Genomic DNA, 56442 nt, shown 5'->3' with positions numbered 1-56442 from the left:
AGATGTCGACCTCCTTCGGGTCGACACCGCAATGTTCGAACAGGCCCGCGCCGGTGCGGCCGGTGACGCCGAGACCATGGGCCTCGTCGACCATCAGCCACGCGTCGTAGCGCTTCTTGAGGGCCACGAGCCCGGCGAGGTCCGGCGCATCGCCGTCCATGCTGTAGAGGCCCTCGACCACGATCAGCGCCCGGCGATGCTCGTGGCGGGTCGACTGGAGCAGGGTCTCCAGGGCATCGAGGTCGTTATGCGCGAAGGAGCGCCGCTGCGCCCCCGAGAGTTGCGCGCCCGTGACGATGCTGTTGTGGGAGAGGGCGTCGTGGAAGATGACGTCGCCGGATTCCAGCAGGGCGCCGATCGTCGTGACGTTGGTGGCGTGCCCGCTCACCATCACGACGCAGCCCTCGGACTGATAGTGCTTGGCCAAAGCCTGTTCGAGGCTGATATGGCCCGGCCGCTCCCCCGCCACGACACGGCTCGCCGACGAGGAGGTGCCGTAGGCATCGATCGCCTCGCGGGCGGCGTTGCTCACCCGCGGATGTCCGTTCAGGCCGAGATAGTCATACGACGAGAAGTTGGTGAAGGCCTTCTGGTCGATCCGGGTGGTTGCTCCGGCCTTGGCGTCGTGGACGCGGAAGAACGGGTTGCCCAGGCCGATCAGCTCCGCCGCCTGCCGCTGAAGCTTCAGCTCCCGGTAGCCCGGCAGGTTCTCGAAGTTCTGCGCCGCCGACTTCCCGGCCGGCGAGGCCGCTTTGACGGGGGCCGGGCGCGGCGTGGCGCGCCCGAGCCGGTTGGTCACGAAGCCGGCGAGCGCCGCCCGCCCGCCGTCCGGCCGTGCCGTGTCGGTCATGAGTTGGTCTCTTTGATCCCGCTGGACGTCTGCTCGATGAGTTCCTTGAGAGGCGCGATCATCTGCGCATCGACCTCACCGCCGACATGCTTCGCCACGAGGCTCATCGCGACGCCGGCGGTCTCATCCATGGGCGCGGAAACCGCCTGAATTAAGGACTCCGACAGTTCGGTGACGGTCATGCCCGAGGACAGGCCCGCGGGCGGCGCGTCGAGGGCGAAGCGCTCCTGCAGGCTGGCGCCGAGTTCGACGCCCATCAGCGAGTCGAGGCCGATCTCCGAGAGCTGGCGGACGCGGCTGATGTCGTCCTTCGGCAGGCGCAGGATCCGGGCGATGTCCTCGACGATCGCATCCGACACGGTCTTGCGGACCGCGTCGAGGTCGCCCCCCTTGAGGAGCGCCCCGATGTTGATCGCCTGGACGCCGCCGGCCTCGACCTGCTGGTCCGACCCGAGTTCCGCGTAGCTCGGCGAGCGCATGGTGGCGAGCCGCTCGCGCGCCTTGCCCCAATGCATCGCCGCGATGGCGATCACCGCCTCGTCGGGGGACGTCCCCTGGCATTCCAGCGCCTCGGCCATCAGGTCGAGGCAGCGGCGGGCCTCCATCGGCGTGACGCCGACGCGACCGGCCAGTCCTTCCATGACCGCCCTGTTGCGGGCGAGCATGCCGACATCGCCGATGGCCCCCCAGGCCACCGCCAGGGCGGGCAGACCGCGGCGGCGGCGCTGGCGCGCCAAGCCCTCCATGAAGCCGTTGGCGGCCACGTAGGAGCCCTGACCGGGATTGCCGATGAAGGTCGTCGCCGAGGAGAACAGGACGAAATAGTCGAGGCTCCGGTCGCGGGTCGCGGCGTCCAGGTGCTGGGCGCCGATCACCTTCGGGCCGATCACCGCGTCGAGCGCAGCCGCGTCGATGTTGGAGATCAGGCCGTCCTGGAGCACCGCCGCGGCGTGGAGCACGCCCGCGAGCTTCTTGCCCTTCTGCTCGATCTCGGCGAGCAGACGGTCCACCGAGGCGCGGCTGGTGATGTCGACGGCCTTCGCCTCGACGGTCACACCCTGGGCCGACAGCTCGGCCACGATCGCCTTGGCCTCATCGGTGGCCGCCCCCTTGCGGCCGGCCAGCACGAGATGCTTGGCACCCCGGTCGATCAGCCACCGCGCCGCCTCGAGGCCGAAGCCGCCGAGGCCGCCGGTCAGCAGGTGGACGCCCGTCTCCGAGACCGTGAACGGCTTCGCCGTGTCCTTCATGATCGTGCCGGCCTTGGGCGGGCTGATCACGATCTTCCCGATGTGACCCGACTGCTGCATCAGCCGGAACGCGTCCGAGGTCTCGGCCGCCGTGAAGGGCTGGTAGGGCAGGGGCTTCAGGCCGCCGTCGTTGAACAGGGCCATCACCTCGCGGAACATCCGCGCGCCGTCGTCGCCCTGGTGCTGGATCACCTGATCGAGGTCGACGCCGAAGTAGCTGAGGTTCCGCCGGAACGGGCGCAGGCCGATATGGGTGTTGGCGACGTAGTCGCGCTTGCCCAGCTCGACGAAGCGGCCGAAGGGCCGCAGCGCGTTGAGCGAACGCTCCATCGCCTCGCCGAACAGGCTGTTCAGCACGATGTCGACGCCGTCGCCGGTGATCGCCCGGACCTCGTCCACGAAGGCGAGCGAGCGGGAATCGAGCACGTGCTCGGCGCCCAGCGCCTTCACGAGGGCCCGCTTCTCGCGGGAGCCGGCGGTGGCGATGACCCGCGCACCCTTCAGCTTGGCGATCTGCAGGGCCGCGAGGCCGACGCCACCCGCGCCGCCATGGACCAGCACCCACTCGCCGCGCCGCATCCGGGCGCAGGAAACGAGGCCGTAATAGGCGGTGAGGAAGGCCACCGGCACGGTGGCGGCCGCCATCGGGTCGAGGCCCTGCGGCATCGGCGCGACGACGAGGTCGGGCACCACGATATGCGTGGCGAAGCCCGACTGGGCGAAGGCGACGACCGGATCGCCGACCTTGAAGCCCTTCACGCCCGGGCCGACGGCCGTGACGCGGCCGGCGCATTCGAGGCCGAGGCGCGGGCCGGCGAAGCCGTCCTCAAGGATCTCCTCGGGGAGCATCGAGAGCGCCCAGAGCACGTCGCGGAAGTTGAGGCCGGTGGCCTCGACCGCGATCTCCATCTCGCCCTTGCCGGGGGCGCGGCGCTCGGCCGGACCCCAGACCATCTCGCTGAGGCCGCCGGTGTTGCTGCGCTCGAGCCGCGCGGCCTCGGCCGGGACGGTATCGGCCGGATCCCGGTGCTGCGGCCGGCCGGCATGGAAGCGCACGACCTGGGTCCGCTCGTCGTCCAGCACGATCTCGGTCTCCGGCGTGCCGGAGAGGATCAGGTCGCGCAGGCGCTCCGAGGCGCGCTTCGACGACATCTCGGGGGAGAGGTCGATGCGGCGGACGTCGAGGTTCGGGGCCTCGTTGGCGAGGGTGCGGGAGAAGGCCCACACGCCGGCCTCGATGTTGGTGGTCTGGCCGCCGCGGTCGCGGGTGGCCCCCGGCGCCACGACCCACAGCCGGGTCTGGCGGGCGCCGAGATGCTCCGTGCAGCGCTTCAGGCTGAGGCAGCGGTCGCGCAGCCGCTCGGCCGCCTCGCCGCCGCGGGTGAAGGCGCCGGCCAGGAACACCACCGTGTCGGGGGTCTCCTTCTCCAGCTCCATCAGGGAGGTCTCGGAGTCGAGGATGATCGAGACATGCACGCCGCCCGCGACCAGCAGCGTCGCCAGGGAGGAGGCGGTCTCGGCCGCGAACTCGTCGTCGGAGCCGATGATGAAGGCGAAGCTCTGTGCCGGAGCCGGGCCCGGACGCACCGGCGCCTCGGCCGTCAGCAGGAGGTCGTCGCCGTTGGCGGAGGCCGCCCGCTCGACCTCGACCTTGACGAGGCCGTGGGCGCTCAGCGTGCGCTGCCAGCCCTCGATGTCCTCGAGCCGGCCCACGGGCATGCCGCCCACGGCCTCCTCGAACCAGCCGGTCGTGAGACCGAACACGAGGTCACGGAACAGGGACGCTCCCGGCTCGACCGCCACCAGCAGGCCGCCGGTGGCGAGCGCTCCGGCGAGCTGGCCCGGAAGGGACCGGTCGCCCCGGTGGAGGCTGCCGGCTGCCAGGATCAGGTCGAAGCTGCCGGGAGCGAGCTCCTCGGCGGTCTCGACCACGGCGGCGGCGCGTCCCAGGGACAGGCGGGCGCGCTCGGCGAGCCGGCGATCGGTCTCGAAGACGGTGAGCCGGGCCTCGGCGGCGGCCGCGAAGGTCGCGGTTTGCGCCGAGAGCGGGCCGAAGCCGACCTGGAGGACTCGCAGCGCCCGCTCCTTCGGGAGCTGGGCTCGGCTCCGCTCGATCAGGCTGGCGACCACGTCGGCGCCGTGGCGCGCGGTGGCCGAGCGCAGCACGAAGGCGTCGATCGCCCCCTGCGGCAGGGCGGGCGCGTCACTCAGCTTCCCGGCGAGCAGCCGGTCGACCAGGGCGCCGACATCGGCGATCAGCACCAGTTCGGCCGAGAGATCCGGATGGTCACCGGCGATCCAGCGCATGATCTCGTCGGGCGCCGGCAACGCGGAGCCGTCGCCCAGCGTCCAGTTCTGGCCCGCACGCTCGGCGAGGCCGCTGCTTTCAAGGGCGTAGAGGGCGTTCAGCAGCCAGGGGCGCAAGGCCTCGGGCACGCGGCTGTCGGTGACAGAGACGGTCGCACCCTGGGCCAGACCGGAGGCGAGGCGGTAGGCGAGCGAGGTCGCCCAGCCTTCCAGCAGGAGGTGCCCCGGAGACAGGGCGGCGTCGGCCGGCCCCTTCGCCTCGGCGGCCAGCGGGCGCAGCCGCGCGGCCACGCTCGGACGGCGTTCCATGGGGATCGCGGTCGGCTCGGTGGCGAGTTCCGGCACCTGCGAGATCGCGAAGGCCGCGAGGTCACCGCCGCTCTTGGCCCGCAGGGCCTGGAATCGGCCCTCGCGGATCGTGGCGACCACCGCCCCCTCGGCATCGAGGAGGGTGAAATCCGCCAGGATCGAACGCTCGTTGCAGCGGCGCGTCCGGATGATCGAACGGGTGATCACCGCGCCGGGGCGCAGCAGGCGCACCTCTCCGAAGCGGACCGGGATGTAGGCCTTGCCGCCATTCTCGCCGAGGAGATCGGCGAAGAGCAGGATCAACCCGTGAAAACAGGCATCGAGCCGGTTCGGCACCAGGGCGTAGCGGCTGTCGGGCTCGGCCGGCAGCAGGTCGGACACTATGGTGGCGTCGTCCAGCCGGGCGCTCATCGCCACCTGCTGGAAGCTCGGGCCGAAGGCCAGACCCGAGGCGAGGGCCTTGGCGTAGAGCGCGTCGCCGGTGAGCACGTGCTCGCCGGCGGTCTCGAAGCTGAAGCCGTTCAGGTCGGGGGCCTTCGGCGACGAGAAGGTGCCCTCGACGATCTTCGCCTGGGCGTGGAGCTGCCAGGGCGTCTGCGTCAGGCGCGGACGGCTCAGCACCTGGATGCCGTTGCCGGAGCCCGAGAGGCGCACCGCGACCTCGCGCAGGGCCTCCTCGGCGAACACCATCGGCGCCACGATCTCGAAATCAGCCAGCACGACCTCGTCGTCGCGCAGGGCCTCGCGAACGCAGGCCAGCGCCATCTCGACGAAGCCGGCGCCGGGCATGATCACCTGGCCGTCGACCTTGTGGTCCTCCAGCTCCGGCACGGTGACCGGATCGACGAAACCGTTCCATTCCAGTCCGTCGAAGGTCGTGCGCGACCCGATCAGCGGATGGTAGGGGCGGGGGCTCATCGCGCCGACGCCTTCGGTGGTGTCGGCGAGACGGAACGGCCGGCGCTGCCACGGATAGGTCGGCAGGCGGACATCGCCCTTGGGCGCGTCGCCGAACAGCAGGGTCTCGTCGACCTGCGCGCCCTGGACCAGCGCGGCGCTGACCGCCTTGGCGATCGGATCGCCACCGGAGGCCTTGCGGTGCATCACGCCGACCGTGGCGGTCTCGATGCCCAGCGGCTCGACCGCGTCGCCGACATGGGACATGAGGGTCGCGCGCGGGCCGACTTCGACGAAGACGCGGGCGCCGCGGCGGGTCGCGTCCTGCACGGCTTCACAGAAGCGCACCGGCTCGCGGATGTTGCGCCACCAGTAGCCGGCGCCGAAATGGCTGCCGTCCAGCACGCTGCCGGTGACGGTGGAGACCATCGCGGTGGTGCCGGCCTTGGCCTTCAGCCCGGCGAGATCGCGCAGGAGCGGCTTCTCCGTCGGGTCCATCAGCCGGCCATGGAAGGCGTAGGCGAGGTCGAGCTTGCGGCCGCGGCGGCGCTTGCGCGACAGCGCCTTGAGGGCGGCGTCGATATCGGCCACCGGCCCGGCGACCGTGACGGCCTTCGGGCTGTTGTAGGCGGCGATGTCGAGGGACGGGTAGTCCTTGAGGAAGGCCTCGACCTCCTCGGACGGCATCAGCAGCACCGCCATGGTGCCCTGGCCGTGCGTCGTCTCCTGATGGTGGCTGCGGTAGTAGATGACCCGGACCGCGTCCTCCAGGCTCAGGATGCCGGCGGCCTCGGCGGCCGCGATCTCGCCCACGCTGTGGCCGAGGACATAGGACGGGATCAGACCCTTGGCCTTGAGGGCGGCCGTGGAGGCGCTCTCGATGGCGAAGATCAGCGGCTGCGAGACGCTGGTGAGCACGAGGCGCTCGTCCAGGTCGTCGGCGTAGAGGGCGTCCTTGAGCGACCAGTCGGAGTAGCCCTGGAACAGGGTGTCGATCCGGTCGAAGGCGGCGCGGAAGGCGGGGTTCTCCTCGTAGGCCTCGCGGCCCATGCCGGCCCACTGGCTGCCGTTGCCCGAATAGACGAAGGCCACCTCGGCGACGCGGTCGACGGCGGTGCCGGTGAAGGCGTCCTGCGTGTCCTCGCCCTCGCCGACGGCGCGCAGGGCGGCAACCACGTCGGCCTTGCCGTCGAGGGCGATGGCGAGGCGGGCCGACATGCGCTCGCGGCGGTGGGCGACGGCGGCCGCGATGGTCGGAACCTGGGCGGGCTCGGCCTCCAGGCGCTCGGCGTAATCGAGGGCCAACTCGTTCAGTGCGGCCCGGCTCTGGGCCGAGAGCAGCAGCACCTGGGCTTCCGGCGCCGGGGCCGACTCGGCGGCCCTGGACCAGGCCGGGGCGTCGGTGATGACGACATGGGCGTTGGTGCCGCCGAACCCGAAGGAGTTCACGCCCGCGAAACGCTCGCGCGCGCCGCGGGTGATCGGCAGGGCCTTCCGCACCACGTGCAGGTTGAGGTCGTCGAAGGGGATCTCGGGATTCAGCTCAGCCGCATGCAGCGACGGCGGCACGAGGTCGTGCTCCAGCGCCAGCGTCGCCTTCATCAGGCCGGCAAGGCCCGAGACAGGCTCGGTGTGGCCGATATTGGTCTTGATCGAGCCGATCGGCAGCGGCGCCTGCCGGCCGCGGCCGAGCTTCGAGCCGATGGCCGAGGCCTCGATCGGATCGCCCACCGGCGTGCCGGTGCCGTGCGCCTCCATGAAGGCGAGGTCGTCGAGACCGATCTCGGCCTCGCGGTAGACCTTCTCCAAGAGGGCGCCCTGGGCGTAGCCCGAGGGCAGCGAGATGCCGGTGGTGCGCCCGTCGGAATTGATGCCCGAGGCCGCCACCACGGCGCGGACCGTGGCGCCGTTGCGCCGCGCGGCCTCGGCTGATTGCAGCACGAACACCACGCCGCCCTCCGAGCGCACGTAGCCGTCGGCGTTCTTCGAGAACGCCTGGCACAGGCCGGTGCGCGAGAGCATCTGCGCGGTGGAGAAGCAGATGAAGTTGAACGGGCTCGCCAGCACGTTGACGCCCGCGACGACGGCGGTGTCGACGCGGCCCGACCGGATCGCCTGGACGGCGTTGTCGAAGGCGACGAGGGAGGACGAGCAGGCCGTGTCGACCGTGAAGCTCGGGCCCTTCAGGTCGAAGATGTAGGAGATGCGGTTCGAGATGATCGAGAGCGTGTTGCCGGTGGCCGCATAGGCGTCGCCCGACGGCGCGTCGAGGATGCGCAGGTTGCCGTAATCGAGCGACGAGGCGCCGACGAACACGCCGATATTGCTGCCGGCCACGCTGGACGGGCGCAGGCCCGCATCCTCCAGAGCCTCCCAGGTCAGTTCCAGCAGCATCCGCTGCTGCGGATCCATCTGCTCCGCCTCGCGGGGCGAGATCCCGAATACCGCAGGGTCGAACGACCACACGTCGTCGATGACACCGGCGGCCCAGGTGTAGCTCTTGCCGCGCTCATGGGCGCGGGGATGCGCGAACCGCTCCAGGGAGAACCGGTCGGCCGGCACCTTGCTGACGGCGCAGCGCCCCTCGGACAGGAGTGACCACAGCCCGTCGACGCTGGGGGCTCCGGGCAGTCGGCATGCGCGTCCGACGATCGCAATGTCTGTACGTTGTGTCACGTTCGGTTCGCACACGCTCGTTATCGGAAGTCGGCTCGGCTCTCGACGAGTGAGTACCCTCTCACCCCTTACTGTGGCACCATTGCGGTGTCCAACCAGCCCCAACGCGAGGTCATCCCTCTGCGGCGAAATTGCCAGAGGCTGTGACATGTATTCATCAGCGGCTTATCCAATCCCTGCGCCCAAAACGCCAAGATTGAACCGCTGGACCGCCTGTCGAGACGCGAACTCGACCACGAGAAAGCCACAGTTGCCCCTCGGGGGCGGCAGCCCGTCTAGCGGCATCGGGCCCGATTCCGGAAGAAATCTTCGCGCGCCGGCGCAGATCCCGCACAGGAATTCAGGCCCGTCGGTCTCCACCGCGATGATCAAGACCCGTTCCGCGCGACGCTCTCCTTGGTTCGTCCGACGCCGCAATAGGTGAAACCGTGTCGCGCCGCGCTCGCGGGGTCGTAGATGTTGCGCAGGTCGATCAGCACGGGGGCCGATCCGTCGGAGGACATGATCTGACGCAGCCGGTCGAGGTCCAGCGCCCGGAACGCGTTCCACTCGGTGACGATCACCAGGGCGTCCGCACCCTCCGCGCAGGCATAGGCGTTCTCGGCGTAATCCACAGCCGGCATCAGGATCCGGGCCTGCTCCATGCCCTCCGGATCGTAGGCGCGCACCTTGGCCCCCGCATCCTGAAGCCCGGCGATGATCGCCAGCGAGGGCGCATCGCGCATGTCGTCGGTGTTCGGCTTGAAGGTCAGGCCGAGCAGCGCCACCGTCTTGCCGCGTACGCTGCCGCCGCAGGCCTTGATCACCTTGCGGGCCATGGCGCGCTTGCGCTGGTCGTTGACCGCCACCACCGTCTCGACCATCCGCAGCGGCGTGCCGGCATCCTGGGCGGTCTTGACCAGCGCCAGCGTGTCCTTGGGAAAGCACGAGCCGCCGTAGCCCGGCCCGGCATGCAGGAACTTCGACCCGATCCGGTTGTCCAACCCGATGCCGCGGGCCACCGCCTGAACGTCGGCGCCGACCGCCTCGCACAGATCCGCGATCTCGTTGATGAAGGTGATCTTGGCCGCCAGGAACGCGTTCGCCGCGTATTTGGTCAATTCGGCGGTGCGCCGCGCGGTGACCATGATCGGGGCCTGATTGAGATAGAGCGGCCGGTAGACCTCGCGCATCACGGCCTCGGCCCGCGCCTCCTCGGCGCCGACCACGATGCGGTCGGGACGCTTGAAGTCGGCGATGGCCGCGCCCTCGCGCAGGAACTCGGGATTGGACACCACCGCGACGTCCGCGTCGGCATTGGTCTCGCGGATGATGCGCTCGACCTCGTCGCCGGTGCCCACCGGCACGGTCGACTTCGTCACCACCACGGTGAAGCCCGAGAGCGCCCCGGCGATCTCCCGGGCGGCATCGAACACGAAGCTCAGGTCGGCGAAACCGTCGCCGCGGCGGGACGGCGTGCCCACCGCGATGAACACCGCGTCGGCCTCGGCCACGGCCTCCCGCATCGATGTGCTGAATGCGAGCCGGCCCTGGCGGACATTCTCGGTCACCAGCGCGTCGAGGCCGGGCTCGTAGATCGGCATGCGGCCGGCATTCAGGCTCGCGATCTTGTCGGGATCCCGATCGATGCAGACGACCGCGTGGCCGAAATCGGCGAGGCATGCCCCGGAGACCAGGCCGACATACCCGGCCCCAATCATCGCAATCCGCATCGGGCCCTCCCGGCAGCTCGCCCAGCGGCTTGCTGCGATGCAACATGATCCCGGCCGCCAGACGATGCAAGCCGGGCCAGCCTGGATCCGGTCCAGTCTGTCACGGGAATGCAACACCCGCGAAGGATGACTGTAGTTTGACAGCCACCGGGGCGCCGTGCGCCGGCGGCCGCGCCGCGCGCCGCCGATCCGCGAATGGAGGCGGGGCGGCTTCGCAGCGCGGACGGCTTCCTGTAGAAGCGCCACCGCCCGAAGGGGAGGCCGCAGATCCGCCCCCGAGGACCCGACCCAAGGATCGGCGAAGGACCGCGATGACCGAATTGCCCAACGTGCACGTGCGTGCCGAGGTCCTGGCTCAGGCGCTGCCCCACATGCAGCGCTACGACCAGGAGATCGTGGTCATCAAGTACGGCGGCCATGCCATGGGCGACCGGGCCGCGGCCGAGGATTTCGCCGAGGACATCGTCCTCCTAGAACAGTCCGGGCTGAAGCCGATCGTCGTGCACGGCGGCGGGCCGCAGATCGGCAAGATGCTCGACCGGCTCGGCATCCAGTCTGAGTTCCGCGGCGGCCTGCGCGTCACCGACGAGGCCACCGTCGAGGTGGTCGAGATGGTCCTGGCGGGCCTGATCAACAAGCAGATCGTCGGCTGGATCTCCGCCGAGGGCGGCCGGGCGGTCGGCCTGTGCGGCAAGGACGGCAACATGGTCCGGGCCAAGCGGGCCATGAAGACCGTCGTCGATCCCGAGAGCCACGTGGAGCAGACCGTCGATCTAGGCCTCGTCGGCGAGCCGGATCACGTCGAGCGCGGCGTCCTCGACGCGGTGCTGAAGGCGGAGCTGATCCCGGTCCTGGCGCCCGTCGCCTACGGCGCTGACGGCCAGACCTACAACGTCAACGCCGACACCTTCGCGGGGGCGATCGCCGGGGCGCTGCGGGCCAAGCGCCTGCTGCTGCTCACGGACGTGCCGGGCGTCCTCGACAAGGACAAGAAGCTGATCCCGGAACTCACCGTGGAGGATTGCCGGCGCCTGATCGCGGACGGCACCATCACGGGCGGGATGATCCCGAAGATTGAGACCTGCATGTATGCGCTCGAGCGCGGTGTCGAGGCGGTGGTCATCCTCGACGGCAAGGTCAACCATGCGGTGCTCCTCGAGCTGTTCACCGATTACGGCGCCGGCACCCTGATCCGTCGGGGCTGAGAATCGGACCGACTCGCACCGCGCCGCCTCTCGGCGCGGTGCCGCCTGCATCGGTGGCGGCAACATCTGCGCCCGCCGCGCATTGTCGTACCCCACCCACCAGACCAGCCCCGGACAAGCATCAAACTTGCGAGCTTGACCGTTCCGGTCCACAGATTCCGTGGGTATCAGCAACCTGAGGGGTTCCGGTGCACCACCCCGGCAAGGCCCAGTTCACCACCCCCGCGGCGCGCGGCTTCGCCGACGTCGACACCTGGGTGTTCGACCTCGACAATACCCTTTACCCGAGCGATGCCGCGGTCTGGCCGAAGGTCGACGAGCGCATCACCCTGTACGTGATGCAGCTCTACGGACTCGACGGGATCTCGGCGCGCGCGCTGCAGAAGCATTTCTATCACCGCTACGGCACGACGCTGTCGGCGCTGATGGTCGAGGCGGGCGTCGATCCCCACGATTTCCTCGACTTCGCCCACGACATCGACCACTCGTCGATCAAGCTCGACAAGAGCCTCGGCGACGCGATCGAGCGGCTGCCCGGGCGCAAGCTGATCCTGACCAACGGGTCGCGCCGGCACGCCGAGACCGTCGCCGCCAAGCTCGGCATCCTCGATCATTTCGAGGACGTGTTCGACATCGCCGCCGCCGACTTCGTCCCGAAGCCGGAACGCACGACTTACGAGCGGTTCCTGGAGAAGCACGCCGTCGAGCCGACCCGCGCGGCCCTGTTCGAGGACATCGCCCGGAACCTCGCGGTGCCGCACGACCTCGGCATGGCCACCGTGCTGGTGGTGCCGAGGGTCACCGATCCCTACCGCGAGGCCTTCGAGCAGGAGGCGGTGCGCGAGCCGCATATCGACCACATCACGGACGACCTCGCCGCCTTCCTGGCCGCCTGCGTGCTGCCCGAGGCCGAGGCGGCGCGAGAGCCGGTCGACCGGGACCGTCGCTGAACCGCGTCCAACGGCAATCGACAAGCCGGCAACGATCCTGTAGAGAGCCGCCCAACTCACAACAGGATCGCCGAAATCCTGGCGCCGATCGCCCATGAGGGGCGAAGCGGCGCGACGGCCGGAGCTATGCCATGAACATCATCGAGCAGCTGGAGCGCGAGGAAGTCGCGCGCCTCGCCAAGACCATCCCGGATTTCGAGCCGGGCGATACGCTGATCGTCAACGTCCGCGTGAAGGAAGGCGAGCGCACCCGCGTTCAGGCCTACGAGGGCGTCTGCATCGCCCGCTCGGGCGGCGGCCTCAACGAGAGCTTCACGGTCCGCAAGATCTCCTACGGCGAGGGCGTGGAGCGCGTCTTCCCGGTGCACTCGCCGATGATCGATTCGATCAAGGTGGCCCGTCGCGGCAAGGTGCGTCGCGCCAAGCTGTACTACCTGCGCGACCGCCGCGGGAAGTCGGCCCGCATCGTCGAGCGCACCGACCGCTACAAGACCAAGGACGCCCCGGCCGCCGCGCCCACCGCCGCCGAGTAAGCTGTCCGAATCGCTCCGCAGGCCGGAGCGATCGCCCGGTTTCAGACCGGCCCGGCTCAGCCGGGCCGGTTTTTTCTTGGCCGGCCGCCCCGTCCCGGCCGCCGATACGATCCGCTCAGGCGGCCCGGATCCCGTCCAGGAACCGGCGGATCTCGGCGGCGAGTTGCTCGGACCTGCGCGACATGTCGATCGCGGCGTCGAGAACGCGCTCGGCCGCCCCGCCCGTCTCCTCGGCGCCCTGCGAGACGTCGGCGATGTTGCCGGTGACCGCCTCGGTGGCCGCCGCGGCGCGCCCGACGCTGCGCACGATCTCTTCGGTTGTCGCGCCCTGCTGCTCGATCGCCGCAGCGACCGTGGCGGCGAGGGTGCTGACCTCCCCCATGGTGCGGCCGATCCCCTGGATCGCCTCCACGGCCTGGCAGGTCGACGCCTGGACCGCGCCGATCCGTAGGGCGATCTCCTCGGTGGCGGTGGCGGTCTGCTCAGCCAGCGCCTTGACCTCGGCCGCCACGACGGCGAAGCCCCGGCCCGCCTCGCCGGCCCGGGCCGCCTCGATCGTGGCGTTGAGGGCCAGGAGGTTGGTCTGACGGGCGATGCCGGCAATCATGCTGGCGACGGCACCGATCTGCTCGGCCCCGTTCGCGAGGTCGCCCACGAGGGCGTCGGTGCGCTGCGCCTCGGTCGCGGCCTGCGCCGTCTTGGCCGAGGATTGCGCCATCTGTCCGGAGATGTCCTGGATGGTGACCGCCATCTCCTCGGTGGCGGCGGCAACGCTCTGCACGCTCCCGGCGGTCTCCTGCGCGGCCCCCGCCACATGCGTGGCCCGGACACTCGTGCGGGAGGCCCGCCGTGCCATGGCCTCGGCGGTCGCCTGCATCTGCGCAGCGGCCGCGGAGACGCCCGTCATGAGGGCCCCGGAATCGGCCTCGAACGCCCGGGTGAGCACGTCGAGCCTCTGTACGTGCTGGGCCTTGGCCGCCGCTTCCTGCGCCGCCGTCCGATCCATCTCGGCCTTTGCGATCAGCGCTTGGCGGAAGACCTCCACGGTTCGGGCCATCTGCCCGATCTCATCCGTCCGATCGAGCCCGGGAATCGGGCCCGTCCCGTCGCCCTGGGCGAGGGCCTGCATCCGGCGGCCGAGCCGGTCGAGCGGACGCGTGATGCCGCGCCCGATCAGGACCGAGCCGAGCACGCCGAGGGCGCCGACCCCGAGAAGCAGGCCGCTTGCCGCCAGAGCGAGCGACAGGAAAGCGTCCTTGATGTCGTCGGTATAGGTCCCGGCCGCGATCATGATGTTCCAGGGCGTGAACCTGACGGCGCGTGTGGTCTTCAGGTACAGGCCCTCGCGGCCGGGTCGCGGATACTGATACGTCGTCAGGGCCGTGTCGGAGGTCTTCAGCAGATCGATCAGCGTCCCGGCCACGCGCACCCCGTTGACCCGGGCGTCCAGCTGGTTGCTGCCGACAAGCCTGCGGTCGGGAACCGCCAGAGCCGTACCGTCCATCGCGTAGATGGCGACGTAGTTCGTGCCGTTGTCGAAGCGCATGGCCATGGCCGTCTCGGCAAGTTCCGCCAGGGCGGCTTCGCGGGTCAGGGCGCCGCTTCTGACCCGGGACTCAAGGTTTTGTGCGTAGGTGGTGAACAGCTCCGTGATCGCGCGCAGGGATTGAAGCCGCTCGGACAGCATTTCCTCGTAATACAATCGCAATCCGCCAGCGCCAATGGCTGAAACGATCAATACGGTGAGTACAATTTGCGCCATCATACGACGAAACAGACTCACGCTGAAAAATCGAATGCGCATAATAAATTCCCGCAGATCGCCAAATCCAGCGATACCGCGGCATGATCTGATAAATTCGATTGCTCATGTCAACAGAAGCACGCAGATCAAGATCATGACCTACAAGTTGAACGAACGAGATCTGCAGATGAGGCGACGATGCCGTTGCTTTTGACATGGCGCATGCCGGCCGCACGGATGGGCTGCCGCCAGCGACGACAGAACCTGAGATCGCCCCGGCGAACCGCACCTGCACCCCAGCAATGGACGGGTCGAATGCCCCCCGGCACCCGGGACGGGCGCGGCAGCAATGCGGGCGCGGCGGAGATGATCGGGTCGGAGGATCGGATGGCTCTGCGGCCCGGCGGAAGGGCACGCGGGGGCCGCCCGCCGTCACCGGCGCGATCGGGGCGCCGCTACCGGGTCCGCGCGGTGACCTCGATCTCGACGCGCATCTCGGGGCGTAGAAGACCCGCCACGACCAGGATCGTGGCGGCCGGCCGGACATCGGTCAGCACCCGGCCGCAGACCGCCAGCACGGCCTCGGCGTCGTCCCGGTCGATGATGTAATAGGTGGCGCGCACGATGCCGGCGAGATCTGTTCCGGCCTCCGCGAGCACCGAGCGGATCGTGCGCCAGCAGGCCTCGGCCTGCGCGGCGGCCCCCTCGGGCATGGTCATCGTGGCGTAGTCGTAGCCGGTCGTCCCGGACAGGTAGACGGTGTCCCCGTCGACCACCGCCCGGGAGTAGCCGTAGTCCCGCTCGAACGGGGAGCCCGACGTTATCAGCCGCCGTCTCACCCACCGCGCAGCGCCTCCAGCACCTTGCCGCCGGGACGGCCCGTGGGCGTCATCCCGAGCCGGCGCTCCACGTCCTTGATGGCATCGCGCGTCTTCTGGCCGACCTTGCCATCCGGCTCGCCGACATCGTAGCCGCGGGCGGCCAGCCGGGTCTGGAGATCGCGCCGCTCGGCCCGGGACAGGGGCGGGTCGTCGGTCGGCCAGGCGGCCTGGACGCCGGGCTTGCCGCGCAGCCGGTCGGAGAGGACCGCGATGGCGAGACCGTACGACTCGGCGGCGTTGTAGGAGTAGATCGCGTCGAAGTTCTTGGTCACCAGGAAGGCCGGGCCGTCGATGCCGGCGGGTGCGATGATCCCGGCCGGGCCCTCGCCCGAGAGCGGGCGCCCGTCCACGCGGGTCACGCCGAGCGAGGCCCAGTGGGCGACCGCTTTCTTGTTCTTGCGTCCGGCGGCTCCGACGTTGAAGCCCCGGGGCAGCTTCACCTCGTAACCCCAGACCTGGCCGTTCTGCCACTTCGCGACGTGCAGGAAGTTGGCGGTGGACCCGACGGCGTCGGCGACCGAATCGACCACGTCGCGCCGTCCGTCGCCATCGCCGTCCACGGCGAGGCGGTGATAGGTGGTCGGCATGAACTGGGTCTGGCCGAAGGCGCCCGCCCAGGAGCCGGTGAGCCGCTCCGGCGCGATGTCGCCGCGCTCGATGATCCGGAGCGTGGCGATCAGCTCGCCGCGGAAGAAGTCCCGGCGGCGGTTGTTCGAGCAGGCCAGCGTCGCCAGCGACTGGACCAGCGGCATCTTGCCGAGGTTCTTGCCGAAATTCGACTCGACGCCCCAGACGGCCGCGATCGTATAGCGGTCGACCCCGTAGCGCGCCTCGGCCTGGGCCAGGGCCGCCGCGTGCTGGCGCATGGCCGCCCGCCCGTCCTCGACCCGCTCGTCGTCGACCAGCGCCGCCATGTAGTCCCAGATCGGCGTCTTGAACTCGGGCTGCGCCTGAGACAGCTCGATCACCTTGTCGTCGTAACTGATGCCGCTCGTGGCGGACCGGAAGGTCTGCGCCGAGACGCCCGCCGCGGCGGCCTGCCCTTGGATGCCGGCAAGGCAGCTGTCGAAATCGGCCCGTGCGGGCAGGACTGCCAGCGGCACGACCGCGATCCCGGCGAGCAGCCCGAGCGCGCACGCTTTCCTCGGTCCCGTCGGGTGCTTCGGCATGCTGGCGATCCTCACGATGCGGGGCGGAGTCTGGGCGCGGATTCAGGCGACATGTGGGTTAACGAAGGGTGAGGAAATCCGCGTCGTCTTGACCACCGCGCCTACCAATCGATAGGTTGGCTCGGAGCCCGCCAGCGAGCGGCGGGCCCTCCAAGGCGGGAGACGAAACGCATGATGAAGGATTGGAATCAGTACGGCGCCGAGCTGGTGAGCACGCTCGGGCGCATCGGCGCGGTGAGCCCGGACCTGCTCAAGGCTCATGACCAGCTCGCCGCGGCGGCGCCGACCGAGCGCAAGCTCGACGCGAAGACCCGCGAGCTGATCGCCCTCGCGGTGGCGGTGACGACCCGGTGCGACGGCTGTATCGCCGTCCATTCCGAGGCCGCCCGCAAGGCCGGGGCGAGCAAGGAGGAGGTCGTGGAGGCGCTGGGCGTCGCGGTGGCGCTGAATGCCGGTGCCGCCCTGGTCTACACCGCCCGGGCCTTCGAGGCCTTCACCGGCGAGAACGGCTGAGGCGGCGAACCGCGTCGATCCCGGGCCCTCGCGCGGGCCCGGTGCCGGCTTCAAGACGAGGCGCCCGCCCGGCCCAGGCTCCGCAGGCGGTCCAGGTAGGCGCACAGCATGTCGGCCAGCGCGCCGGCGGAGGCTTCCACGGCGGCCTGCGTCCGCGCCGCCTCCGAGATGCGCTCGCCGACCTCGCCGAGGGTCATCGCGATGATCGCGCCCGCGACCTGCAGATCCGCCTCGGGAACCGCCGGAAGCGCCTCGCGCAGGAAGTCGCGAAACGCCTGCGTGCCGGCCAGCTGCGGCTCCGCGGGCTCGGGCGCATCGCGATAGGCCGGGGCGGCTGCGTCGAGGGCCCGTCGCATCGCCGCCTCCACGCATTCCGAGCGCACGAAGGCGTGGACCGCGGCGCGCAGCCGATCGCCCGGCATCGTCGTGCGATCCTGCAAAATGCCGGCGAGGAGGGCCGTCGTGTCCCGCCATTCGTCGCTCTGCAGCTGGAACAGGATCGCCGCCTTGTTGGGGAAGTACTGGTAGAGCGAGCCGATGCTGACGCCGGCGCGCTCGGCGACCCGCGCCGTCGTGAACCGCTCCGCCCCGACCTCCGCCAGAACCTGAGTGGCCGCCTCCAAGATGGCCGCGACGAGGTCGCTGGAGCGCGCCTGCCGGGGCTGCTTTCGCTTGGAAATTCCGAGACTTGGCCGATCGGGCATGACGTGTGGCTCGGAACGCGAATAGGCGCGGGCAGGGGGCGCCGGTATTCTGCGTCGTGTTCAGTCGAGCACGCAAGACGGAAAGCAAATCGCCATGTCACGCTCAGCTTCTACTCTCGCCGAGCCGCGTATCGCGTCCTTGTTGGACAGTCTCTTCACGCAATCAGAGGCCTCCTCACCCGTGAGCGCCATCGGCGATCTCTCGGCGGACGAGCGGACGCGCCTCATGGGCAGCCGAACCGGCTACCGAGACTTCTACAGCCGGCTCAAGGACATGCCCCTCGCGGTCTCACGGGAGACCGGCCGGCTGCTCTACATGCTCGCCCGGACCCGCCGTGCGCGGACGATCGTCGAGTTCGGCACCTCCTTCGGCCTCTCGACCCTGCACCTCGCCGCGGCCCTGCGCGACAATGGCGGCGGCCGGCTGATCACCTGCGAGTTCGAGCCGTCCAAGGTGGTGCGGGCGCGGGCGAACCTGATGGAGGCCGGGCTGGCGGATCTCGTGGAGTTCCGCGAGGGCGATGCCCTGCAGACCCTCGGCCTCGACCTGCCCGACTCGGTCGACCTGCTGCTCCTCGACGGGGCGAAGGGGCTCTATCCGGAGGTTCTCAGCCTCGTGGAGAGCCGCCTCGGATCGGGCGCCCTGGTGGTCGCCGACAACGCGGACCACAGTCCGGACTACCTGGCGCGCGTGCGCGCGCCGAGCCGCGGCTACCTGTCGGTGCCGTTCGCCGAGGACGTCGAGCTGTCGATGCGGCTCGGGTGAGGCAGGGCCCGGTATCCGGGCCGGACCGGCGGCCGCCTCAGCGCGACCGCCGTCGGGACACTCAGCGGGCCGCTCAGGCCCATTCGCGCTGGGCGAGCTTCTGCTCGTAGGCATCGATCGACGCGGCGCGCGCCAGCGTCAGGCCGATCTCGTCGAGGCCGTTCAGCAGGTTGTGCTTGCGGCCCTCGTCGATGTCGAAATGCAGGGTGCCGCCGTCCGGCCCCCGGATGGTCTGCGCCGCCAGATCGATCGACAGGGTGGCGTTCGCGCCGCGCTCGGCATCCTCGAACAGCTTCTCCAGGTCCTCGGGGGACACGACGATCGCCAGGATGCCGTTCTTGGCGCAGTTGTTGAAGAAGATGTCCGCGAAGCTCGTGGAGATCACGCAGCGGATGCCGAAATCGGCCAGCGCCCAGGGCGCGTGCTCCCGGGACGAGCCGCAGCCGAAATTGTCCCCGCACACCAGGATCTTGCTGTTCCGGTAGGCGGGCTGGTTGAGGATGAAGTCCGGGTTCTCGGATCCGTCCTCGCGGTAGCGCATCTCGGCGAACAGGCTCTTGCCGAGCCCGGTCCGCCGGATCGTCTTCAGGTACTTGGCCGGGATGATCCGGTCGGTATCGACGTTGATCGTCCGCAGGGGCGCCGCGACGCCCTCCAGGGTCGTGAACTTTTCCATCGTCTGACGGCTCGTGTCGGTGGTCTCTCTGTCGCGCGGTTTAGCAGCCGCAGGCCCGGGCCGGAAGCATCACGCGAGGTCGGGTGCCGTCGCCCGGGACAGCGTGCCGTCGTGGAGGGCGGAGGCGACCAAAGCCCCGGCGATCCCGGCCGCCCGCAGCGCCCGAAGATCGTCCGGGCCGCGCACGCCGCCCGCCGCGTAGAGGCGGCGATCCGGCGCCCGCACCCGCAGGGCCCCCAGGGCCGCGAGGTCCGGGCCGGCCCCGGCCCCGACCTGCGCCAGCGTCATGGCGATCACCTCCGGCGGCCAGAGCGACGGATCGTCGTGGAGCGCCGCCGGGCCGAGCCGCTCCGCCCCGCGGGTGTCGAGGGAGAACACCGCCCGGTCGCCGAGCCGCGTCACGAGGCCGGCATCCGCCTGGCTCTCGCTGCCGATCACCGGGCGCCCGAGGCCGGCGGCCAGGAACGCCACGACGCCCGCAGGCTCGGCGAAGCCGGCATCGATCCACAGGGCGATTCCCGGGCAGGCACGGGCGATCGCCTCCAGGGCGCGGAGGTCGGGCGCGGCGCGATCGATGATCGCGTCGAGGTCGGCGACGTAGAGGATCCCGGCGGGCCACGCATCGACCAGCCCGCGGGCCACCGCGGCCGGCGCCGAGCCCTTTGCCAAGGGCGTCTCGATCGGGGCATAGGAGGAGCGCTCGCCCCGGCGCGCCCGCACCACGCGGCCGCCCCGGAGATCGAGCACCGGGATCACCGCGAAGCCGGGGCGCCCGATCCTGTGGTCCATCGAGGCGCTCATCGCGGTCCCATGCGCTCATCAAACCCAATGACGATCGGGTGGGACCTCGGCGGGGTCCACGTCAAGGTCGCCCTGGTGGAGGACGGCCGCGTCGTGGCCGCCGCCCAGGTGCCGTGCCCGCTCTGGCAGGGCCTGCCGGCCCTCGACCGGGCGCTGGAGGCCGCCCCCGACTGGGCCCGCGGCGCGGCCCTGCACGCCGTGACCATGACGGGCGAACTGACCGATTGCTTCGCCGACCGGCGCGACGGCGTCGCGGCCCTGTCCGGATGGGCCGAATCGCACCTCGCCGGAACCGTGCGGATCTATGCCGGCCGCTCCGGCTTCGTCGCCCCGGAGGCGGCCGCCTCCCTGTCGGCGGACGTGGCCTCGGCCAACTGGCACGCCACCGCGGCCCTCGCCGGCCGGGTCGTCCCGGACGCGCTCCTGATCGATATCGGCTCGACCACCGCCGACCTGATTCCCATCGTGGGCGGGCGGCCGGCCGCGACCGGCTACAGCGATGCCGAGCGGCTTGAGACCGGCGAGCTCGTCTATACCGGCGCGGTGCGCACGCCGGTGATCGCGCTGTCCGGCCACGCCCCCTTCGCGGGCCGCCGGACCCGGCTGATGACCGAGACCTTCGCCCACATGGCGGACGTCTACCGCATCCTCGGCCTGCTCCCCGAAGGCGCCGACCAGCAGCCGAGCGGCGACCGCAAGGGCAAGACGGTCGCCGAGAGCGAGACCCGGCTCGCCCGGATCGTCGGGCGCGACCGGGCGGAGGCGCCCGCCTCGGCCTGGACGGCGCTCGCCGCCCACTTCGCCGAGGCGCAGCTGCGCCTGCTCCACGACGCGGCGGCGGAGCTCCTCAGCCGGCCCGATCTCGGCGCGGACGCGCCCCTCGTCCTGTGCGGCGCCGGCGCCTTCGTGGGCGCCCGCCTCGCGGAGCGGCTCGGCCGGCCGGCGACGCCGCTGGTGGCGCTGCTGGCGGACCGGATCGCCGGTGCCCGCGACGGGATCTCGACCTGTGGACCGGCGGTGGCGGTCGGCCTCATCGCCGCGGAGGAGGCAGTCGCATGAGTGCAATCAAGATCCTGGCCCGGATCCTGACGGCCCGGGTGGGGCCGCATATCGAATTGGTCGTGGAGACGGAATCCGGGGAGGTCCTGAAGGTGCTCGCCACCGAGGACCAGATCGACCGGCTGGTCGACGAGCTGGACGACATCCTCAACTCGCCGGCCGACCCGGAGGATGACGGGCCGCCCCAGGCGGCCTGACGCCGCGGGCCGTTCGGATCGCCATGAGCCTGATCGCCGCCAAGATCATCGTAACGCCGACGCTGATGTGGGCCGTCTCGGCAGCGGCGCGGCGATGGGGCAGCCTCGTCGGCGGCCTGCTCTCGGGGTTGCCGCTCACCTCGGCGCCGATCTCGATCTACCTCGCCGCCGAGCAGGGCGAGCGTTTCGCCGCCGACGCCGCGATCGGCTCGGTGGAGGGTCTGGGCGCGGTCACGGCCAGCTATCTCGCCTACGCCGTCTCCGCGCCACGGATGGGGATCCTCGCCGCCATCCTCCTCGCTCTGGCGGCCTTCATCCTCGGCGGCGCCCTGCTGCACGGACTCCTCCAGCCCGGCCTGTGGCTCGCCACGGCGATCGACCTGCCGGCGATGGCGCTGGTGGTCGCCCTGTGCCGGCCGCACGTGGGGACCGAGGCGCCGGTCCGCCGGTCGCGCCCGCCGCGCTGGGACATGCCGGCCCGGCTCGCCGCCGCGACGGCCCTGGTCCTGCTGGTCTCGACGCTGGCGCCGCATCTCGGCTCCGGCCTGAGCGGCGTCCTGCCGCCGATCCCGATCATCTCCTGGCCGCTGATCGTCTTCGCCCGGGTTCAGGACGGTGTCGGCGCCGCCCTCGACGTGGTGCGCGGCAGCGCCCAGGGCGCGTTCGGCGTGCTCGCCTTCTATGTCTGCGTGCACCTGCTGCTCGGGCGAATCGACCCGGTCGCGGCCTACGCCGTGTCCATCGCGGTCTCGGCGCTCTGCGTGCTGCCGTGGCTCGTCGCGCGGCGCCGCCCGCGGGCCGCGTGACCGAGCCGCGCCGACGCGACAGCGGAGGAGATTCATGCTGCCGGATAAGGGGATCCCGACCCTCACCCCGGGCTACGCGGCGGTGCCGCCGGGCCATCTCGCCACCATCGTCACCAGCCTGGAGATGCTCCGCCCGCCGCCCCCGCGTCCCGGAAGGCCGTTCCCGCCGGGGCTCGCCCTCGAGCCCCTGGCGCGTACCGAACCGGAGACCTACCGGACCCTGTTCCGGGAGGTCGGCGCCGACTGGCTCTGGTTCTCGCGGCTCACCCTGGCGGACGGGGCGCTGGCGGCGATCCTGGCCGACGGGGACGTCGAGATCTTCGCGCTTCGGCGGGAGGGGCGGAACGTCGGCATGCTGGAACTCGATTTCCGCAGGCCCGGCACCTGCGAGCTGGTCTTTCTCGGACTGACCGGGGACGCGGTCGGAACCGGGATCGGCCGCACGCTGATGAACGCGGCGATCGGCCGGGCCTGGGCGCGTCCGATCACGCGGTTCTGGGTGCATACCTGCACCCTGGACCATCCCGGCGCGCTCGCCTTCTACCAGCGCTCGGGCTTCGTCCCCTTCGCGGTCCATGTCGAGGTCGCGCCCGATCCGCGGCTCGACGGGACCCTGCCGCGCGCCTGCGCCCCGCACGTGCCGCGGCTCGGCTGACGGGACACGGAGATGCGGAAACCAAAAGACCCGCGGCCTCGCGGCCGCGGGTCTCGTGTCGTCAATCGTTCGGGCCGGTCAGGCGGCGGTGCGCTTGCGGGCTTCCTGCTTCGTGTCGACGCCGGCCGCTTTGATCTCGGACAGCTTCTGCGCGACGTTGCGCGAGAACACGAACTCGGCCGGGCGCTGGTTCTCCAGGCTGACCTCGGGGGCCATCGCGCCGTCGGTCTTGATGCCGCGGATCGCGTGCACCAGCGGCTTCCAGGGCTTGCGGACCGAATCGACCACCGAGGAGGCCTCGTAGCCCGAGTGGACCATGCAGTCGGCGCACTTCTCGTAGTTGCCGGTGCCGTAGGAATCCCAGTCGGTGGTCTCCATCAGCTCCTTGAAGGTCGCCGCGTAGCCCTCGCCGAGCAGGTAGCAGGGCTTCTGCCAGCCGAACACGGTGCGGGTCGGGTTGCCCCACGGGGTGCAATGGTAGGTCTGGTTGCCGGCCAGGAAGTCGAGGAACAGGCCCGACTGCTGGAAGGTCCACTTCTCGCGGCCCTTCTCCTTGCCGTGCCGGAACACGCCGCGGAACAGGTCCTTCGTCGCCTTGCGGTTCAGGAAGTGCTTCTGGTCGGGGGCGCGCTCGTAGGCGTAGCCGGGGGAGACGGTGATGCCGTCGATACCCATCCGGGTCACGCTGTCGAAGAAGTCGGCGATCTTCTCCGGCTGGGAATTGTTGAAGAAGGTGCAGTTGATGGTGACGCGGAAGCCCATCTCCTTGGCCTTCGCGATCGCCGCCACGGCCTTGTCGTAGACGCCGCGCTGGCACACCGACTGGTCGTGCATCTCCTTGTCGCCGTCCAGATGGATCGACCACGTGAAGTACGGGCTCGGCTTGTACTCCTTGATCTTCTTCTCGAGGAGCAGCGCGTTCGTGCAGACGATCGCGAACTTCTTCTGGGCGATGATGCCCTCGACGATCTGCGGCAGATCCTTGTGCAGGAGCGGCTCGCCGCCGGCGATCACCACCACCGGAGCGCCACACTCGCGCACCGATTCGAGGGCGTCGGCGACCGGCAGGCGCTTGTTCAGGATCTCGTCCGGATAGTCGATCTTGCCGCAGCCGGCGCAGGCCAGGTTACAGCGGAACAGCGGTTCCATCATCATCACAAGCGGGTAGCGCTTGCGGCCCGTGAGGTGCTGCTTCAGGATGTAGCCGCCGATCTTCGCGACGTACCGGAGGGGGATACCCAAGATTGCGGCTCCTTACTTCGTCGACCCCGGGGCATTGGGGTGCTTAACGCGAAAAAATCTCGAATTCCAGCGATCTAGCTTGGAACTAATCTGAAACGACCCCGTTTCGGCGAGGTCATGACATCTTATCCTGCTCCTGACGCAACGGCGCCACACGCACCGCTCCCGCGGGATCCGTGGGCGGAGACGTCCGATCGTTGAGGACAGCACGTGCATTGCGTCGGCAATACGACCGGAATCCCAAGATTCTGGTGGCCGCGCCAGGATCGCCGTGCGCTAGCGCACACGGACAGGCGCGGGACGCGCGCCACAGCGGCCGCGTTGCAATCTGGCATCGCCCTCTTTACTGAGCCTCGTGGCCGCGATGCAAGTCCCGGCCCGCGGCGGGTGACCCGACCGCGGACCGCATCATCGGGCGGAATCGGGTCCTGGACGCGCACGGCGTGGCCAGAACGGGCAGTGCGGCGTTCCTCGAACCCGATGCGCACCCGACCGGATCGCGGCGCGATCGGCCGGCGGAGACCGGGGCCCGTCCGTGTCGGTGGGCGGGGTCTGGACCGGACGAATGACAGGAGCCGGTCGCGCATGGGGCGCGTCCGATGCGAACAGGCAGGGTGCTCGTGATCGAAAGTCTCGTCGCGTTCTCGGTGCGGTATCGGTGGATCGTGATCGCCTTCACGGCGTTCGTCACGGTCGCGAGCCTCGGGGTCGCGGCACACCTGTTCCGAATCAACACGGATGTCGAGCGGCTGATCGACCCGAAGGAGCCGTGGCGGCAGGACGAGATCAATTTCGAGAAGGCGTTCCCGCAGCGCAGCAACACGATCGTCGCGGTGATCAACGGCGAGACGCCCGAGGAGACCGAGGAGGCGGCCGCCAACCTCGCCAAGGCGCTGACCGCCCACAAGAACCTGATCGAGACGGTCTACCGGCCCGATGGCGGCCCGTTCTTCAACAAGAACGGCCTGCTGCTGATGTCGCAGGCGGACCTCGATAAGACCCTCGAAGCGCTGACCCAGCAGCAGGGCCTGCTCGGGCCGCTCGCCGCCGATCCGTCCCTGCGGGGCGTGATGCGGGTGCTGACGCTGGGCGCCCGCGGCGTGAAGACCGGCGACGCCAAGCTCGAGGATCTCGAGAAGCCCATGGGGCAGATCGACGACACGCTGCAGAAGGTGCTGGCCGGCAAGCCGGCGCGGATGTCGTGGCAGGAGCTGCTGTCGGGGGGCCAGACCAGCGTCACCGACAAGATGAAGTTCGTGGTGATCCAGCCGGTCCTCGACTTCAACGCCCTGGAGCCCGGCTACCAGGCGACCAAGCTGATCCGCAACGTCGCGAAGGATCTGGGGATCGACGGGCAGAACGGCCTGCGCATGCGCCTGACCGGCACGGTGGCGGTGGCGGACGAGGAGTTCGCGACGCTGTCGGAGGATGCGGGCCTCAACAACAGCATCATCGTCGGCGCGATCGTGCTGTTCCTGTGGCTGGCCCTGCGCTCGGGCAAGCTCGTCGGCGCGGTGATCATCACCACCTTCGCGGGTCTCGTGGTCACGGCCGCCCTGGGCCTCGTCATGGTCAAGGAGCTGAACCCGATCTCGGTGGCCTTCGCGGCCCTGTTCGTCGGGCTCGGCATCGATTTCGGCATCCAGTTCTCGGTGCGCTACCGGGCGGACCGCTACGAGCAGCCGACCCTGGAGAGCGCGATCCGCGCCGCCGCCCGCGGGGTCGGCTGGTCTCTGACGCTCGCCGCGGTGTCGCTGGTCGCGGGCTTCTTCGCCTTCCTGCCCACGGCCTTCCGGGGCGTGTCGGAGCTCGGCCTGATCGCCGGCGTCGGCATGGTCGTGGCCTTCCTGTTCTCCCTGACGCTGCTGCCCGCGCTGATCGCGGTGTTCAAGCCCGTGGGCGAGAAGGCGGCGGTGCAGACCAACTGGCTCGTCGGCGTCGATCCGTGGATCATCCAGCACCGCAAGCCGATCCTGATCGGCGTCGGCCTCGTGACCCTGGCCGGGGCGCCTCTGCTCTGGCACCTGCCGTTCGACTCGAACCCGATGCACCTGCGCAGCCCCAAGACGCAGTCCATCGCGACCTATCTGGACCTGATCAAGAATCCCGAGACCAGCCCGAACTTCATCGACGTGCTGGCGCCGAGCGTCGACGCAGTCCCGGCGCTGTCGAAGACGCTTCTGGCCCTTCCGGTCACCGCCTCGGTCAACAGCATCGACACGTTCGTCCCGCGCGACCAGGACAAGAAGCTGGCCCAGGTCGCCGATACGGCCCAGCTCCTCGACCCGGTGCTCAATCCCGGCCGCCGGCCGCCGCCGCCGACCGACGCCGACAACGTCAAGGCGCTCAAGGACGCCGCCGCGGCGCTCAACGGCCTCTCGACCGACGCCAAGGGCGACGCGAAGGGCGCCCAGGAGGCCAAGCGCCTCGCCGGCACCCTCGACAAGCTCGCCGCCGGCCCGGTGCAGATGCGCGAGGCGGCTTCGGTTGCGCTGACCAAGGACCTCGTGCCGCTGCTGGCGCGCCTGCGCGACCTGCTGCATCCCGAGAAGATCACGCTGGAGAACCTGCCGCCGCAGCTCAAGGCCGACTGGGTGGCGGCGGACGGGCGTGCGCGCATCGAGGTCCACCCCAAGGGTGATTCGAACGACGACACGGTGCTGCGCCGCTTCTCGGACGAGGTCCTGAAGGTCGCCCCGCACGCCACCGGTGCGCCCGTGGCCACGACGCAGTCGAGCTACACGATCCTGGGCGCCTTCGTGCAGGCGGCGGTGACGGCCTTCGTGCTGATCTTCGTCATCCTGTCGGTCGCCCTGCGGAAACCCTGGGACGTGGCGATGACCCTCGGCCCGCTGGTGATCGCGACCCTCTGGACGCTCATGGCGATGCGCATCGTCGGCATGCCGCTGAACTTCGCCAACATCATCGCCCTGCCGCTGATGCTCGCGGTCGGCGTGGCGTTCCACATCTACTACGTGATCGCGTGGCGGGCGGGCGTGACCGACATGCTCGCCTCCAGCCTGACCCGGGCGATCTTCTTCTCCGCGCTGACCACCGGCAGCGCCTTCGGATCGCTGGTCTTGTCGAGCCATCCGGGCACGGCGAGCATGGGCAAGCTGCTGGCGCTGTCGCTGTTCTTCACCCTGGTGGCGGCGTTCTTCGTCGTGCCGGCAACCCTCGGTGAGCCGCCGGCGCAGCCCGACGATGACCGTCCGGAAGCCGAGAAGGCGGCTGGCGCGGCCCTGCGCAAGACCGCCCCGCACCAGGATCCGGTGCCGGCCAAATAGGACGGGCCGAGTCGCGCCGGCCGGTCGCGGCCGGCGCGACGGAAGGCCTCAGAGGGCCTTCTCGAAGAAATGGTCCGGGTAGGGGTCGTCATTGAACCGGTCGATCTCCACCCAGCCCGATCGCCGGTAGAGCGTCAGGGCCTCGGGGAGGGCACTGTTGGTGTCGAGCCGCAGCGTCCGGATCCCGAGGTCGCGGGCGGCCACCTCGGCCGCCTGCATCAGCCGCTTGGCAAGGCCCAGCCCGCGGGCCGCGGGATCGATCCAGAGCCGCTTGATCTCCGCGACCGCGCCGCCGTTCCCCTTGAGCCCGACGCATCCGACCGGCAGGCCGTCGCCGCTCGCGAGCAGGAACACGCCGCGTGGGCGCACCATGGCGGCAACCTCGGGATCGCACGACCGCGCGACGTCGAACCCGCCGGCGAATCGGCTGGCCAGCTCGGCGTAGTAGGCGTCGAGGCAGGCGCGGGACGCCGCGCCGGTCGGATCAGTCTCCGTGATGGCGATGGCGTCGTGGCCGAGAACCAGGGCGACCCGGTCCATGGCGTGCAGGAGCGCGTCCACCTGCGGCGCGCGCTCCAGCAGGGCGACGGCGCGGGCATCCGACAGCGCCTCGTAGGCCGCGAACTCGCTCCGCCCGGCCTCGGTCAGCGACGCGATCCGGCGACGGGCATCCGCGGGATGCGGCGCCGTCGCGACCAGTCCCTCCTCCTCCAGGCCCCGCAGGAGACGGCTCATCAGGCCGGAATCGAGGCCGAGATAGGTGCGGATCGCGCCGACCTCCGTGCGCCCGGCCCCGATCGCGTTCAGGACGCGTGCGGCCCCCAGGGGACGGCCCCGGCCGAGGAACGAGGAGTCGAGCGCACCGACCTCGGCGGTGACGGCACGGGCGAACCGGCGGACACGGGCGATCTCGGCGGACGTCATTTTATCTGACTAAAGTCAGATATCGGCGCTGGTCAAGTGAGGAAGTCGGAGAAGCCGCCGCGGATCGCGCCCGAGGCTTCGGCTGCCGCGCGGGAGGCGGGGGCGGTCAGCGCATCGCGCTCGTCGGCATAGCGGTAGCCCGGCGCCTCGCCCGGGAAGCCGCCGCCGGTGGCCGGATGGGTGTAGAGTTCGGTCAGGCCGTCGGGGAGCTGGGCCAGCAGCGCCGCGACGCGCACCGGTGTCATGGCGCCGGACCAGGCCAGGCCGAGGGTGCGGTCGGGGATCAGCAGCCCGGCCTGACGGGCGCGCACGGCGAGCAGCGCCGCCCAGGGGGCGATGTCGAGGGCGGCCCGCGGCCGCGCTCCGGGCTCGGCGCGGCGCAGGATCTCCCGCGGCTCCCGGGGCACCCGCAGGGCGCGCATGCCGAAGTCGCGGCCGATGCGTAGCACCGCGCCCGCGATCAGCGGATGGACGTGGAAATGCTTGTGGGCGTTGACATGGTCCAGCGGCAGGCCGGTCGCCCGGTAGGCCTCGAATTGGGCGCGGATCTCGGCCGCGAGCTGCCGCCGGGCGGCGGGCTTGCGGGCGAAGTCGAGGCCGAGGCGCCCCATGTCGGCGCGCATCAGGCCGGCCGCGTCGGTCAGGTCGGGCAGGTCCGCGGCGGGGAGGGTGGGCCACGCCTCGACGAGGACGAGGTGCAGCCCGACCCGCAGGGACGGCATCCGCCGGGCCCGCGCCACCGCGTCGGCGGCGGCCGGCGCCGAGACCATCAGGCTCGCCGCCGTGAGGATCCCGTCGCGATGGGCCTGCTCGACGGCCTCGTTGACCTCGGGGCTCAGCCCGAAATCGTCCGCGGTGACGACCAGACGCTTCACGCAAACCTCGTAACGGGTGTCGAGAGGGCGTGCCCTCTCGCGGGTCCAGGGCGGAGCCCTGGGTAGGGGACGGGGCTCTGCCCCGCTCCCCGCCGGGGCCGTAGGCCCCGGACCCCTGACTTAAGCCGCCTTGGCGGTGCCCTGACGCTCCTTGAGGAAGCGGTAGAACTCGACGCCCTCGCGCAGGCGGCGCTTCATCATGTCGGGCGAGCGCACCATCTCGCTCACGATCGAGGCGATCTTCGGCGCCCGGAAGTAGAACTTCTTGTAGAACTCCTCGACCGAGGTGAAGATCTCGGTGTGCGAGAGGTGCGGGTAGTGCAGCGGCGCGACCTGCACGCCGTTCTCGTCGACGAGTTCGGCGTTCTCGATGTCGAGCCAGCCGTTCTCCACCGCCTGCTTGTACAGGAACGTGCCCGGGTAGGGCGCGGCCAGGGAGACCTGGATCGTGTGCGGGTTGATCCGCTTGGCGAAGGCGATCGTCTCCTGGATCGTCTCCTTGGTCTCGCCCGGCAGGCCGAGGATGAAGGTGCCGTGGATGGCGATGCCCAGGTCGTGGCAATCCTTGGTGAACTTCTCGGCGACCTCGACCCGCATGCCCTTCTTGATGTTGTGCAGGATGGTCTGGTTGCCGGACTCGTAGCCGACCAGCAGCAGGCGCAGGCCGTTCTCCTTGAGCACCTTCAGGGTCTCGCGCGGCACGTTCGCCTTGGCGTTGCACGACCACGTGACGCCAAGCTTGCCGAGCTCGCGGGCGATCTCCTCGGCGCGCGGGAGGTTGTCGGTGAAGGTGTCGTCGTCGAAGAAGAACTCCTTGGTCTGCGGGAACTCCTTCAGGCAGTACTTGATCTCTTCGATCACGTGGGCGACCGAGCGGGTGCGGTAGGTGTGGCCGCCGACCGTCTGCGGCCAGAGGCAGAAGGTGCAGCGGCTCTTGCAGCCCCGGCCGGAGTAGAACGAGATGTAGGGGTGCTTCAGGTAGCCGATGAAGTACTTCTCCATCTCCAGGTCGCGCTTGTAGACGCTGGTGACGAAGGGCAGCTGGTCCATGTCGGTCATGATCTCGCGGTCCTCGTTATGGACCACGACACCGTTGGCGTCGCGATAGGACAGGCCCTTGATCTCCGACATCGGGACGCCCTCGGCGACTTCCTTGACGGTGAAGTCGAACTCGTTGCGGGCGCAGAAATCGACCACCGGGGCCTGGGCCATGGCGCCGGCGGCGTCGACCGCGACCTTGGCGCCGATCAGGCCGGCGATCAGCTTCGGGTTGGCGGCCTTCAGCGCCTCGATCGTCTTCACGTCGGACTTGAACGACGGCACCGAGGTGTGGAGCACGACGAGGTCGAAATCGTTGGCCTGGGCCACGATCTCGGGAAGCTTGATGTTGTGCGGCGGCGCGTCGATCAGCTTCGAATTCGGCACCAGGGCGGCCGGCTGGGCCAGCCAGGTCGGGTACCAGAACGACTTGATCTCGCGCTTGGCTTGATAGCGGGAGCCGGCACCGCCGTCGAAACCGTCGAAGGTGGGGGCCTGGAGGAAGAGCGTGCGCATGGGGTTCAAGGCCTCAGGGCAATGCCGGGGGGAGGGGGAAGGAAGCGAGAGCCGGGATCAGCGGGTGGGCGCGCCGGCATCGCGGCCGAGTTCGGCGTCCGGGATCAGGGTGCCATCCGCAACCACGTGATAATCGTGACCTTTCCATGTCACCGCCCCCGACACGAAGGCCCAGGAGAAGTTCAGGAAGGAGAGGATGTCGCGGATCGGCAACAGTCCGTAGGGGTGCGGAGCCAAGCCGAAGGCACGCTCCAGTTGCCGACAGAGCAGGACCCGACTCGCCAGCGCCGCAGCGGCGACCCAGAGCGCGCCGGTGCCGGCGCCGGGCAGGAGGGCGCCCAGCAGGGCGAGGGGGAAGGCGTGGGTGACGATCGAGCCGGCATAGCCGGCCGGATCGACGGTGCGGATGGTGCGGTTCCAGCGCAGCTCGTGCCGCCACAGGCCGGCGAGGTCGGTGTCGACGCTGGTATGGCCGATGGTGAAGCTGGGGATCGCCACACGGCCCCCGAGGCCGCGCAGGGCGGCGCCGATGGCGTAATCGTCCGCGAGATCGTTGCGGAAGGTGCGGAAGCCCCCCACCGCCTCGAGGCTCGCCCGGGTGAAGGCCACGGTGGAGCCGAAGCAGGGCTTCGCCAATCCGAGGCTCAGGCCCATCACCACGTTGGGCAGGAACTGCGTGTCGATCGCGAGCGTCGAGAGCTGGTCGTAGAGGCCGCGATACGCGGGCACGCCGTGATACAGGCAGGTGACGCCCGTGACGCCGTCCTGCGACAGCTCCGCCACGAGGCGCTCCAGATAGTCGGGGCCGACCACCATGTCGCTGTCGGCCAACACCACCACGTCGTGGGCGATGGCCTCGGCCATGTTGATCAGGTTCGAGACCTTCCGGTTCGAGCCGTGCTGGCGGCTGTCGATCACGAGGTCGATGCGGGCATCGGGATAGGCCTGCTGCAGCCGCTCCACCACGCCGATCGCCGGATCGGTGGTCCTCTGGACGCCGAACAGGATCTGGACCGGCCCGGCATAGTCCTGGCGCAGCACGGTCTCGAGATTCGCGTAGAGGTTCGGCTCGAGACCGCAGAGCGGCTTGAGGACGGTCACGGAAGGCCGGGCCGCGCCGCCGGCAAGCACCGGGGGGCGGCGTGCCGCGTAGCGGCCGGCGCAGACGGCGGCGGCCAAGCCGTAGACGCAGCCCGCCGCCGCCAGGATCAGGCAGAGCAGCGAAAGCCACGAGAGGCCGAGCAGCGCCAGCGAAGAGACATCCATCCGGTCGGATCCGTGCGGTCGTCCGGCCGCCTCAGGCGGCGAAGGCCGCGAACGGCCGGTTCAAGTCGGCACTGGCGGAGACGACGCTCACGGCGTCGGCTTCGCGGCGAGCATGCCGTCGGCCCGCGCCCGAAGGAACTTCACGACGCCGTCGGCCCCCCCGGATTTCAGCGGCGCCGACAGGGCGTTGCGCTGCGCGGCGATCTCGCTGACATCGCCGTTGAGCAGCACGTCCTGGATGCGGTTGTCGGCGTTGACCACGAAGTCCACGGCGGAATCGTCGCCATCCGCCGCGGTGACGCGGGTCGGCACCACGCGCTGGGCGCCGCGCTCCTCGATCTTCGGGGTCACCTCGAACTTGCCGCCGGCGGCGCGGGCCAGCCGGTTGGCGTAGGTGACGGTCAGGCTGCGCTTGAAGGCGTCGATCACCGCCGCCTGCTGCTCCGGGGTGAAGCTCGACCATTTCGAGCCCACGGCGATGCGGGTCATGGCGGGAAAATCGAACGCCTTCTCGATCGCCGGCCCGACGGCCTCGACCCGCGCCGGCAGGGGGCTCGGGCCATCCTTCAGCGCCGCCGCGAAGGCGGCGTAGAGGTCGCGCACGGTCTGAACGGCGGCCTCGTCGGCAGCCCAGGCGGGACCCGCGGCGAGCAGGGGCAGGGCCAAGGGAACGGTGATCGAGGGAACGGTGCTCAAGGGAGCGGCGACGAGGGCGGCCGCGAGCCGGCGGGTCAGGCGCACTTCTTCAACTCCTCGCCGTCACCGAGCCGCGACCCCATGCGCGGCGGGGCGTAGCTGTAGAACGGCCCCAGCGTCGCGGGCGGCGCGATCCTCTTGGCCTTGCGTCCGGCCTCCGGCACCGGCTCGCGCTCCTCCTCCTCGGGCGCCTCGGACCGGAGCTTGGACTCGATCCGGTGCCAGAGCAGGAGGCTCGGGAGCCCGACGCCGAGATCGGCGAAGCGCTTGACCAGGGAGAGGGCGAGCGCCGCCTCGGCCGGGATATCGAACAGGCCGCAGAGGGCGATCAGGCCGCCCTCCTGCGCGCCGAGGGCACCGGGCACCGCGAAGGCCGCGCCGCGCACCGCCTGGGCGAGGCTCTCGATCATCAGCGCCTGCGCGAAATCGATGGGATAGCCCATGAAGCGCAGGCAGACGTAGACCTCCAGCGTTCCGATCACCCAGCCGGCGAGGTGCACCGCCAGAGCCAGCGCGAAACGCCCGTGGTTGCCGTAGAGCCGGCGCAGGCTGTCGTAGAGCTGGTCGATCGCGCCGAAGGCGCGCCATTCGCGCCCCGAGGCGAAGCGGCTGAGCAGCCCCTGGATCAGGCGGTGCCCGGCCCGCCGCTGGATCAGGTAGAAGGCGCCGAGGGCCGGGACCGCCAGGGCCAGGCCGCCCTCGACCGTGTGGGCGATCGGGCCGTCGCCGGAGATCAGGACCAGTAGGGCGAGGCCGACCACGGTGAACAGGAGCTGTGTCAGCGCCTGGGTCATCAGATCGACGAACATGCTGGCGCCCGCGAGCGCGCCGGGGACGTTGCGCTTCGACAGGAGGCGCGCGCCGACGAAGTCGCCGCCGACGGTGGCAACGGGCAGCAGCGTGTTGATGCCCTCACGGACGAAGCGGAGGGACACGCAGTCGGCGAGCTTGGCCGCGGCCCGCGGAAAGACCACGTACCAGCCGAGCCCCGCCCAGGCGACGGCCACGATGCGGGCGAGCACCACCAGGGCGGCGCCCCAGCCGGCGCTCACGACGGCGGCCGACACATCCTCCAGTCCGGAGGACATGAACAGGCCGACGACCGTGCACAGACCGGCGATCGAGGCCAGGGTCGTGAGGCGCTTCATTGTCGTCTTTCAAGCTCGCAAAAGGCTTGATGCGGGAAATCGGTCACGGTCGCGGCAGAAATAGGTCCGTCGGCCCGGGAACGTTTCTGTCACGTTGCAGCACGGATTAGCGGTGTCTATCACCCGTTTGACACACCGGGTGCCAAAGCGGCGCGGGGCTTGAGCGCCTACGCAGAAGGCCGCGGCACGTCGCAGAAGGGGCACACGTCATGGAGCGCGAATCACCGATCACGGCCCTCGAGGCCGTGACCGACGAAACGCATGCCGGCGGCCTTACGGGCAGAATGGAACCGGGTGTCCCGGCCCCCCAGTCCCCGGTCATGGCCTGGAACGAGTGGGATCCGCTGGAGGAGGTGATCGTCGGCTCCCTCGACGGCGCCACGATCCCGACCCATCACCTCACGGTGATCTTCAACCTGCCGCGCGCCGCGCAGCCGTTCTACCGGCTGGCGAGCGGGTGGAAGTATCCGAAGTTCATGAAGAAGCTCGCCCAGGCCGAGCTCGACAACTTCATCACCATCCTGGCCGGCGAGGGCGTGAAGGTCCGCCGCCCGGACGCGGTGGACTTCTCCAAGAAGTTCAAGGCCCCGCGCTGGTCCTCCCGTGGCTTCTGCGTGGCCTGCCCGCGCGACCCGTATCTCGTCATCGGCGACGAGATCATCGAGAGCCCGATGTGCTGGCGCTCGCGCTACTTCGAGGGCGACGCCTACCGGTCGCTGTTCAAGGAATACTTCCGCGCCGGCGCCCGCTGGACCTCGGCCCCGCGGCCGCAGCTCACGGACGACCTCTACAACTACGATTACCGGGTGCCGAACCTGAAGGCCGGCGAGCCCATGCAGTTCACGGTGAACGAGTTCGAGCCGGTCTTCGACGCCGCCGACTTCGTCCGCTGCGGCCGCGACCTGTTCGTCACCCGCTCCAACGTGACGAACCTGATGGGCATCGAGTGGCTGCGCCGCCACCTCGGCCCGGGCTTCCGCATCCACGAGATCGAGAGCCGCTGCCCGCAGCCGATGCACATCGACTCGTCGTTCATGCCGCTGGCCCCCGGCAAGGTGCTGGTGAACCCGGACTACGTCGACGTCGAGAAGCTGCCGGCGGTCCTCAAGAAGTGGGACGTGCTGATCGCCCCGCGCCCCGACCCGGTCGAGGGCTTCATGAGCAAGATCTCGATGTGCTCGCCCTGGACCTCGATCAACGTCCTGGCGATCACCGAGAAGAAGATCGTCGTCGACCAGAGCCAGCCGACGCTGATCAAGGCTCTGAAGGATTGGGGCTTCGACCCGATCCCGGCGCCGTTCCTCAGCTACGGCCCGTTCGGCGGCTCGTTCCACTGCGCGACCCTCGACGTCCGCCGCCGCGGGGTGCTGAAGTCGTACTTCTAGGACCGGTCCACGCCGACGACCGTCATCGCCGGTCGTCGGCGATCGCCGGAGATCCGAACCACGCCCCCGCATCCTGAGGCGGCGGGCGATCAACGATCGCTCGGCACCCCAGGATGAGATCGAGGACGGGATTGGCCGGTCGAGCACGCCGTCAGATGCATCCGCGCCGGCACGCAGACGACCGGACTTTCACGGCGCGGACATCCCCTTGATCAGCGCCGTGTTGAATCCCTCGGGGTCGGACATCTGCGGCGCGTGGCCCAGGGCCGGGAACTCCACGAGCCTGGCCCCCGGGATCGCCTGGGCGGCCGCCTTGCCGAGCTCCGGGTAGTTCCCGAGCCGGCCCCGCACCTCCGGCGGGGCGAGGTCCTTGCCGATCGCCGTGTTGTCCTTCTGGCCGATCATCAGCAGGGTCGGCACCGCGATCTGCGGGAACCGGTAGACCACCGGCTCGGTGACGATCATGTCGTAGAGGAGCGCCGAATCCCAGGCGACCGCCTCCTTGCCGGGGCCGCCGTTGAGACCCGCCAGCATCGTCACCCAGGGCTCGTAGCGGGGCTCCCACTGGCCGGCATAGTAGGTCGCCGTCTCGTAGGCCCGGATCGACTCCGCCGTCACCTTCAGCTCGCGCTCGTACCAGTGCTCCACCGAGGTCGGCGGCACGCCCTTGGCGGCCCAGTCCTCCAGGCCGATCGGGTTGACCAGCACGAGCTGCTCCACCGCCTTGGGGTAGAGCAGGGCGTAATGGGCGGCCAGCATGCCGCCCGTGGAATGGCCGACCAGGACCGGACGCTCGATCCCGAGCTTGGCCAGGAGGGCGTGGGTGTTCTCGGCGAGCTGCGGGAAGGTGAACTGGTAGGCCGCCGGCTTGCTCGACTTGCAGAAACCGATCTGGTCCGGCGCGATCACCCGGTACCCGGCGGCGCTGAGCGCCCGAATCTGGCTCTCCCAGGTGGCGGCGCAGAAGTTCTTGCCGTGCAGCAGCACGGCGGTGCGGCCGTTCGGCGTCGCCGGTCGGACGTCGAGATAGGCCATCTGCAGCGGCTGGCGCTGCGAGGTGAACAGGAACCGCTCCACTGGGAACGGGTAGGCGAAGCCCTCGAGTTCAGGCCCGTAGGTCGGCTGCGGTTGCGGCTCCGCGGAGACGCCGCCGGGCAGCGCCAGGGCCAGGAGGGCGGAGGCGAGGACGGTTCGAAGCATGGCCGCGACGGAGCCTGATCTGCGAGCGGCGTGCGGCGCCGCGCCGCCCGCTCAGATCGGGCATCCAGGATGCCCTGTCCATGCGCAGTCGGCATTTGTCGCGCCGCGGCTACGCGGCTGGGGCAACCCGCGCTATCTGCTGCGTGCCGACCTGTCCTGCCGCGGATTTCCCCATGCTGCGCCTCTCCGCTCTGACTGTCTTCGTCGGCGTGTTCAGTCTCGGATCCGCACCAGCCCGCGCCGCCGACGCCTGCGACACGCTCGCCGCGACGGTGATCCGCGCGACCGGAGCCTCCCTGGCCGGTCGGACGGGCCCCGTCGCGGTATTCCGGGCGCAGGATGCCGAGCGGATGAGCCTCGATTGCCGCGCCCCCGCCCGGCTCACCGTGGCGTCCCTCGATCGCGAGCCGCCCCCGGGCTACTTCATCCTGATCGGCCGCGCGGCGCGGGCGCTGGCCGGGGCTGACGCCGCCTCGGCCGAGGTTCTGGCGCTCAACCTCCACCAGGCCAGCCTTCTGGCGCAGGCCCCGCGCCGGGGCGGGATCGGCCCGATCCTGATGCTGTGCGAGACCGGGCCCCGGACCGATGGCCTGAGGGACGACCTCACCGTCTGCCGGCTGGCCCACAGGCCCGGGCTTTCGCGGATCCGCCGCGCGGGCTAGACCGGCCCGCATGTCGCAGATCGAGACACCCGGCCCCGTCGTCCAAGTCGGCGGCGTCCGCTTCGCCAACCACCTGCCGCTGACGCTGATCGCCGGCCCATGCCAGCTCGAAGGGCGCCAGCACGCCCTGGAGATCGCCGCCGCCCTCAAGGAGATGGCCGCGGGCCTCGGCGTCGGTCTCGTGTTCAAGACCTCCTTCGACAAGGCCAACCGCACCTCCGGCAGCGCCGCCCGGGGCATCGGCCTCGACGGGGCGCTCCCGGTCTTCGCCGAGATCCGCGAAACCCTCGGGCTGCCGGTGCTGACCGACGTGCACGCCGCCGAGCAATGCGCCCCCGCCGCCGAGGCGGTGGACGTGCTCCAGATCCCCGCCTTCCTGTGCCGCCAGACCGACCTGCTGCTGGCCGCGGCCGCGACCGGCCGGGCGGTCAACATCAAGAAGGGTCAGTTCCTGGCGCCCTGGGACATGAAGCACGTCGCCGCCAAGGTGACGGAGGCCGGCAATCCCAACGTCATCGTCACCGAGCGCGGCGCCTCCTTCGGCTACAACACCCTGGTCTCGGACATGCGCAGTCTGCCGATCATGGCGCAGGTCACGCGGGGCGCGCCGGTGGTGTTCGACGCCACCCACTCGGTGCAGCAGCCCGGCGGCCAGGGGGCGAGTTCCGGCGGCCAGCGGGAATTCGTCGCCGTCCTCGCCCGCGCCGCCGTGGCGGTGGGCGTGGCGGGCGTGTTCATCGAGACGCATCCCGACCCGGACCGGGCCCCCTCAGACGGCCCCAACATGGTGGCGCTGAAGGACCTGCCGGCGCTGCTCGAGGAACTCCTCGCCTTCGACCGCCTCGCCAAGCGCCGGACCGCCTGAGCGGCTCAGGCGGCCTCCGGCTCCAGCACGTGGATCCGCAGGGGCTGGACGAGGCCGAACCGCCCGTCCGCCTCGCGCGCGGCCGCCTTGTGGAAAGCCTCCGCGATCACGGGGCGCCGGTCCCGGATGGTCGCGGCGCGGGCCGGGTCCACGGCGCTGACGCGGGCGAGGAAGGCGTCGAGGGACTCGAAGTGCTCCCGCCGCTCGACGGTCACGTCGCGGCGGCACGCGTAGCCGCGGCGGGCCAGGGCGTCGGCGATGGCCGCCTGGGCCGCGGCCCGGACCGCCGTCTCGTCCTCGATCGGCCGCAGGGCGTCGAAGAAGCTGCCCTCCGCCAGGGGCTCCACCACGACGAGCCGGCCGCCCGGGACCAGCACGCGCGCCGCCTCGGCGAGGGCGGCCGCCGGGTCCGGCACGTGGTGCAGGGCGTTCAGCATCACGGCGCCGTCGAAGCCGGCATCGGGGAAGGGCAGGGCCTCGCCGGTCGCGGACTCGAAGCGCGCCTCCGGCACGGTCTCCCGCGCCCGGGCGAGCGCCGCCCCACCGGGGTCGATGCCGGTGACCGCCGCGCCGGCGTCAGCCAGCCGGCGCGCGAGCGCCCCGGGCCCGCAGCCGATGTCGAGGATCCGCTTGCCGGGCAGGGGCGCGAAGCTGTCGCGGATCAGGGTCCAGGCATCCATCGTCGGTCCTCCGGACGGAACCGTAGCACGACCGCCCCGGAGGAGGGCGGATTTCCGCCGCCGGGCCCGGCCGATCGCCAATGCGCCGCCGTCGGGCCCCCGCGGCCACCGTCGCCGGCCGCGGCCGCGCCAGGCTCTTCGAAAGAGTTCGGGCGTGCTCCACAGGCGAACGCTCAAGCTTGACCGCAATCACGGCGGCGCGAGCGCTGATGAACAACGGTTCAGGATCCCGACTGTGTGCGCATACGCACCAAAACTCCGGGCGAGATCTGGAACGGTATCGGGGCGACAACGTTATCGGGCATGTTCGATCGAGGATCGAGAAGGAACACTATGCGCAAGATCGGTATCATCGCCACCGCCGCCGCCATGGCCATTGGCAGCGTCGCCGCCACGACGGGCGCCGAGGCGCGTCCGTGGGGCTACCACGGCGGTTACGGCGGCTACGGCCACGGCTACTACCGCGGCCGCCGCGGCATCGGCACCGGTGCCGCCATCGGCCTCGGCATCGCCGGCCTCGCCGCCGGTGCGATCGCCGCGGGCGCGGCCCGCGACAGCTACTACGGCGGTGGCTACGGCTACGCCCCGTCCTACGGCTACGGCTACGCCCCGGTCTACGGCGGCGGCTACGGCTACGCGGCTCCGGGCTACGGCTACTACGGCTACGGCTACTGAGATCTGAGATCCGGATGGATCGGGGGCGACCGGCGCGAGCCGGTCGCCCTTTTCGTTTGGCCGATCAGCGTCCGCGGTAGGGCGGCACACCCGGATCCGGCAGCCACGCGTTCTTCGGCAGCTCGCCCGTCTGCCAGAACACGTCGATCGGGATGCCGCCGCGGGGATACCAGAAGCCGCCGATGCGCAGGTAGCGCGGCTCCAGGAGGTCGCGCAGCCGCTTGCCGATCGCCACGGTGCAATCCTCGTGGAACGCGCCGTGGTTGCGGAATGAGCCGAGGTAGAGCTTCAGCGACTTCGACTCCACGAGCCAGTCGCCGGGCACGTAGTCGATCACCAGGATCGCGAAATCCGGCTGCCCGGTGACCGGGCAGATCGAGGTGAATTCGGGCGCGGTGAACCGGGCGACGTAGTCGGTGTCCGCGTGCGGGTTCGGGACCCGGTCGAGTCGCGCCTCCTCGGGGGAGGTGGGGAAGGGCGTCGGCTGGCCGAGCTGGAGGTCGTTGGCGGAGGTCATGGCGGGCATATAAAGCCTGTCGGCGCCGCGCGCATCTGTCTGATCCGCGACGCTTTCCCGGGTGGACCGGGCTGTGCGCCGCCCGTCCCGACGCTTGCCGCCGGCCGCCGCTTGACGGATAAGCCGCCGCGATGCGCCGCACCCTCTGATTTGGGCGCGGCCACCGACCCGCGGCCCCCGCGAGAGGACGTTCCATGACCGCGATCACCAATATCAGCGCCCGCGAGATTCTCGACAGCCGCGGCAACCCCACGGTCGAAGTCGACGTCATCCTGGAGGACGGCTCCTTCGGCCGCGCCGCGGTGCCGTCGGGCGCCTCCACCGGCGCCCACGAGGCCGTGGAGCTGCGCGACGGCGACAAGAATCGGTTCCTCGGCAAGGGCGTCCTCAAGGCGGTCGAGGCGGCCCAGACCGAGATCCTCGACGCGATCGGCGGCATGGAGGCCGAGGATCAGGTCGCGGTCGACGAGGCGATGATCGAGCTCGACGGCACGCCCAACAAGGCGCGGCTCGGTGCCAACGCGATCCTGGGCGTTTCGCTGGCGGTGGCGAAGGCCGCGGCCGAGGCGTCCGGCCTGCCGCTCTACCGCTACGTCGGCGGCGTGCAGGGCCGGGTGCTGCCGGTGCCGATGATGAACATCATCAACGGCGGGGCGCATGCCGACAACCCGATCGACTTCCAGGAATTCATGATCATGCCGGTGGGCGCCGATTCGCTCGCCGAGGCCGTGCGCATGGGCTCCGAGGTGTTCCACACCCTCAAGGGCAAGCTGAAGAAGGCCGGCCACAACACCAATGTCGGCGACGAAGGCGGCTTCGCTCCGAACCTGCCATCCGCCGAGGCCGCTCTCGACTTCGTGATGGAGGCGATCAGCGCCGCCGGCTTCAAGCCCGGCCAGGACATGGCCCTGGCGCTCGACTGCGCCGCCACCGAGTTCTTCAAGGACGGCGCCTACGCCTACGAGGGCGAGGGGAAGACCCGCACCATCGAGGCGCAGGTCGATTACCTCGCGCAGCTCGTCGCCACCTATCCGATCGTCTCCATCGAGGACGGCATGTCGGAGGACGACTGGGCCGGCTGGAAGCTCCTGACCGACAAGATCGGCGCGCAGTGCCAGCTCGTGGGCGACGACCTGTTCGTCACCAACGTCGAGCGCCTGTCCCGCGGCATCGCGGAGGGCACGGCCAACTCGATCCTGATCAAGGTCAACCAGATCGGATCGCTCACCGAGACCCTGGCGGCGGTCGATATGGCCCAGCGCGCCGGCTACACCGCGGTGATGTCGCACCGCTCCGGCGAGACCGAGGATTCGACCATCGCCGACCTCGCGGTCGCCACCAATTGCGGGCAGATCAAGACCGGCTCGCTCGCCCGCTCGGACAGACTGGCCAAGTACAACCAGCTGATCCGCATCGAGGAAGGCCTGGGCCCGCAGGCGCTCTATGCCGGCCCGGCGGCGCTCAAGCAGCTCGCCCGGCGCTGATCCGGCGGATCCTGCTGACCGGTCTGCTCGCCCTCGGAGCGGCCGGCCCAGCCTGTGCCGACCCGCTCTGCGACGGCGCACGCCCGACGCTCAGCGCGCAACTGCTGTTCGGCCTGTCGCGGCCGGACGGCGGCCGCATCCCGCAGCGGGCCTTCGACCGGTTCCTGGCCGAGCGGATCACCCCCCGCTTCCCGGACGGGCTGACGGTGTTCTCCGGTCGGGGCCAGTGGCGCGGGCCGGACGGACGGCGCGTGCATGAGGCTGCCCGCATCGTCCTCATCGTCACCGGGGCGACGCCCGAGGCGGTCGCGGCCCTGCGCAGCATCAAGGAAGAGTACCGGGAGCACTTCGCCCAGGGCGCCGTCGGGCTGGTGCTGCAGCGGGGCTGTGCGCTGTTCTGAGGGCGGCGGCGGGACGGGAGGCCGGTCTTCCGGGCCCCGCAGCCTGCGCCGCCTCAGGCCGACGCGGCATCGGACGGCTCTGCCGGCACGGTCCAGACCCGCATCGGCCGCGACAGGCCCCGCAACTCGATCGTCCCGACAGGCTCCAGCCGCCGGGCGCACCGCTCGGCGAAGGAATCCGAGACCAGGAGCGCATGGCCGAGGGCCGCGCACTGGCTCTCGATCCGGCTGGCCTCGTTGACCGCCCGCCCGATGATCGTGAAGTCGAGGCGCCGCTCGGTCCCGACATTGCCGTAGATGACCGTCCCGAAATGCACGACGCACTCGGCCGGCAGCTCCGGCAGACCCGCGGCGCGGCGGCGGTCGTTGAGCGCCGCGTTGGCGGCGAGCCCCTCGGTCGCGGCATCCAGGGCGCCGCCGCAGACCGGGCAGGGGAGGGTGTCGGCGTCCGGCACCGGGAAGATGGCCAGGAACCCGTCACCCAGGAATTTCAGGATCTCGCCGCCGTGCCGCGCCACCGGGTCGCCCAGCGCGTCGAAATGCTCGTTGAGCCACGTGACCATGTCGGCCGGATCGACCCGGTCGGCCAGCGCCGTGAAGCCGCGCAGGTCCGTCAGCAGGATGGCGGCCGGAATGACCCGCCCCTCGCCCCGCCGGATCTGGCCGTCGAGCACCCGCTCGGCGGTGGAACGGCCGAGATAGGTCGCCGACACCTCGCGGAACGTGTGGGCCAAGCTCATCTTGGCGATCGCCAGCGTCAGGAACGGCAGGACGTCGGCGATGGCCGACAGGTGCGCCTCGGTGAAGCCGCCAGCGCCGCGGGTGCAGAACGAGACCGCGATGCCGCGCAGCGCGGTGCCGGGCGCAAACTCGACGATGTGCAGCACGTAATCAACGCCGCCCTGTGCCCCGAGGGCCTTCAGGACCGGAAAGTCCGTTTCCAGCTCGGGCGCGTCGAGGCGCCAGCGGCCGAAGGTCTCGCCCTTCTCCACCAGCGCGTAGACGGGGCTCAGGAGCCAGTCGCTCTCCTCGTCGGCACCGTGGGCGTTGGCCACGAAGGACAGCCCCTCGCCCGCGTGCCAGTTCAGGCTGACGCCCCGCAGGGTCGGGTCGAGGGCCGGGGCCATGACGCTGACCCGCCAGACGGGGATGCCCGCGCCGACCAACGCCTCGCAGAATCCGGAGAGCAGGCTGTCGTGGTCGTCGGTCGCCGTTGCGTGCGCGGCGACCCAGCGTCCCAGATGCGTCAGGTCCATCCCTCAGCCTCGCCCCTGTCCGTGCCGATCGCGCCCCGACCCTGTCGCGGCACGATCGCAAAGAACCATTAACCTTTCCGCGCGAGGGTCGCGCCATGGTCGTGCGCCGCCGAGTCAGAATGGTTGTGTTGCCGCTGGGTCTCTGGACCCTGTCGGCGCTCGTGGTCGGCTATTTCGTGTGGCAGGCCGAGAGCGGCAACCGCGGACTCGAAGCCAAGAAGGCGCTGAAAATCCGCGCCTACGGCCTCAATCAGGAACTCGCCGCCGTGCGGGCCGAGCGCGCCACCTGGGAGCACCGGGTCGCGCTGCTGAAGAGCGACCAGATCGACCGCGACCTCCTGGAGGAACGGGCGCGGATCGTGCTCGGCCGGGTCCACGCCAACGACGTGGTCATCATCACGCCCTGATCGCCGCCGGGCCCCGGGAGTCCGCCCCGAAAGTCCTCTGACAAGAGCGGCTTCCTGTCAGAGCGGCAGCCCTCGCTTTCCAATCCTCGCTGTCCTACACCCCCACCACGTCGCGTGGAATCACGGGGAGAGCGCCGATGGACGCCGCCAAGGAGCCTGCCAAGGACGCTTCGTCCTCCCAATCGCAGGCCGCGAGCCCTCAGGCGGCCGAGGCGCACAAGCCGGCGCCCAACATGCCGCAATTCACCCGGGACGAGGATCTCCACGCCTACCACGAGATGCTGCTGATCCGGCGCTTCGAGGAGAAGGCCGGCCAGCTCTACGGCATGGGCCTGATCGGCGGCTTCTGCCACCTTTATATCGGCCAGGAGGCCGTGGTGATCGGCATGCAGATGGCCTCGGTCGACGGCGACCAGGTCATCACCGGCTACCGCGACCACGGCCACATGCTGGCCTGCGGCATGGACCCGAAGGGCGTCATGGCCGAGCTGACCGGCCGCCGCGGCGGCTACAGCCGCGGCAAGGGCGGCTCGATGCACATGTTCAGCCGCGAGAAGCAGTTCTTCGGCGGTCACGGGATCGTCGGCGCACAAGTCTCCCTCGGCACGGGCCTCGCCTTCGCCGACCATTACCGGGAGAACGGCAAGGTCAGCCTGACCTATATGGGCGACGGCGCGGCCAACCAGGGCCAGGTCTACGAGAGCTTCAACATGGCGGCGCTCTGGAAGCTGCCGGTCGTCTACGTCATCGAGAACAACCGCTACGCCATGGGCACCTCGGTGGCCCGGGCCTCGGCGCAGACCGACTTCTCGAAGCGCGGCCTCTCCTTCGGCATCCCGGGCGAGCAGGTCGACGGCATGGACGTGCGCACCGTCCGCGAGGCCGCCACCCGGGCGATCGAGCATGCCCGCAGCGGCCAGGGGCCGTACATCCTGGAGATGCAGACCTACCGCTATCGCGGCCACTCCATGTCCGATCCGGCCAAGTACCGGACCAAGGACGAGGTCTCGAAGATGCGCGACGAGCACGATCCGATCGAGATGGTGCGCAAGCGCCTGCTCGAGCTGCACGGCGTGCCCGAAGCCGAGCTGAAGGCCACCGACGCCAAGGTCCGCGAGACGGTGAACGCCTCGGCCGAGTTCGCCACCAACGATCCCGAGCCGGATCCGTCCGAGCTGTGGACCGACATCCTGCTGGACGCGCACGCCTGAGCGCGTCGCCGACGACGCTGGCCGCCCCCCGAACGAGACGACGACCGCAGAGCTGAGCATGGCGACCGACATCCTGATGCCCGCCCTCTCGCCCACCATGGAGGAGGGCAAGCTCGCCAAGTGGCTGAAGAAGGAGGGCGACCCGATCAAGTCCGGCGATGTGCTGGCCGAGATCGAGACCGACAAGGCCACCATGGAGGTGGAGGCGATCGACGAGGGCGTGCTCGCCAAGATCCTGATCGCGGAGGGCACCGAGGGCGTCGCGGTCAACACGCCGATCGCCGTCATCGCCGGCGAGGGCGAGGATCCGGCGAGCGTCCAGTCCGGCGGCGGGGCGAAGCCCAACGGCGCCGGCGGCCATCCGGCGCCGACGCCCGACATGCAGGCCGAGGGCATGGCCGACAAGCCCGCGCCCGCCGCCAAGACCGGCGACGACGCCCCGAAGGCGCCGGCGGCACCCGCCGTCATCACCAACAAGGCCCGAGAGCCGGTGATGGAGGAGTTCCCGGCCGACACGCCGATGGTCACCCAGACGGTCCGCGAGGCCCTGCGCGACGCCATGGCCGAGGAGATGCGCCGCGACGGCGACGTCTTCGTCATGGGCGAGGAGGTCGCCGAGTATCAGGGCGCCTACAAGGTCACCCAGAACCTGCTGCAGGAATTCGGACCGAAGCGCGTGGTCGACACCCCGATCACCGAGCACGGCTTCGCCGGCATCGGCGTCGGCGCGGCGCTCGCCGGGCTGAAGCCGATCGTGGAGTTCATGACCTTCAACTTCGCCATGCAGGCGATCGACCAGATCATCAACTCGGCGGCCAAGACCCTCTACATGTCCGGCGGCCAGCTCGGCTGCCCGATCGTGTTCCGCGGCCCGAACGGCGCGGCCGCCCGCGTCGCCGCCCAGCACAGCCACGACTACGCCGCGTGGTACTCCAACGTGCCGGGCCTCAAGGTGATCGCGCCCTACACGGCCTCCGACGCCAAGGGCCTGCTCAAGGCCGCGATCCGCGACCCGAACCCGGTGATCTTCCTCGAGAACGAGATCCTGTACGGGCAGTCCTTCCCGGTGCCGCAGCTCGACGACTTCGTGCTGCCGATCGGCAAGGCGCGGATCCACCGGACCGGCAGCGACGTGACCATCGTGTCCTTCGCGATCGGCATGACCTACGCCCTCAAGGCCGCGCAGGCCCTGGCCGAGCAGGGCATCGAGGCGGAGGTGATCGACCTGCGCACGATCCGCCCGATGGACACCGAGACGGTGGTGGAATCGGTGAAGAAGACCGGCCGCTGCATCACCGTCGAGGAGGGCTTCCCGCAATCCGGCGTCGGCGCCGAGATCGTGGCGCGCCTGATGGTCGACGCCTTCGATTTCCTGGACGCTCCGGTCCTGCGCATCACCGGCAAGGACGTGCCGATGCCCTACGCGGCGAATCTGGAGAAGCTGGCGCTGCCGAATGTGGCGGAGGTGGTCGAGGCCGCCAAGAGCGTCTGCTACAAGTGACGGGCGCGCGGGCGGGGCGCATGTCCCCGCCTCCGTCCCGGCAGGGGGCCCAAGGAACAGCCGGCGCGCCATGAGCCAAGATTCCAGCAGCGACTTCGCCGAACTCGCCATCCCGCCCGACGCCCTCGAACAGGGCGGCATCGAGGTGCTGCGCGCCGCCGTGGTCGATGGCGCGGTGAGCGTGGCCCTCCGCCGCTCCTTCGACGACCCGGCCACCTGGGGCCGGCTCCTGGCCGATCTCGCCCGGCAGGCAGCCCGCGCCTACGCGCTGGAGACCGACATGTCGGAGGAGGAGGCGGTCGAGCGCATCCGCGCGGGCTGGGAGGCCGAGGGGCTCGACCCCGGCGGCCTCAACTAGCGATGGCTGCCGACCATGGCTGAGGCGGCTGTCCGGCAGGCGACTTACGCGGATCTGGAGGCTGTCCCCGCGCATCTCGTCGCCGAGATCATCGACGGTGTGCTGGAGACGCATCCGCGGCCGCGGCCCCGGCACGCGATGGCCGCGTCCGATTTGTCCACCTTGCTGGGCACCCCGTTCCGTTATGGACGCGGCGGACCCGGCGGCTGGATTTTCATGATTGAACCGGAACTCCACCTGGGTGCCCATGTCGTGGTGCCGGATCTGGCGGCTTGGCGCCGGGAGCGGGTGCCGACCGACTTGGAAGCGGCCCACATCGAGATCCCGCCGGACTCGGTCTGCGAGATCCTCTCGCCCTCCACGGTCCGCCTCGATCGCGGGCGCAAGCGCCGCATCTATGCGGAGGCCAAGATCGGTCACCTCTGGCTGCTCGATCCAGCCGCGGGCGTGCTCGAAGGCTTCGCCCTCGCGGACGGGCGCTGGGTGCTCCTCGCCACGGTCCAGCGCGGCGAGAGCGTGGCCCTTCCGCCCTTCGACGCCGTCCCGTTCCCCCTCGACGACCTCTTTCCCTTCGACGATCCGGCCGCCCCGGCCTTGCCCGAGACCTGATGCCATGCCGATCAACGTGCTGATGCCCGCGCTCTCCCCGACCATGGAGAAGGGCAACCTCGCCAAGTGGCTCAAGAAGGAGGGCGACGCGGTCAAGTCCGGCGACGTGCTGGCCGAGATCGAGACCGACAAGGCCACCATGGAGGTCGAGGCCATCGACGAGGGCGTGCTCGCCAAGATCCTCGTGCCCGAGGGCACCGCGGACGTTCCGGTCAACGACCTGATCGCCATCATCGCCGCCGAGGGCGAGGACGTGTCAGCGGCCGCCGCCGGCGGTGCGCCGAAGGCGGCCTCCAATGGAGCGGCCAAGCCTGACGCCAAGCCTGAGCCGAAGGCCGACGCCTCGGCGGCCAACCAGAACACCACGCCCGGCGGCGGCCACATGGGGTACGAGCGGGTGAACGCGGCGCCGGAAGGCGCGCAGCCCGGCGGGGCGCCGCAGGCCAGCACGGGCGGACGGGTCTTCGCTTCGCCGCTCGCCCGGCGGATCGCCAAGCAGGAGGGTGTCGATCTCGGCGCCGTCCAGGGCAGCGGCCCGCACGGCCGCATCATCGCCCGGGACGTCCAGGCCGCGAAGGCCTCCGGGGCCACCCAGGCGCCCGCCGCCGCCCCCCAGGCCGCCGAGGCGCCGAAGGCGGCCACCCCGGCCCCGAAGGCCGCCGCCGCGGGCGGCGCGCCGGCCGGCCTCACGACCGATCAGGTCAAGGGCTTCTACGCCAAGGATGCCTACGAGGAGGTGCCCCTCGACGGCATGCGCAAGACCATCGCCAAGCGCCTCACCGAGGCGATGCAGGTCGCCCCGCACTTCTACCTGACGGTGGATTGCGAGCTCGACGCGCTGATGAAGCTGCGGGAGACGCTCAACGGCTCCGCGGCCAAGGACAAGGACGGGAAGCCCGCCTTCAAGCTCTCGGTAAACGACTTCGTCATCAAGGCGATGGGCCTCGCGTTGACCCGCGTGCCGGCCGCCAACGCGGTCTGGGCCGAGGACCGGATCCTGCGCTTCAAGCACGCCGAGGTCGGCGTCGCGGTCGCCATCGACGGCGGGCTGTTCACCCCGGTGATCCGCCGGGCGGACGAGAAGACGCTCTCGACCATCTCCAACGAGATGAAGGACTTCGCCGCCCGGGCCCGCGCCAAGAAGCTGAAGCCCGAGGAGTACCAGGGCGGCGTCACCTCGGTGTCGAACCTCGGCATGTTCGGCATCAAGCACTTCACCGCGGTGATCAACCCGCCGCAATCGAGCATCCTGGCGGTGGGCGCCGGCGAGAAGCGCGTCGTCGTGAAGGACGGGGCGCCGGCCGTGGTCCAGGTCATGACCTGCACCCTGTCCTGCGACCACCGCGTCCTCGACGGCGCGCTCGGCGCGGAGCTGGTCTCGGCCTTCAAGGGGCTGATCGAGAACCCGATGGGCATGCTGGTCTGAGCCGGAGCACACGATGTCCGACACCTACGACGTCCTCATCATCGGCGCCGGGCCCGGCGGCTACGTCACGGCGATCCGCGCGGCGCAGCTCGGGTTCAAGACCGCCGTGGTCGACCGCGAGCATCTCGGCGGCATCTGCCTGAACTGGGGCTGCATCCCCACCAAGGCGCTGCTGCGCTCGGCCGAGATCTACCACTACTTCCAGCACGCCGGTGATTACGGGCTGACGGCGGAAAAGGTCGGGTTCGACACCGCCGCCATCGTGAAGCGCTCCCGCGGCGTCTCGGGCCGGCTCAACGGCGGCGTCGGCATGCTGCTCAAGAAGAACAAGGTCGACGTGATCTGGGGCGAGGCCGCGGTCGACAGCGCCGCACAGGGCAACCAGCCCGGCCAGGTCACCGTGACGGAGACCAAGCGCGCCGAGGCGCCGAAGGGCGCCAAGGGGGCCGGCACCTACAAAGCCAAGCACATCATCGTGGCGACCGGCGCCCGGCCCCGGGCGATCCCCGGGATCGAGCCCGACAAGAATCTGATCTGGACTTACTATGAGGCCATGGTCCCCGAGACGATGCCCAAGAGCCTGCTGGTCATGGGCTCGGGCGCCATCGGCATCGAGTTCGCCTCGTTCTACCGCACCATGGGCGCCGAGGTGACCGTGGTGGAGCTGCTGCCGCAGATCCTGCCCGTGGAGGATGCCGAGATCGCAGGCCTCGCCCGCAAGCGCTTCGAGAAGCAGGGGATCAAGATCCTCACCGGCGCGAAGGTCACGAAGGTCGAGAAGGGCGCCGATTCCATCACGGCGACCATCGAGGGCGGCGACGGGAAGTCACAAACGATCACGGCTGAAAAACTGATCTCGGCGGTGGGCGTGGTCGGCAACATCGAGAATATCGGGCTGGAGAAGCTCGGGGTGAAGATCGACCGTGGGATCGTGGTGACGGACGGGCTCGGCCGCACCAACGTGCCCGGCCTCTACGCGATCGGCGACGTCGCCGGCCCGCCGATGCTCGCCCACAAGGCGGAGCACGAGGGCGTCATCTGCATCGAGACGATCAAGGGCCTGCACACCCACCCGATGGACAAGGCCAAGATCCCGGGCTGCACCTATTGCCAGCCGCAGATCGCCAGCGTCGGCCTGACCGAGGCCAAGGCCAAGGAGCAGGGCTTTGCCGTGAAGGTCGGCCGCTTCCCCTTCGCGGGCAACGGCAAGGCGATCGCGCTGGGCGAGCCGGACGGGCTGATCAAGACCGTGTTCGATGCCAAGACCGGCCAGCTGCTCGGCGCCCACATGGTCGGCGCCGAGGTGACCGAGCTGATCCAGGGCTACGTGGTGGCGATGAACCTGGAGAGCACCGAGGAGGAGCTGATGCACACGGTGTTCCCGCACCCGACGCTCAGCGAGATGATGCACGAGAGCGTGCTCGACGCCTACGGCAAGGTGATTCACACCTGATCCGGCAGTGGGAAGCCGGGCTCGGGTCGGGCTCCGGTCCGGCCCAGGCCGGCACGGGCCCGTCAGTCCGAACCGGGTGCCGCCGCGCGCGTCAGGCTCACCAGCTGAAACAGGAGGATCACCGCGACCGTCGCCGTACTGCCGCCGACGGGGATCAGGAGCAGCGCCGCGATGGGATCGAGCCCCCGGACGAGCAGCAGCGTGATGCAGCTGCCGAGCACGGACGCGAGGGTCATCCGGAAGATGCAGCATTCGGAAGGTTGCATGGTCCCTCCAGTCGAGCGTCCACGGGAATGTGGGAGCGCGCGGCGGTTCGGCAACCATAAATAGATAAAACTCAAAAACAAATGCTGAGGTTGCGCAAGGCGATGGCGATCCGCGCCGATACCGGAACGCCCGTCAGCGGCGCAGCCGATCCACCGGCTCGGCCTGATCCGGCGAGGGGACGTAAGCGCACCACTCGCAGATGCCGCGCTCGGCGCCGCGCTGTGCGTTGCGCTGCGAACAGAGCGGGCAGACGAGCAGGATCAGCCGCCGACCGGATTGCAGGGCCAGCCCCCGGCCCCGGAATGTGACCTCGGTCGCCGCATCGCCGGAGGCCTGATCCCGGGCGCTCATGACGCCACCCCGCCGACCGCCGGCCGGATCGCAGGTCTGCACATGGTCTCGATCCGCATGGCGATGCCGCCCCCCAGCGTTCCTGCCAAGACGTCGCTGCGGGGATAAGCGGCGAAGGGCCGAATGGCTCCGCTTCCGCATGTGGACCGGGCCGGATGCGCACGGACCGAAACGGCCCTATGACGTCCGGCACGACCGGCGCAGGAGCGATGCGAAACGCGATGCAGGACACGATGCAGGGCGACCCCATCGACGCGGCCGGCGGCCTTCCCACCTTCGCCGACGTGGCCCGCGCCGCGGAGCGGATCGCCGGGGCCGCCCATCGCACGCCGGTCCTGACCTCGCGCACCGCGGACGCGATGACCGGCGGCCGGCTGTTCTTCAAGGCGGAGAACCTGCAACGGGCCGGCGCCTTCAAGTTCCGCGGGGCCTACAACGCGATCAGCGCCCTTCCGGAGGCGGCCCGCGCCCGCGGGGTGATCACGTATTCCTCCGGCAACCACGCCCAGGCGATCGCGCTGGCGAGCCGGTTGCTCGGCGCCCCCGCCACCATCATCATGCCGGGCGACGCCCCCGCCGCGAAGATCGCCGCCACGCGCGGCTACGGCGCCGAGGTGGTCCTGTACGACCGCTACAGCCAGGATCGCGAGGCGCTCGGCCGGGAGATCGCGCAGGCCCGCGGCCTGACGCTGATCCCCCCCTTCAATCATCCCGACGTCATCGCCGGGCAGGGGACCCTGGCTCAGGAGCTGATCGAGACGGTCGGCCCCCTCGACATGCTGGTGGCCTGCCTGGGCGGCGGCGGCCAGCTCGCGGGCTGCGCGCTGGCCGCGGCGGAGCTGTCGCCGGGCTGCCGGGTGATCGGCGTCGAGCCGGAGGCGGGCAATGATGGGCAGCGCTCGTTCCGCGAGGGCCGGATCGTCACGATTCCCGTGCCCCGCACCATCGCCGACGGGGCGCAGTCGACGGCGCTGGGCGACCTCACCTTCGCGATCATCCGCGCGGGGGTGTCCGACATCCTCACCGTCACCGACGCGCAGCTCGTCGAGACCATGCGGTTCTTCGCCAGCCGGATGAAGCTCGTGGTCGAGCCGACCGGCTGCCTCGCGGCGGCGGCGGTGCTCCACGGGCTCGTGGACGTCACGGACAAGCGCGTCGGCGTGGTGATCAGCGGCGGCAACGTCGATCTGGCGGCCTTCGCGCGGCTCACCGGCGAGTCGGCCTGAGGCGTCGATTGCCGGGCCGGTGTGCTCCCGCCGCGGTGGACCGGCCCCGACCCAATGCTTATCTTGTGGCTGCCAGAATGCGCGTCCCCGGGCCTTGAACCCGGATGGGCGGGAGGATGACAATGTCCACGAGCTTCAAGGTTCTGTCGCTGACCGATCGGGCTGCCGATCGGATCAAGGCGATCATGGCGGAGGCCGACCGGCCGATCGCCGGTCTGCGCGTCGGTGTCCGGAACGGCGGCTGCGCCGGGATGTCGTACACGATGGAATATGCCGAGGCGGTCAAGCCCGGCGAGGACGTGGTCGAGGATCGCGGCGTGCGCGTCTTCGTCGATCCGAAGGCGGTGCTGTTCCTGCTCGGCACGGAGATGGACTTCACCACCACCAAGCTGGCGTCGCAGTTCGTGTTCAACAACCCGAACCAGACCTCGGCCTGCGGTTGCGGAGAATCCGTGGCGATCACGCCGGTCTCGGCGGACCGCCTGTCCGCGCCGGCCTGAGGCTCCCGCTCACCGTCGGCGCGGGGAGCGCAGCGGCCCGGCCGCGCCCCCGGCGCGGAGGGTCTCCCGCTCCCGAAGCGCTCCGCCGCGGGCCGGCGCCGTCGCGGCGCCCCTAGGCCACCTGCGACAGCGACTCGGCCGCATCGTCCAGGAAGCGGTTCCGGCCCGCGCGCTTGGCCGCGAACATGCACAGGTCGGCCCGCTCCATCAGCGAGGCCGGCGTATCCCCCGGGCACAGCACCGCGACCCCCAGGGAGATGGTGATCTTGCCGAGCGACTCGCCGGTCGAGCGCTTGACCAGTTCGCGCCCCATCACGCTGGTGCGGACCGTCTCGGCCACCCGCTTGGCCACGGTGCGGTCGGCTCCGGGGAGGATGATACCGAACTCCTCGCCGCCGAACCGGGCGAGCTGCGCCTGCTTCCCGGCATTCTCGCGCATCACGATCGCCACGAGCCGCAGGACCTGGTCGCCCGTGAGGTGACCGTACAGGTCGTTGAAGCGCTTGAAGAAATCGATGTCGAGGATGATCAGGCTCATGGGATCGGTGCGCGCCCGCGCTGAATCCATGGCCGCCTTCAGCGTCTCCTCGAAATGCTTGCGGTTCGCCAGCCCGGTCAGGGCGTCGGTCAGGCTCTCGCGCCGGCTCGCATCGAGCTTCTCGCGCAGCGTCTCGATCTCGCTGCGCGTCTCGCGCATGCGGGCCTCGAGGATCCGGTTGTTGGCGGCGACTTCCCGGGTCGTGGCGGCCAGGGTCGCCACGATCTCGCCGAACCGCGCCCGGCTCGGGAGGCCCTGGGAGAGATCCTGGGCGACGCCGCGCAGCGATTCGCTGTACTGCGCCGTCGAGCCCAGGGAGAGGTCCAGGATCTCGGTGACCGCCGCGATCTCGCTCAGGACCACGCGGCTGACGTCGTCGGTGGTGCTCGCGAGGCGCCGCCCGTCGAGATAGGTCTCGTGCAGATCGTCGATGTCGCTCTCGGTGAGGCAGCCGTTCTGGGTGGTGAGGCGCTTCACAGCATCGGCGAGGAGCGGCAGCTCGCCCGACACGTAGGCATACCAGACCGCGTAGGCGCGCGGCGTCGCGGAGGGGCCGTAGTCGCGGATCAGGTCATGGCTGCGCTTCGCCAATGCGAAGCTGCGATCGCGGTCCGAATAGGTCTCCTGGCTCATCCGTATCCCGTGGTCCCGGGCGATCGGCGCGCATGCGCCGCGACCCTGACTTGATATACGGCAGTCTGGTAGCCGGACTGTTAAGCTCGAAAAGACCCTTGTTACCTTTCTTTCTTCGCCAACACTGGTCGAAGCAGAAATGCCGGGACGTGGGAACCCAAACCGACGGGCGTATCACCATCCGCATCGTTCCGGCGCCCGCGCTCCTCGCGCCCGGCCGCGCCGGCGCGCGCCGTCGTGCGTCCCGCAGCACGGCTCTCCGGGCGAGCCTCTTGGCGCCCCTCCTGCCGACTCTCTTGACGACTCTCCTGGCGTGCCTCCGGACGCTGCGCGGCCGCCGCACCGCGACCGGTGCGTGCCCGCGGACGCTCCTCCCGGGCCTCCTCGGCCTCGCCGGCGCTCCGGATCTCCTTAACGTCGCCGCGACTGGCGTCGCCGCTCCTCGCGCGACCGCCCCGGGCAGCACCGCCCTTGTCGCCAGCCTTCGCGGAGCGCGCGCCGCGGCGGCCCTCGCCCGACCGGCCGCGGTGACGCGTCCCGGTGTCACCGGACGGCTCGGCCACCGTCGACAGATCGCCGTCCAGCCAGGGGATCGGCTGGCCGATCAGCGCCTCGATGGCGCCGAGGGAGCGCGTGTCCTCGGGGGCGACCAGCGTATAGGCCGTGCCGCTCCGGCCCGCGCGGCCGGTGCGGCCGATCCGGTGGACGTAATCCTCGGGGTGATGCGGCACGTCGAAGTTGAAGACGTGGCTCACGGCGGGGATATCGAGGCCGCGCGCCGCCACGTCGCTGGCGACGAGCAGGGCGGTCTCGCCGTTGCGGAACGCGTCCAGGGCAGCGGTCCGCGCCCGCTGATCCATGTCACCGTGGAGGGCGGCGGCGTCGAAGCCGTGGCTGACCAGGGACTTCTGGAGCAGGGCGACGTCGCGCTTGCGGTTGCAGAAGATGATCCCGTTCTTGAGTTCCGCCTCGCCGCGGATCAGGTCGCGCAAGCGCTCGCGCTTGGCATGCCCCTCGGCGCCGGTTGCGACCAGGCGCTGGGTGATCGTCGTGGCCGTGGAGGCGGGACGGGCGACCTCGACCCGCTGGGGGTTGTGCAGGAACATGTCCGCCAGCCGCTCGATCTCCGGCGGCATGGTCGCGGAGAAGAACAGGGTCTGCCGGGTGAACGGCACCATCTTCACGATGCGCTCGATATCGGGGATGAACCCCATGTCGAGCATGCGGTCGGCCTCGTCGATGACGAGCAGCTCGACGCCGGTGAGCAGGAGCTTGCCGCGCTCGAAATGGTCCAGGAGGCGACCGGGTGTCGCGATCAGCACGTCCGTGCCGCGCATCAGCTTGGCGTCTTGGTCGGCGAAGGACACGCCGCCGATGATCAGGGCCACGTTGAGCTTGTGGTTGGTGCCGTAGCGGTCGAAATTCTCGACCACCTGGGCCGCCAGTTCGCGGGTCGGTTCCAGGATCAGGGTCCGGGGCATCCGGGCCCGGGCGCGTCCGTTCTCCAGAAGCGTCAGCATCGGCAGCGTGAACGCCGCCGTCTTGCCGGTTCCCGTCTGGGCGATGCCGAGGACGTCGCGACGCGCCAGCACGTGGGGAATGGCCTCGGCCTGGATCGGCGTCGGCTCGGTATAACCCGCCGCTTCGACGGCGTTCAGGACTTTGTCACTCAGTCCCAGGTCGGAAAAAGGCATCTGCGTTCAGGAACCGTTGCGCGCCCGGCCGGCGCGAAGGACACCGTCGCGGCAACGGCTGGGAAAGGCTCGCGCGGGGCGATCGGGCGCTCCCGGGGCCGCGGGGCGCATCACGCATGTCAGTTAGGGCCCTGGCGCGACTTGTCAATCTCGCAATGGTGATGGCGCCCGCCGACGCACAGGGGATCGGGCGCCAAAACGGGCCTCGATCAGGGCCGGAGACGGTCGGATGCGGGCACGAGGCAGGGATCCAGGCGGGTGGACCGGGCGAATTCCGATGCCGCGAGGGCGCCGGTCGTCTGCGGATCCGCGATCCCCGGATGGGCCGGTTCCGCCACAGCGGCGACCGCGGCGGCCATCGGTGCCGCATCGGGCCGGCTGAGCCGCGCGAGCTGGTAGGCGCCAACCACCGTGAGGAGCCCGACGAGTCCCGCCATGCGCAGGGTCCAGGGCAGGGGCCCGGCGGCCCGCCTCGGCCGCGCAGGATGCGATGCCGGGCCGGGAAGGCTCGCCGGAAGACCGGCCATCCCCTCCGGAGTCCGGCGCCTGCCGAAGGTTCTTCGGCTCCGTTCGTCGTGGCTGAGCATGGATGGACGGCTGTCTCCACCGGGCGAGGCGGCCGGCCGCGACGCGGGAGCCGGCAGGAAGCCGGTCGCGGGCGCTCGAGAGGGTAGGCCCGCCCGCAGCGACGGACCATCGGCGGATACGGTTAACCAATCGCTTACGACCGCGCGCACCCTCTCGCCAAAGTTGTGCCGGAATAAAACGGCCGCCCTGCATGCAACCGGCGAGACGTCGGACGCTATCACGGCACCCGTTGAGGCGTGCCCGAATATGCACGTCGCGCAACACAGCTAGTCTTACGAGCCTTTTCAGCTGTCCGCGTACAGTCTCGACGGGCAAGCGAGCCGGCTGCTTGGGAGACGGTCGGTTAGTCTTCATCTTTCGTTGACGGGATGTCCCTAGTCTGAGGATGCTTGTTGCAGGAAAGCGACAGACCCGCCATCCGAGAGCGCCTAGAAGGCTGCCGGCTCAAGCTAACCCCAGGACCGACACCACCATGAAGAAGCTTCTCCTCGCATCCACCGTCCTCGCCGGCTTGACCGCAACGGCGTCCGCCGCCGACCTGCCGCGCCGCGCTGCGCCGCCGCCGGTGTTCACGCCGGTGCCGGTGTTCACCTGGACCGGCTTCTACGTCGGTGTGAACGCCGGCTACGGCTTCGACGCCAACAGCCGCAACACCACCAGCTACGCCCTGCCGGGCGGCTCGCTGATCAACTCCCCCGGCACCTCGGGCGTCGTCAGCGTCAACAACCGCAACAACAACGACGGCTTCTCGGGCGGCGCCCAGATCGGCTACAACTACCAGTTCACGCCGGGCTCGGGCGTGGTGATCGGCTTCGAGGCCGACGCCCAGTACGTCGACTTCGCCCGCCGCGCCAACGCCACCCAGAACTACAGCTTCCTGGGCTTCCCCGGCGTCGCCTTCTC

At 70.3% G+C, this 56442-nt stretch carries 50 protein-coding genes and 1 pseudogene (1 of these 51 only partly in view); 26 read left to right on the top strand and 25 right to left on the bottom strand.

From position 1 onward, the window contains the following. From BM396_RS27150 to BM396_RS27140, 3 genes are all read right to left on the bottom strand, one after another. Positions 1 to 850: the 5' portion of an aminotransferase class I/II-fold pyridoxal phosphate-dependent enzyme gene (locus tag BM396_RS27150; protein WP_043351049.1), read on the bottom strand. Its footprint begins 518 nt before the window's first position; 850 of the gene's 1368 nt are visible here — the first part of the coding sequence; its start codon is at positions 848 to 850; the stop codon falls past the left edge of the window. Next, complete coding sequence (locus tag BM396_RS27145; protein ID WP_170867511.1) at positions 847 to 8289, bottom strand: type I polyketide synthase; 7443 nt, start codon at positions 8287 to 8289, stop codon at positions 847 to 849. Before BM396_RS27145 ends, BM396_RS27150 begins: the two co-directional genes overlap by 4 nt. A 368-nt stretch (positions 8290 to 8657) precedes the next feature. Further along, entirely contained in the window at positions 8658 to 10001 is a 1344-nt protein-coding gene (locus BM396_RS27140; RefSeq protein ID WP_043386365.1) for a UDP-glucose dehydrogenase family protein, read from the bottom strand. A gap of 311 nt (positions 10002 to 10312) precedes the next feature. On the opposite strand from BM396_RS27140, the gene argB reads away from it, so the two are divergent. From argB to rplS, 3 genes are all read left to right on the top strand, one after another. Next, on the top strand, positions 10313 to 11206 hold the full coding sequence (gene argB, locus BM396_RS27135) for an acetylglutamate kinase (RefSeq protein ID WP_043351054.1): 894 nt from the start codon (positions 10313 to 10315) through the stop codon (positions 11204 to 11206). A gap of 188 nt (positions 11207 to 11394) precedes the next feature. Further along, positions 11395 to 12156 carry a pyrimidine 5'-nucleotidase gene (locus BM396_RS27130; protein ID WP_043351056.1) on the top strand — a complete coding sequence of 254 codons (762 nt, stop codon included), beginning with the start codon at positions 11395 to 11397 and terminating at the stop codon, positions 12154 to 12156. Positions 12157 to 12287: 131 nt separating this feature from the next. Next, positions 12288 to 12689 carry a 50S ribosomal protein L19 gene (gene rplS / locus BM396_RS27125; protein ID WP_043351057.1) on the top strand — a complete coding sequence of 134 codons (402 nt, stop codon included), beginning with the start codon at positions 12288 to 12290 and terminating at the stop codon, positions 12687 to 12689. Between the two features lie 115 nt (positions 12690 to 12804). Here the strand turns inward: rplS and BM396_RS27120 are convergent, their stop codons facing one another. The 3 genes from BM396_RS27120 to BM396_RS27110 form a co-directional block, all read right to left on the bottom strand. Then, complete coding sequence (locus BM396_RS27120) at positions 12805 to 14391, bottom strand: methyl-accepting chemotaxis protein (RefSeq protein WP_244538973.1); 1587 nt, start codon at positions 14389 to 14391, stop codon at positions 12805 to 12807. Between the two features lie 497 nt (positions 14392 to 14888). Next, on the bottom strand, positions 14889 to 15272 hold the full coding sequence (locus BM396_RS27115) for a RidA family protein (RefSeq protein ID WP_043386359.1): 384 nt from the start codon (positions 15270 to 15272) through the stop codon (positions 14889 to 14891). Continuing rightward, positions 15269 to 16483, bottom strand: a complete 1215-nt coding sequence (locus BM396_RS27110; RefSeq protein WP_043386358.1) for a lytic murein transglycosylase — start codon at positions 16481 to 16483, stop codon at positions 15269 to 15271. Before BM396_RS27110 ends, BM396_RS27115 begins: the two co-directional genes overlap by 4 nt. Before the next feature lie 171 nt (positions 16484 to 16654). On the opposite strand from BM396_RS27110, the gene BM396_RS27105 reads away from it, so the two are divergent. Continuing rightward, a complete protein-coding gene (locus tag BM396_RS27105) occupies positions 16655 to 16996 on the top strand; it encodes a carboxymuconolactone decarboxylase family protein (protein ID WP_078947260.1) in 342 nt (113 codons plus the stop codon). A 50-nt stretch (positions 16997 to 17046) separates the two neighbouring features. Here BM396_RS27105 and BM396_RS27100 read toward each other — a convergent pair whose 3' ends face one another. After that, positions 17047 to 17700: a TetR/AcrR family transcriptional regulator gene (locus BM396_RS27100; protein ID WP_043386356.1), complete on the bottom strand. Its 654-nt coding sequence runs from the start codon at positions 17698 to 17700 to the stop codon at positions 17047 to 17049. A 94-nt stretch (positions 17701 to 17794) separates the two neighbouring features. Here BM396_RS27100 and BM396_RS27095 point away from each other — a divergent pair, with 94 nt between their 5' ends. After that, positions 17795 to 18466, top strand: a complete 672-nt coding sequence (locus BM396_RS27095; protein WP_043386355.1) for an O-methyltransferase — start codon at positions 17795 to 17797, stop codon at positions 18464 to 18466. Between the two features lie 73 nt (positions 18467 to 18539). Here the strand turns inward: BM396_RS27095 and leuD are convergent, their stop codons facing one another. Both leuD and BM396_RS27085 read right to left on the bottom strand, forming a co-directional pair. Further along, positions 18540 to 19142 carry a 3-isopropylmalate dehydratase small subunit gene (gene leuD, locus BM396_RS27090; RefSeq protein WP_043350546.1) on the bottom strand — a complete coding sequence of 201 codons (603 nt, stop codon included), beginning with the start codon at positions 19140 to 19142 and terminating at the stop codon, positions 18540 to 18542. Positions 19143 to 19211: 69 nt separating this feature from the next. Further along, the gene (locus BM396_RS27085; RefSeq protein ID WP_081948739.1) at positions 19212 to 19943 is read right to left on the bottom strand and encodes a HisA/HisF-related TIM barrel protein; all 732 of its coding nucleotides are present in this window, start codon (positions 19941 to 19943) and stop codon (positions 19212 to 19214) included. Positions 19944 to 19952: 9 nt separating this feature from the next. Between BM396_RS27085 and BM396_RS27080 the strand changes: the two genes are divergently transcribed. From BM396_RS27080 to BM396_RS27065, 4 genes are read left to right on the top strand one after another with little or no spacing between them, the layout of a single operon-like run. Continuing rightward, on the top strand, positions 19953 to 21002 hold the full coding sequence (locus BM396_RS27080) for a hydantoinase/oxoprolinase family protein (protein WP_043386353.1): 1050 nt from the start codon (positions 19953 to 19955) through the stop codon (positions 21000 to 21002). Beyond that, entirely contained in the window at positions 20999 to 21199 is a 201-nt protein-coding gene (locus BM396_RS27075) for a hypothetical protein (protein ID WP_043386350.1), read from the top strand. The genes BM396_RS27080 and BM396_RS27075 overlap by 4 nt, the downstream gene beginning before the upstream one ends. A 23-nt stretch (positions 21200 to 21222) precedes the next feature. After that, complete coding sequence (locus BM396_RS27070) at positions 21223 to 22005, top strand: hypothetical protein (RefSeq protein WP_043386346.1); 783 nt, start codon at positions 21223 to 21225, stop codon at positions 22003 to 22005. Positions 22006 to 22039: 34 nt separating this feature from the next. Next, the gene (locus BM396_RS27065; RefSeq protein WP_043386343.1) at positions 22040 to 22660 is read left to right on the top strand and encodes a GNAT family N-acetyltransferase; all 621 of its coding nucleotides are present in this window, start codon (positions 22040 to 22042) and stop codon (positions 22658 to 22660) included. Between the two features lie 78 nt (positions 22661 to 22738). On the opposite strand, the gene hpnH is transcribed toward BM396_RS27065, so the two are convergent. Continuing rightward, positions 22739 to 23902 carry an adenosyl-hopene transferase HpnH gene (hpnH, locus tag BM396_RS27060; RefSeq protein ID WP_043386340.1) on the bottom strand — a complete coding sequence of 388 codons (1164 nt, stop codon included), beginning with the start codon at positions 23900 to 23902 and terminating at the stop codon, positions 22739 to 22741. A gap of 620 nt (positions 23903 to 24522) precedes the next feature. On the opposite strand from hpnH, the gene BM396_RS27055 reads away from it, so the two are divergent. After that, positions 24523 to 27189, top strand: coding sequence for an MMPL family transporter (locus BM396_RS27055; protein WP_043386381.1), 2667 nt, complete (start codon positions 24523 to 24525; stop codon positions 27187 to 27189). A gap of 48 nt (positions 27190 to 27237) precedes the next feature. Here the strand turns inward: BM396_RS27055 and BM396_RS27050 are convergent, their stop codons facing one another. The 6 genes from BM396_RS27050 to BM396_RS27025 all read right to left on the bottom strand — a co-directional run bounded on the left by BM396_RS27050 (position 27238) and on the right by BM396_RS27025 (position 33652). Then, positions 27238 to 28113: a bifunctional helix-turn-helix transcriptional regulator/GNAT family N-acetyltransferase gene (locus BM396_RS27050; RefSeq protein WP_043386339.1), complete on the bottom strand. Its 876-nt coding sequence runs from the start codon at positions 28111 to 28113 to the stop codon at positions 27238 to 27240. Between the two features lie 32 nt (positions 28114 to 28145). Next, the gene (gene hpnK / locus BM396_RS27045; RefSeq protein WP_043386336.1) at positions 28146 to 28988 is read right to left on the bottom strand and encodes a hopanoid biosynthesis-associated protein HpnK; all 843 of its coding nucleotides are present in this window, start codon (positions 28986 to 28988) and stop codon (positions 28146 to 28148) included. A gap of 120 nt (positions 28989 to 29108) precedes the next feature. Beyond that, entirely contained in the window at positions 29109 to 30542 is a 1434-nt protein-coding gene (gene hpnJ / locus BM396_RS27040) for a hopanoid biosynthesis associated radical SAM protein HpnJ (RefSeq protein ID WP_043386333.1), read from the bottom strand. A gap of 57 nt (positions 30543 to 30599) precedes the next feature. Beyond that, a complete protein-coding gene (gene hpnI / locus BM396_RS27035; protein WP_043350573.1) occupies positions 30600 to 31808 on the bottom strand; it encodes a bacteriohopanetetrol glucosamine biosynthesis glycosyltransferase HpnI in 1209 nt (402 codons plus the stop codon). A gap of 87 nt (positions 31809 to 31895) precedes the next feature. Beyond that, complete coding sequence (locus BM396_RS27030; RefSeq protein WP_043350575.1) at positions 31896 to 32549, bottom strand: MlaC/ttg2D family ABC transporter substrate-binding protein; 654 nt, start codon at positions 32547 to 32549, stop codon at positions 31896 to 31898. Beyond that, positions 32540 to 33652 carry a flippase-like domain-containing protein gene (locus BM396_RS27025; protein ID WP_043350577.1) on the bottom strand — a complete coding sequence of 371 codons (1113 nt, stop codon included), beginning with the start codon at positions 33650 to 33652 and terminating at the stop codon, positions 32540 to 32542. The genes BM396_RS27030 and BM396_RS27025 overlap by 10 nt, the downstream gene beginning before the upstream one ends. A 209-nt stretch (positions 33653 to 33861) precedes the next feature. On the opposite strand from BM396_RS27025, the gene BM396_RS27020 reads away from it, so the two are divergent. Then, positions 33862 to 35037 (top strand): amidinotransferase, encoded by a 1176-nt coding sequence (locus tag BM396_RS27020; RefSeq protein ID WP_043350578.1) that lies wholly within the window; start codon positions 33862 to 33864, stop codon positions 35035 to 35037. A 189-nt stretch (positions 35038 to 35226) separates the two neighbouring features. Here BM396_RS27020 and BM396_RS27015 read toward each other — a convergent pair whose 3' ends face one another. Beyond that, complete coding sequence (locus tag BM396_RS27015) at positions 35227 to 36237, bottom strand: alpha/beta fold hydrolase (protein ID WP_043386330.1); 1011 nt, start codon at positions 36235 to 36237, stop codon at positions 35227 to 35229. Positions 36238 to 36410: 173 nt separating this feature from the next. On the opposite strand from BM396_RS27015, the gene BM396_RS27010 reads away from it, so the two are divergent. After that, positions 36411 to 36899 carry a hypothetical protein gene (locus BM396_RS27010; RefSeq protein WP_043386328.1) on the top strand — a complete coding sequence of 163 codons (489 nt, stop codon included), beginning with the start codon at positions 36411 to 36413 and terminating at the stop codon, positions 36897 to 36899. A 10-nt stretch (positions 36900 to 36909) separates the two neighbouring features. Further along, a complete protein-coding gene (gene kdsA, locus BM396_RS27005) occupies positions 36910 to 37764 on the top strand; it encodes a 3-deoxy-8-phosphooctulonate synthase (protein ID WP_043386325.1) in 855 nt (284 codons plus the stop codon). A gap of 5 nt (positions 37765 to 37769) precedes the next feature. On the opposite strand, the gene BM396_RS27000 is transcribed toward kdsA, so the two are convergent. Further along, positions 37770 to 38444, bottom strand: coding sequence for a class I SAM-dependent methyltransferase (locus tag BM396_RS27000; protein WP_043386322.1), 675 nt, complete (start codon positions 38442 to 38444; stop codon positions 37770 to 37772). A 333-nt stretch (positions 38445 to 38777) separates the two neighbouring features. Here BM396_RS27000 and BM396_RS26995 point away from each other — a divergent pair, with 333 nt between their 5' ends. Beyond that, positions 38778 to 39119, top strand: a complete 342-nt coding sequence (locus BM396_RS26995; RefSeq protein WP_043386320.1) for a hypothetical protein — start codon at positions 38778 to 38780, stop codon at positions 39117 to 39119. A 64-nt stretch (positions 39120 to 39183) separates the two neighbouring features. On the opposite strand, the gene queF is transcribed toward BM396_RS26995, so the two are convergent. Next, positions 39184 to 39636, bottom strand: coding sequence for a preQ(1) synthase (gene queF / locus BM396_RS26990; RefSeq protein WP_043386379.1), 453 nt, complete (start codon positions 39634 to 39636; stop codon positions 39184 to 39186). A 194-nt stretch (positions 39637 to 39830) separates the two neighbouring features. Here queF and eno point away from each other — a divergent pair, with 194 nt between their 5' ends. Together eno and BM396_RS33520 are read left to right on the top strand one after the other, a co-directional pair. Then, a complete protein-coding gene (eno, locus tag BM396_RS26985; protein ID WP_043356273.1) occupies positions 39831 to 41120 on the top strand; it encodes a phosphopyruvate hydratase in 1290 nt (429 codons plus the stop codon). Continuing rightward, complete coding sequence (locus tag BM396_RS33520) at positions 41117 to 41521, top strand: DUF3574 domain-containing protein (protein WP_244538975.1); 405 nt, start codon at positions 41117 to 41119, stop codon at positions 41519 to 41521. Before eno ends, BM396_RS33520 begins: the two co-directional genes overlap by 4 nt. A gap of 53 nt (positions 41522 to 41574) precedes the next feature. On the opposite strand, the gene BM396_RS26975 is transcribed toward BM396_RS33520, so the two are convergent. Continuing rightward, positions 41575 to 42777 carry an adenylate/guanylate cyclase domain-containing protein gene (locus BM396_RS26975; protein WP_043386317.1) on the bottom strand — a complete coding sequence of 401 codons (1203 nt, stop codon included), beginning with the start codon at positions 42775 to 42777 and terminating at the stop codon, positions 41575 to 41577. A 95-nt stretch (positions 42778 to 42872) separates the two neighbouring features. On the opposite strand from BM396_RS26975, the gene BM396_RS26970 reads away from it, so the two are divergent. The 7 genes from BM396_RS26970 (at position 42873) to lpdA (ending at position 49742) form a co-directional block, all read left to right on the top strand. Further along, a complete protein-coding gene (locus BM396_RS26970; RefSeq protein ID WP_043356265.1) occupies positions 42873 to 43184 on the top strand; it encodes an FtsB family cell division protein in 312 nt (103 codons plus the stop codon). A 233-nt stretch (positions 43185 to 43417) separates the two neighbouring features. Then, the gene (gene pdhA, locus BM396_RS26965; protein ID WP_244538974.1) at positions 43418 to 44395 is read left to right on the top strand and encodes a pyruvate dehydrogenase (acetyl-transferring) E1 component subunit alpha; all 978 of its coding nucleotides are present in this window, start codon (positions 43418 to 43420) and stop codon (positions 44393 to 44395) included. Positions 44396 to 44453: 58 nt separating this feature from the next. Then, on the top strand, positions 44454 to 45896 hold the full coding sequence (locus tag BM396_RS26960; protein ID WP_043356260.1) for a pyruvate dehydrogenase complex E1 component subunit beta: 1443 nt from the start codon (positions 44454 to 44456) through the stop codon (positions 45894 to 45896). A 70-nt stretch (positions 45897 to 45966) separates the two neighbouring features. After that, entirely contained in the window at positions 45967 to 46254 is a 288-nt protein-coding gene (locus BM396_RS26955; RefSeq protein ID WP_043356258.1) for a DUF5076 domain-containing protein, read from the top strand. Positions 46255 to 46269: 15 nt separating this feature from the next. Beyond that, positions 46270 to 46863 (top strand): Uma2 family endonuclease, encoded by a 594-nt coding sequence (locus tag BM396_RS26950; RefSeq protein WP_043386311.1) that lies wholly within the window; start codon positions 46270 to 46272, stop codon positions 46861 to 46863. A 4-nt stretch (positions 46864 to 46867) separates the two neighbouring features. Continuing rightward, the gene (locus BM396_RS26945) at positions 46868 to 48289 is read left to right on the top strand and encodes a pyruvate dehydrogenase complex dihydrolipoamide acetyltransferase (protein WP_043386309.1); all 1422 of its coding nucleotides are present in this window, start codon (positions 46868 to 46870) and stop codon (positions 48287 to 48289) included. A 13-nt stretch (positions 48290 to 48302) separates the two neighbouring features. Then, on the top strand, positions 48303 to 49742 hold the full coding sequence (gene lpdA, locus BM396_RS26940; RefSeq protein WP_043386307.1) for a dihydrolipoyl dehydrogenase: 1440 nt from the start codon (positions 48303 to 48305) through the stop codon (positions 49740 to 49742). Positions 49743 to 49804: 62 nt separating this feature from the next. Here lpdA and BM396_RS26935 read toward each other — a convergent pair whose 3' ends face one another. Continuing rightward, positions 49805 to 50008, bottom strand: a complete 204-nt coding sequence (locus BM396_RS26935) for a hypothetical protein (protein WP_043356243.1) — start codon at positions 50006 to 50008, stop codon at positions 49805 to 49807. Between the two features lie 133 nt (positions 50009 to 50141). Further along, positions 50142 to 50360 carry a hypothetical protein gene (locus BM396_RS26930; RefSeq protein ID WP_051045078.1) on the bottom strand — a complete coding sequence of 73 codons (219 nt, stop codon included), beginning with the start codon at positions 50358 to 50360 and terminating at the stop codon, positions 50142 to 50144. A gap of 221 nt (positions 50361 to 50581) precedes the next feature. Here BM396_RS26930 and BM396_RS26925 point away from each other — a divergent pair, with 221 nt between their 5' ends. Then, a complete protein-coding gene (locus tag BM396_RS26925) occupies positions 50582 to 51586 on the top strand; it encodes a threo-3-hydroxy-L-aspartate ammonia-lyase (RefSeq protein WP_091955388.1) in 1005 nt (334 codons plus the stop codon). Positions 51587 to 51708: 122 nt separating this feature from the next. Continuing rightward, the gene (locus BM396_RS26920) at positions 51709 to 52086 is read left to right on the top strand and encodes a HesB/IscA family protein (RefSeq protein WP_043356239.1); all 378 of its coding nucleotides are present in this window, start codon (positions 51709 to 51711) and stop codon (positions 52084 to 52086) included. A gap of 112 nt (positions 52087 to 52198) precedes the next feature. Here the strand turns inward: BM396_RS26920 and BM396_RS26915 are convergent, their stop codons facing one another. From BM396_RS26915 to BM396_RS33515, 3 genes are all read right to left on the bottom strand, one after another. Further along, positions 52199 to 53257, bottom strand: a complete 1059-nt coding sequence (locus tag BM396_RS26915) for a GGDEF domain-containing protein (RefSeq protein WP_043356236.1) — start codon at positions 53255 to 53257, stop codon at positions 52199 to 52201. Positions 53258 to 53358: 101 nt separating this feature from the next. Then, positions 53359 to 54951: a DEAD/DEAH box helicase gene (locus tag BM396_RS26910; RefSeq protein WP_043386304.1), complete on the bottom strand. Its 1593-nt coding sequence runs from the start codon at positions 54949 to 54951 to the stop codon at positions 53359 to 53361. Positions 54952 to 55160: 209 nt separating this feature from the next. Next, positions 55161 to 55388, bottom strand: coding sequence for a hypothetical protein (locus tag BM396_RS33515; protein WP_244538972.1), 228 nt, complete (start codon positions 55386 to 55388; stop codon positions 55161 to 55163). A 623-nt stretch (positions 55389 to 56011) separates the two neighbouring features. Here BM396_RS33515 and BM396_RS26900 point away from each other — a divergent pair. Continuing rightward, positions 56012 to 56442: pseudogene (locus tag BM396_RS26900) on the top strand (porin family protein); the annotation flags it as partial.

The sequence above is a fragment of the Methylobacterium sp. UNCCL125 genome (assembly GCF_900116795.1).
GTDB lineage: Bacteria > Pseudomonadota > Alphaproteobacteria > Rhizobiales > Beijerinckiaceae > Methylobacterium > Methylobacterium fujisawaense.
The sequence above is the reverse complement of the archived record's forward strand: the minus strand, read 5'-3'. Positions and strand labels throughout refer to the sequence as shown.

Excerpts from the sequence above, each read along its gene's own strand:
- BM396_RS27025 (WP_043350577.1), bottom strand. The coding sequence starts at position 33,652 with ATGAAGCGCCTCACGACCCTGGCCTCGATCGCCGGTCTGTGCACGGTC.
- BM396_RS26975 (WP_043386317.1), bottom strand. The coding sequence starts at position 42,777 with ATGGACCTGACGCATCTGGGACGCTGGGTCGCCGCGCACGCAACGGCG.
- BM396_RS26960 (WP_043356260.1), top strand. The coding sequence starts at position 44,454 with ATGGCGACCGACATCCTGATGCCCGCCCTCTCGCCCACCATGGAGGAG.
- BM396_RS26955 (WP_043356258.1), top strand. The coding sequence starts at position 45,967 with ATGAGCCAAGATTCCAGCAGCGACTTCGCCGAACTCGCCATCCCGCCC.
- BM396_RS26945 (WP_043386309.1), top strand. The coding sequence starts at position 46,868 with ATGCCGATCAACGTGCTGATGCCCGCGCTCTCCCCGACCATGGAGAAG.
- BM396_RS27105 (WP_078947260.1), top strand. The coding sequence starts at position 16,655 with ATGATGAAGGATTGGAATCAGTACGGCGCCGAGCTGGTGAGCACGCTC.
- BM396_RS26950 (WP_043386311.1), top strand. The coding sequence starts at position 46,270 with ATGGCTGAGGCGGCTGTCCGGCAGGCGACTTACGCGGATCTGGAGGCT.
- BM396_RS26910 (WP_043386304.1), bottom strand. The coding sequence starts at position 54,951 with ATGCCTTTTTCCGACCTGGGACTGAGTGACAAAGTCCTGAACGCCGTC.
- rplS (WP_043351057.1), top strand. The coding sequence starts at position 12,288 with ATGAACATCATCGAGCAGCTGGAGCGCGAGGAAGTCGCGCGCCTCGCC.
- BM396_RS27020 (WP_043350578.1), top strand. The coding sequence starts at position 33,862 with ATGGAGCGCGAATCACCGATCACGGCCCTCGAGGCCGTGACCGACGAA.
- BM396_RS27075 (WP_043386350.1), top strand. The coding sequence starts at position 20,999 with ATGAGTGCAATCAAGATCCTGGCCCGGATCCTGACGGCCCGGGTGGGG.
- BM396_RS26970 (WP_043356265.1), top strand. The coding sequence starts at position 42,873 with ATGGTCGTGCGCCGCCGAGTCAGAATGGTTGTGTTGCCGCTGGGTCTC.
- BM396_RS27000 (WP_043386322.1), bottom strand. The coding sequence starts at position 38,444 with ATGGATGCCTGGACCCTGATCCGCGACAGCTTCGCGCCCCTGCCCGGC.
- BM396_RS26920 (WP_043356239.1), top strand. The coding sequence starts at position 51,709 with ATGTCCACGAGCTTCAAGGTTCTGTCGCTGACCGATCGGGCTGCCGAT.
- leuD (WP_043350546.1), bottom strand. The coding sequence starts at position 19,142 with ATGGAAAAGTTCACGACCCTGGAGGGCGTCGCGGCGCCCCTGCGGACG.
- BM396_RS27015 (WP_043386330.1), bottom strand. The coding sequence starts at position 36,237 with ATGCTTCGAACCGTCCTCGCCTCCGCCCTCCTGGCCCTGGCGCTGCCC.
- BM396_RS26995 (WP_043386320.1), top strand. The coding sequence starts at position 38,778 with ATGCGCAAGATCGGTATCATCGCCACCGCCGCCGCCATGGCCATTGGC.
- hpnI (WP_043350573.1), bottom strand. The coding sequence starts at position 31,808 with ATGGATGTCTCTTCGCTGGCGCTGCTCGGCCTCTCGTGGCTTTCGCTG.
- eno (WP_043356273.1), top strand. The coding sequence starts at position 39,831 with ATGACCGCGATCACCAATATCAGCGCCCGCGAGATTCTCGACAGCCGC.
- BM396_RS26925 (WP_091955388.1), top strand. The coding sequence starts at position 50,582 with ATGCAGGACACGATGCAGGGCGACCCCATCGACGCGGCCGGCGGCCTT.
- queF (WP_043386379.1), bottom strand. The coding sequence starts at position 39,636 with ATGACCTCCGCCAACGACCTCCAGCTCGGCCAGCCGACGCCCTTCCCC.
- BM396_RS33515 (WP_244538972.1), bottom strand. The coding sequence starts at position 55,388 with ATGGCGGGACTCGTCGGGCTCCTCACGGTGGTTGGCGCCTACCAGCTC.
- BM396_RS27095 (WP_043386355.1), top strand. The coding sequence starts at position 17,795 with ATGTCACGCTCAGCTTCTACTCTCGCCGAGCCGCGTATCGCGTCCTTG.
- BM396_RS26935 (WP_043356243.1), bottom strand. The coding sequence starts at position 50,008 with ATGCAACCTTCCGAATGCTGCATCTTCCGGATGACCCTCGCGTCCGTG.
- BM396_RS27065 (WP_043386343.1), top strand. The coding sequence starts at position 22,040 with ATGCTGCCGGATAAGGGGATCCCGACCCTCACCCCGGGCTACGCGGCG.
- BM396_RS27100 (WP_043386356.1), bottom strand. The coding sequence starts at position 17,700 with ATGCCCGATCGGCCAAGTCTCGGAATTTCCAAGCGAAAGCAGCCCCGG.
- BM396_RS27050 (WP_043386339.1), bottom strand. The coding sequence starts at position 28,113 with ATGACGTCCGCCGAGATCGCCCGTGTCCGCCGGTTCGCCCGTGCCGTC.
- BM396_RS27080 (WP_043386353.1), top strand. The coding sequence starts at position 19,953 with ATGCGCTCATCAAACCCAATGACGATCGGGTGGGACCTCGGCGGGGTC.
- BM396_RS27070 (WP_043386346.1), top strand. The coding sequence starts at position 21,223 with ATGAGCCTGATCGCCGCCAAGATCATCGTAACGCCGACGCTGATGTGG.
- lpdA (WP_043386307.1), top strand. The coding sequence starts at position 48,303 with ATGTCCGACACCTACGACGTCCTCATCATCGGCGCCGGGCCCGGCGGC.
- BM396_RS27110 (WP_043386358.1), bottom strand. The coding sequence starts at position 16,483 with ATGCCGAAGCACCCGACGGGACCGAGGAAAGCGTGCGCGCTCGGGCTG.
- hpnJ (WP_043386333.1), bottom strand. The coding sequence starts at position 30,542 with ATGCGCACGCTCTTCCTCCAGGCCCCCACCTTCGACGGTTTCGACGGC.
- BM396_RS26915 (WP_043356236.1), bottom strand. The coding sequence starts at position 53,257 with ATGAGCCAGGAGACCTATTCGGACCGCGATCGCAGCTTCGCATTGGCG.
- BM396_RS27140 (WP_043386365.1), bottom strand. The coding sequence starts at position 10,001 with ATGCGGATTGCGATGATTGGGGCCGGGTATGTCGGCCTGGTCTCCGGG.
- BM396_RS27085 (WP_081948739.1), bottom strand. The coding sequence starts at position 19,943 with ATGAGCGCCTCGATGGACCACAGGATCGGGCGCCCCGGCTTCGCGGTG.
- pdhA (WP_244538974.1), top strand. The coding sequence starts at position 43,418 with ATGCCGCAATTCACCCGGGACGAGGATCTCCACGCCTACCACGAGATG.
- kdsA (WP_043386325.1), top strand. The coding sequence starts at position 36,910 with ATGTCGCAGATCGAGACACCCGGCCCCGTCGTCCAAGTCGGCGGCGTC.
- BM396_RS26930 (WP_051045078.1), bottom strand. The coding sequence starts at position 50,360 with ATGAGCGCCCGGGATCAGGCCTCCGGCGATGCGGCGACCGAGGTCACA.
- argB (WP_043351054.1), top strand. The coding sequence starts at position 10,313 with ATGACCGAATTGCCCAACGTGCACGTGCGTGCCGAGGTCCTGGCTCAG.
- BM396_RS27010 (WP_043386328.1), top strand. The coding sequence starts at position 36,411 with ATGCTGCGCCTCTCCGCTCTGACTGTCTTCGTCGGCGTGTTCAGTCTC.